Below are 56,501 nucleotides of genomic sequence, written 5' to 3' on the forward strand. Positions count from 1 at the left end.
TCCGCGGACGACCTGCGAGCCGACCGCGACGCCATCGCCACCTGGGCGCGGATGACGTACGGCTGGATGGGCCGGTCCCCCGACTACAAGGCCTCCTTCCTCGGCACGCTCGGCGCCAACGACGAGTTCTACTCGCCGTTCCAGGACAACGCCAAGCGCTGGTACCGCGAATCGCAGGAGAAGGTCCTGTACTGGAACCACGCCATCATCAATCCGCCGGTGGACCGGTCGCTGCCCCCGGACGAGGTGGGCGACGTGTTCATGAAGGTCGAGAAGGAGACCGACGCCGGCCTGATCGTCTCCGGCGCCAAGGTCGTCGCCACCGGCTCGGCGATCACCAACTACAACTTCATCGCCCACTACGGCCTGCCGATCAAGAAGAAGGAATTCGCCCTGATCTGCACGGTGCCGATGGACGCTCCCGGCATCAAGCTCATCTCGCGGGCCTCCTACAGCCAGAACGCCAATGTCGTCGGCTCGCCGTTCGACTACCCGCTCTCGTCGCGCATGGACGAGAACGACGCCATCTTCATCTTCGACAAGGTGCTGGTGCCGTGGGAGAACGTGTTCATGTACGGCGACGTGGAGAAGATCAACGCGTTCTTCCCGCAGTCCGGCTTCCTGCCCCGGTTCACCTTCCAGGGCTGCACCCGTCTGGCGGTCAAGCTCGACTTCATCGCCGGCCTGCTGATGAAGGCCCTCGACGCGACCGGCGCCGGCGGGTTCCGCGGCGTGCAGACCCGCGTCGGCGAGGTCATCGGCTGGCGCAACCTGTTCTGGTCGCTGACCGAGTCGATGGCCCGCGACCCCGAGCCCTGGATCGGGGACACCGTCATCCCGAAGCTCGAATACGGCCTGACCTACCGGATGTTCATGATCCAGGGCTACCCGCGCATCAAGGAGATCATCGAGCAGGACGTCGCGTCGGGCCTGATCTACCTGCCCTCCTCCGCCGCGGACTTCAAGAGCCCCGAGGTGCGCCCGTACCTGGACAAGTACGTCCGCGGCTCGGACGGCATCACCGCGGTGGACCGGGTCAAGGTCATGAAGGCGCTGTGGGACTCGATCGGCTCCGAATTCGGCGGCCGCCACGAACTCTACGAGCGCAACTACTCCGGCAACCACGAGAACGTCAAGGCCGAGCTGCTCTTCGCGGCGGAAGGCCGCGGGGACGTGTCCTCGATGAAGGGCCTGGCCGAGCAGTTCATGAGCGAGTACGACCTCGACGGCTGGACCGTGCCCGACCTGATCGGCAACGACGACGTCAGCGCCTACTACCGCAAGTAACCCCAGCTGCCGCGCGCGGGCGATCCCCTGCCGCCCGCGCGCGGCGTTCCACCCGCGAAGGAGTGCCGCGATGACCACCGCATCGACGTTCGTCGTCCCCGCCCCGGTCCCGGAGTTCGACGCCGTGGTCCTCGGGCACTCCTTCGCCTCCCGGCGGGCGGCCACCCGCCTGCGCGACGAGGTGCGCTTGGCCGTGCTGGAGGCGGACGAGGCCACCGCCGCCCGCTACGACGAGGTCGACCACCGCTGGGAGATCGTCGACGGAGCGACCGTCGTCGCGCGCGCCAAGTTCGTCGTCGACGGGGACGGCACCCTCCCACTGCACGGCCGCGACGGTGCGCGGTGCACGGCAACCACGTTGACGGAGAATGGTTTTCCCAATCTCTTCCGGCCGGCCACCACCGCCCACCCCGATCCCGTGGGATACACCGTCGCGTGCCTCGGTCACATGCGCGACTACGGCCACGACTACGTCGAGCGCCGCGCCCGGGTACCGATCTGCGACGACGACTTCCCGGAGTTGTCGTTCGACCGGCCCACCCCGCAGTTCTGGGTCGGGTAGGCCCACAGCGACACCGGTCCCGGACATCGACAGCCTTCGCGACGGTTGTCGACGTCCGGGACTGCTGTGTCACCGGCCGCGCAGCACCTGCGCCGGCGTCGTCCCGTAGCGCCGCTTGAACGCCGTGGCGAACCGTCCGGGGTGACCGAAACCCCACCGGTAGGCCACGTCGGCGACCGTGACCGCCCCGGCGCCGGCAACCAGGTCGTCGTGCGCGCGGCTGAGCCGGATGTCGAGCAGGCACGCCGACGGGCTGGCCCCGACGTAGTCGGCGAACGCCTCCTGCAGGCGCCGGACGCTGGTCCCGGCCAGCTCGGCCATGTCGGCCGCGGTCCACGCCCGGGCGGGATCGTCGTTCAGGGCGTCGAGGACGCGGCGGACCATGCCCGGCCGCGGCGGAGCGGCCGGCCCGTCCTGCGGGGAGACGGCGAGGACGAACGCCGCGGTGACCGCCCCGGCGAGCTGGGCACCGACGATCGGGTTGCTCACCATCTCCAGGCCGCCGTCGAGCTGTTCGGACAGCGCCCGTACCAGCCCGTGCCATTCGCTCGCCGGGCCGGTCAGGTCCAGCTGGTCGGGCAGCACCAGCTTCGTGCGCACCGGCGAACCGAGGATCCGGTCGGCCTCCCGCTCCAGGTGGTCCCGGTCGAACTTGACACCGAGAACGGAACACGTTGCGCCCCATCGGGTGATCATGCTCGGCGTGTCGGCCCGGAACACGGTGGCCTGACCGGGCGCCGACACGACCTCGCCGTGGCTGCCGCGCGACTCGAGCCGGCCGGTGAGCGGGATGTTCACCTCGTACGCGCCGGGATAGTCGCACGCGATCGCGACGTCGGCACCCCAGTGCAGGCGTCCGAGGGTCACCCCACCCAGGTCGACGGTCCGCAACGACAGCGCGGGCCGGTCCGTACCCGACAGATCGGTCAGCTCGTGCGGGAAGTACGCGTCCGCCACCGCCCGGGACGCGGCGTCCCAGTCTCCGATCTCGGCCGTGCTCACACCCCGAGAGTACGGATCGGAGACCCCGATCACACAAAGTCGCGCGATGTGTCCAGCCGCCGCGCACATCGTCTCGGCGCCGGCGTGACCCCCGTCATATGTTCCCGGTCACACGACGACGACCCACCCGGGCGTGCGTCGCGGCCGACGACACATCCAGGAGCAGAACCCATGACGAGCACCCTTTCGTGGATCGACGAGATCACCATGACCCAGCTCGAACGCAACCCGTACCCCGTGTACGAGCGGCTGCGCGCCGAGGCACCCGTCGCCTACGTGCCGGTGCTCGGCGCCTACGTCGCCTCGACCACCGAGGCCTGCCACGCCATTGCGACCAGCGGCGACTTCGAGGCCGTCATCACGCCCGCCGGTGGCCGCACCTTCGGGCATCCCGCGATCATCGGCGTCAACGGCGACATCCACGAGGATCTGCGCTCGATGGTCGAGCCGGCGCTGCAGCCGGCCGAGGTGGACCGGTGGATCGACGACCTGGTCCGGCCGATCGCCCGCCGGTACGTCGAGGCCTTCGAGTCCGACGGCAGGGCCGACCTCATGGCCCAGTTCTGCGAGCCGGTCAGCGTCCGCGCGCTCGGCGACCTGCTCGGCCTGAAGGACGTCTCCTCCGACACGCTGCGCGACTGGTTCCACCGGCTGTCGCTGTCGTTCACCAATGCCGCGGTCGACGAGAACGGCGAGTTCACCAACCAGGAGCGGTTCGCGGACGGCGACCGTGCGAAGGCCGAGATCCAGGCCGTCGTGGACCCGCTGATCGACCATTGGATCGAGCACCCGGACGACAGTGCGATCTCGCACTGGCTGCACGACGGCATGCCGGAAGGACAGACCCGCGGCCGGGACTACATCTACCCGACGCTGTACGTGTTCCTGCTCGGCGCCATGCAGGAGCCGGGCCACGCGATGGGCTCGACCCTCGCCGGCCTGTTCACCCGGCCCGAGCAGTTCGAGGCCGTCGTCGACGACCCGGATCTGATTCCCCGCGCGATCGCCGAGGGCATGCGCTGGACGTCGCCGATCTGGTCCGCGACCGCGCGCATCGCGACCCGCGACACGACGGTGGCCGGAATCGACATCGCCGAGGGCACCGTGGTGATCCTGTCGTACGGCTCGGCCAACCACGACACCGGCAAGTACGACGCCCCCACCGCGTACGACCTGACCCGTCCCCCGCTGCCGCACCTGGCGTTCGGCGCCGGCAAGCACGCGTGCGCAGGCATCTACTTCGCCAACCACGTGTGCCGCATCGGGCTCGAGGAGCTGCTCGAGACCATCCCCAACCTGGAGCGGGACACCGACGCCGACGTCGAGTTCTGGGGCTGGGGTTTCCGCGGCCCCACCGCGCTGCACGTCACGTGGGAAATCTGACCTCGTCGAGCGATCAGGAAACTGCCATGACCCAGCACACCGTCACCGTCGGCACCACCACCGTGCCGTGCGGACCCGATCAGACCGTCCTCGACGCCCTCCTCCGCGGCGGCGTGTGGATGCCCAACTCCTGCAACCAGGGCACGTGCGGCACGTGCAAGATCCGCGTCCGTTCCGGCTCGGTCGAGCACAACGCCTCGCCCGAGGACACCCTGCCGCCGACCGAGCGGGCCGACGGATTCGCCCTGGCCTGCCAGGCGACCGTCGGTGCGGACACCGTCGTCGAACCTCCCGCGGGCGAGCAGACCGCGGCCACGCACGTGCTGCGGGATCTCGTCGCCACGGTGACCGAGGTCCGCGACATCGCACGCGACACCCGGCGCGTCCTGCTCACCCTGGACACACCGCTCGAGTTCTCGGCGGGGCAGTACGTCGAGGTGACGGTGCCCGGCACGGATGTCCGGCGGCAGTACTCCCTCGCGAACCCGCCGAGCGAGCCGAAGCTGCTCGAACTGCACATCCGGCGCCGGCCGGGCGGGGTGGCCAGCGACGGATGGATCTTCGGGACCGTCTCGGTCGGGGACCGGGTCGACGTCACGGGACCGTTCGGCGACTTCACCTTCGACGCCGAGTCGACGGGACCGATGGTTCTGCTCGCGGGCGGGACTGGACTCGCACCGATGAAGAGCATCGTGCGGCACGCACTGGCGCTCGAACCGCACCGGGAGATCACCGTCTACCACGGGGTGCGTACGGCCGAGGACCTGTACGACGTCGCACTGCTGCGGGAATGGGAAGGCCAGTACCCGGGCTTCCGGCTGGTCACGTGCCTGAGTCGCGAGACCGGCGGCGACCGCGAGGGCTACGCGACCGACGCGTTCGTCGAGGATGTGGCGTCGGCGAAGGAGTACACCGGCTACATCTGCGGCTCCGAGGCGTTCGTCGACAGCGCCGTCAAGGCGTTCAAGCGGCGACGGATGTCGCCGCGGCGGATCCACCGGGAGAAGTTCGTCTCGGCGGCGTAGTCGACCGGTGCGTCCTTTGGGCTGCCCCGGCAGCCCAAAGGACGCACCGGTCGATTGAGGACCTCTTACCCTCCTGCCGAGGGTCCTAGGTAGGCCTAGGCATTTGCCTGGTGTGACTACGGCCACATGCTGGCAGTCTGAATGGCAACGCGGAGACAGCCCCGCTCGCCATCCGGGGCCGACCGACACCCTTTCTGGAGGATCCCCATGACCGAGACCCTGGACCACGTGCGCGCCGAACTCGACGGCGCCCTCGTCGAAGACGCGGAGACCGGCCGATACCAGGTGCGCCGCAACATCTTCACCGACGAAGAGATCTTCGAGCTGGAGATGAAGCACATCTTCGAAGGCAACTGGGTCTACCTCGCGCACGAGAGCCAGATCCCGAACAACGGGGACTACTTCACCACCTACATCGGCCGCCAGCCCATCGTGATCAGCCGCGACAAGGAGGGCGAGCTGCACTGCCTGATCAACGCGTGCAGCCACCGCGGCGCCATGCTGTGCCGCCGCAAGACCGACAACCGCACGACGTTCACGTGCCCCTTCCACGGCTGGACCTTCCGCAACAACGGCAAGCTGCTCAAGGTCAAGGACCCGCGCGACGCCGGCTACCCGGAACAGTTCAACAAGGACGGCAGCCACGACCTGACCAAGGTCGCCCGCTTCGAAAGCTACCGCGGGTTCCTCTTCGGCAGCCTGAACGCCGACGTCAAGTCGCTCGAGGAACACCTCGGCGACACCACCAAGATCATCGACATGATCGTCGACCAGTCCCCCGAGGGCCTCGAGGTGCTGCGCGGCTCCTCGACCTACACCTACGACGGTAACTGGAAGCTGCAGGCCGAGAACGGCGCCGACGGCTACCACGTGTCGGCCACGCACTGGAACTACGCGGCCACCACCGCCCGCCGCACCGCCGGCGAGTCGGCCAACGAGACCAAGGCGATGGACGCCGGCACCTGGGGCAAGCAGGGCGGCGGCTACCACTCGTTCGACAACGGCCACCTGCTGCTGTGGATGTGGTGGGGCAACCCGCAGGACCGTCCGCTCTACCCGCGCCGGGCGGAACTCGCCGCCGAGTTCGGCGAGAAGAAGGCCGAGTTCATGGTCGGGGCGTCGCGCAACCTGTGCCTGTACCCGAATGTGTACCTGATGGACCAGTTCTCGTCGCAGATCCGGCATTTCCGGCCGATCTCGGTGGACAAGACCGAGGTCACCATCTACTGCATCGCCCCGAAGGGGGAGAGCGCCGAGTCCCGCGCCAACCGCATCCGGCAGTACGAGGACTTCTTCAACGCCACCGGCATGGCCACCCCGGACGATCTCGAGGAGTTCCGGTCCTGCCAGAAGACCTACCTGGCCAGCGCCGCACCGTGGAACGACCTGAGCCGCGGCGCGACCCACCAGCTGAACGGACCGGACCAGGTCGCGCTCGACCTCGGCATGAAGAACGTGCTGTCCAGCGGGGTGAAGACCGAGGACGAGGGCCTGTACCCGATCCAGCACGGCTTCTGGCTCGACAGCATGCGCAAGGCCGTCACGGCCGAGGCCGGCGCCGAGTCCACCGCCGCGAACGAGCGCTGAGGAAGACGAGAACATGACCACCGCAATGGAATTGACCCAGACCGACATCGAGCAGTTCCTCTACCGCGAGGCCCGTCTCCTCGACGACCGCGAGTTCGAGAAGTGGCTCGAGTGCTACCACCCGCAGGCCGAGTACTGGATGCCGGCGTGGGACGACAACGGTGAGCTCACCACGGACCCGCAGCGCGAGATCTCGCTCATCTACTACCCCAACCGGGGCGGCCTCGAGGACCGGGTGTTCCGCATCCGCACCGACCGCTCGTCCGCGACGTCGCTGCCGGAACCGCGCACCGGCCACAACATCACCAACGTCGAGATCCTCGAGCGCCGCGGCACGGAGATCGACCTGCGCCACAACTGGTTCTCGCTGTACTACCGGTACAACACCACCGACACCTATTTCGGCACGACGTTCGTCACGCTCGACGTCTCGGGCGCCCAGCCGGTGATCAAGAAGAAGAAGATCGTGCTCAAGAACGACTACATCCACCACATCGTGGACGTCTACGTCGTCTGATCCACCCCCGATTCACGAAAGGAGGCCCGTGCCGTGAGTTTCCAGGTGGCATTGAGCTTCGAGGACGGGGTGACCCGCTTCGTCAAGTGCGGACCGAACGAGACGGTCGCCGACGCGTCGTACAAGGCGCGCATCAACATTCCTCTCGACTGCCGTGACGGCGCGTGCGGTACCTGCAAGGCGCTGTGCGAGTCCGGCACCTACGACGGCGGCGACTACATCGAGGAGGCGCTGACCGACGACGAGGCCGAGCAGGGTTACTGCCTGCCGTGCCAGATGACGCCCGAGTCGGACCTCGTGCTGCAGATCGCCACGACCTCGGACGTCGCGAAGACCGCCGCCGCGACCTACACGGCGACGATCACCGACATCCGCCGCTTCTCCGACAGCACCGTCGGGTTCACCGTCGAGATCCCGAACCGCGACGAGCTGGTGTTCCTGCCGGGCCAGTACGTCAACATCACGGTGCCCGGCACCGGGCAGACCCGGTCGTACTCGTTCAGCACCGGCCCCAACGATCCGCACCTGTCGTTCCTGGTGAAGATCACCGAGGGTGGCCTGATGTCGGAGTACCTGCGCGACGGCGCCCAGGTCGGCGACACGCTCGAGTTCACCGGTCCGTTCGGCAGCTTCTTCCTGCGCGAGCGCACGCGGCCCGCGCTGCTGCTCGCCGGCGGCACCGGGCTCGCCCCGATCCTGGCCATCCTCGCCAGGATGCAGGAGCAGGACAGCGGCCTGCCGGTGCATCTGATCTACGGCGCCTCGTTCGATCAGGACGTCGTCGAACTCGACAAGCTCGAGGAGTACACGCGGTCGCTGCCGAACTTCACGTTCGAGTACTGCGTCTCCGACCCGGCCACTTCGGCCGCGAACAAGGGTTACGTCACGTCGCTGTTCGAGCCGAAGCACCTGAACGACGGCGATGTCGACGTGTACCTGTGCGGGCCGCCGCCGATGGTCGAGGCGGTGCGCACGCACTTCGACAGCGAGGGTCTCACCCCCGCCAACTTCTTCTTCGAGAAGTTCAACAACTCCGCGACGGGCGCCACCGGGCAGGCACCCGAGCCCACCGAGGCGGAGCGCGTCGCGGCCGAGAAGGCCGCCGCCGAAACCGGACTGCCGGTCTCGCTCGGGCCCGCGAACACCGTGGCACAGGACAACTACGAGATCGGCGAGGAGCACCCGCCCGTCACCGAGTCCGACGCCCAGTTCGACGCGCGCATGGCGCTCGAGCTCGGCGCGCTGGAGCTGACCATCGGCCGGCTCACCGACGCGCAACTCGTGGAGTTCCGGATTCTCGCCGAGGCGTCGACCGCGTCGATCGACCACGACCGCTTCACCGATGCGGGCGCGTTCACCGACACCAACGCCGCCTTCCACGAGTTCCTGTTCCGCTGCTGCGGCAACCCGGTGCTGCTCGAGGCGTACAACCGGCTCGAGGTGACGCAGCTGATGCGCAAGGTGCTGCGCACCGCGCAGTGGGTGGACGAGCAGGTTCCGCACGACCACCTGCAGATCGTGCGGGCGTTCGAACGCAAGGACCGCGCGGCGGCCCGCGATCTCATCGTCAGCCATGCCGAGCACGCCAAGGCGACGATGCGCCGCGCCATCGAGGACTCCGCGAAGGCGGAGATCGCGTGAGCGTCCTCCTGCCCGTAGGCACCGTGTATCCGGGCCGCTTCGACGGTCGGGTCGTCACCGTCACCGGCGCCGCGCAGGGCATCGGCCTCGTGGTCGCGACCCGCATCGCGGCCGAAGGGGGATCCGTGATCCTCGTCGACCGCTCCGAGCTGGTACACGAGGTGGCGAAGGAATTGCGCGAGAAGGGTTTCCAGGCGCACTCCGTCACCGCCGACCTCGAGGTGTTCGAGGGAGCGCAGTCCGCGATCGACGAGGCCCGGCAGCAGCACGGCCGCATCGATGTGCTCGTCAACAACGTCGGCGGGACGATCTGGGCGAAGCCGTACGAGCAGTACACGCCGGAGCAGATCCAGGCGGAGGTGCAGCGGTCGCTGTTCCCGACGCTGTGGACGTGCCGCGCGGTGCTGCCGCATCTGATCGAGCAACGGTCGGGCACGATCGTCAACGTGTCCTCCGTCGCGACCCGCGGCGTCAACCGTGTCCCGTACGCCGCGGCCAAGGGCGGGGTCAACGCGATCACCTCCGCGCTCGCCCTCGAGGCCGCCCCGCACGGGATCCGGGTCGTCGCCACCGCCCCCGGCGGCACCGACGCCCCCGCCCGCCGGGTGGCGCGCGGCCCCGCCGCGCAGAGCGAGCAGGAAAAGGTCTGGTACCAGCAGATCGTGGACCAGACCGTCGACTCGTCACTGCTCAAGCGGTACGGCACGCTCGACGAGCAGGCCGCCGCGATCACCTTCCTGGCCTCGGACGAGGCCTCCTACATCACCGGCACGGTTCTTCCCGTCGCCGGCGGCGACCCGGGGTAGCCACCCCGGTACCGCGACGGGCCTCACCGGCAGGCCAGGGATCCCCTGCTGGTGAGGCCCTCTTTCTGCCCTGTTTTCCTTGTGACCGCACTCACAGACCGGAGCCGACATGGCCGACAACACAACAGCCTGGGCGAGTCCCCGGCACCGCAGCACCGTCATCTGGGTCGTCGCCCTCGCCACGCTGGCGATCATCTTCGACGGCTACGACCTCGTCGTCTACGGGACGATCCTGCCCACACTGATGGCCGACCCCACCCAGATCGGAGCGATCTCCGCGCAGCAGGGCGGCGCGCTGGGCTCGTACGCCCTCATCGGCGTCATGGTCGGCGCCCTGCTCAGCGGCGCGTTCGGCGACCGGATCGGGCGCCGGAAGATGATGCTGATCAACATCGTCTGGTTCTCCGTCGGCATGGGCGCTACCGCGATGGCCACCAGCATCACCTCCTTCGGCATCCTGCGCTTCTTCACCGGCATCGGCGTCGGCGGTCTCGTCGCCACCGCGGGCGCCGTGGTGGCCGAGTTCGCCCCGCCCGGAAAGCGGAACCTGTTCAACGCGATCGTCTACAGCGGCGTCCCCGCCGGCGGCGTCCTCGCCTCCCTGCTCGCCATCGTGCTGCGCGACGCCATCGGCTGGCGGGGCCTGTTCTGGATCGGCGCACTGCCCCTGGTGATCCTGCTGCCCCTGGCCCTGGTCAAGCTCCCCGAATCCCCGATGTGGCTGCAGGCGCGCGGACGGACGGACGAGGCCGCCGCGGTCTGCGACAAGTTCGGCCTCCCGCGGCCCACGACCGTTCCGGCCCCGGCCGAGAAGGTCGGCTTCGCCGCCCTGGCCACCCGCCGCTACGCGTGGGGCACGACCCTGCTCGGACTGATGAGCTTCGCCGGGCTGCTGCTGACCTACGGGCTGAACACGTGGCTGCCGAAGATCATGGCCGACGCCGGCTACGACGCGAAGGGTTCGCTCGCATTCCTGCTGGTCCTCAACGGCGGCGCGATCATCGGCGGCCTCCTGGCCTCCCGGATCGCCGACGGCCGCGGCCCCCAGCCGGTCATCGCCACCACGTTCGGTCTCGCCGGACTGGCACTGATCCTGCTCACCTTCGGATTCCCGCTGCCGGTCCTGCTGACCGCGGTGGCGATCGCCGGGGTCGGCACGATCGGCACCCAGGTGCTCATCTACGGGTTCGTCTCCAACTACTACGAGACGGCCGCGCGCGGTGCCGGCGTCGCCTGGTGCGCCGGATTCGGCCGGCTCGGCGGCATCTTCGGTCCCATCATCGGCGGCCTGCTCATCGGCGCCGGGCTGAGCAACGACGTGAGCTTCTACATCTTCGCCGGCATCGCCGTGGCCGGCGCCCTGGTGACGGTGTTCGTCCCCGTCCGGCAGGGTGCGCAGTACGTTGCCAGAACCCCGGAGGCCGCGGCGGCGAGCCCCACTACCGTGGAAGTGTGACTCAACCCACCATGTTGGTCGGACGTACCCGGGAGCTCTCCGAGCTCGACCGTCACCTCGGCGAGGCGCGAGCCGGTTCACCCGTGCTCGCCCTCGTCGAGGGTCCGCCGGGTATCGGCAAGTCCGCTCTGGTGCAACGATTCACCGAGCTGCTCGACGACTGGCAGGTGCGCACGTCCGCGGGTGTCCCGTGGGAGGCGCGGCGCGCGTGGAGCACCGTCGAGCAACTGCTGCAGGCCCCCGCCACCGGACGTGATCCGGTGGAGGTGGCGCACGAGTTGTTGTCCCTGGTGAACGATCCCACCGTCCTCGTCGTCGACGACGCCCACTGGTCCGATTCCGAGTCGCTGCAAGCCCTGTCGTCGGCCGTCCGCCGGGCGCACGGCAGGCAGTTGCTCGTCCTGCTGGTGATCGTGGACCCGCTGCCGGACACGATCCCGGACAGCACCCGGCAGGTGCTCGACCATCACCGTGCCGTCTCCGTGCACGTGGGACCGCTCGGGCCGCAGGACATCGCCCAGCTCGCCCTCGCCCGCATCGGGGTGGACCTGTCACCGTGGACCGCGCGGCGGCTGTTCGAGCACACCCACGGCACCCCCCGTCCGGTTCTGCAGTTGCTCGACGAGATCCCCCGTGACCAGTGGCAGCACTGGCAGGCCCGGTTCCCGGCCCCGCAGGAACGAGCGGGTGCCGTGCGCCGCACGCTGGACCGCTGCCCCGCCGAGACCCGGGCCCTCGTGGAGGCGGCGGCCGTCCTCGGCCCGGAATGCACCCTGACCCAGGCGGCGGCACTGGCCGGGCTGGCGGACCCGACCGCGGCGCTCGACGCCGCACACACCGCCGGAGTGCTGCGCCGGCGCGAACAGCGCGGCACGGTCACCCTCGTCTTCCCGGATCCGATGACCCGCGCCGCCGTCGCCGACGACATCGGTCCCGCCCGCTGGCGCGACCTCAACGCCCGCGCCGCCGAACTGGTCGACGACGAGGGGGCCGCGCTCACCCATCTGGTGTCCGCCACCGCCACCGCCGACGCGGACCTCGCAGACCGCCTCGACCGGTACGGCCGGCGCCGCGCCGCCGTCGGCGCCTGGTCGGATGCCGCCGAGGCGCTGATCGTCGCGAGCGGCATCAGCCCCGACCGCGACCAGCGCGCGCAGCGGCTGATCCGCGGTGTCGACGCGCTCACCGGCGCGGCGGACCTGCCCCAGGCGCTGACGTTCGTTCCGGCCGTCGAGACCGCGCCCGACGGTTCCATGCGCGACGTGGTGCTCGGCTATCTCGCCATTCAGCGTGGGCGGCAGGACGAGGCCGCCCAACTCCTCGGCCGCGCATGGCAACTGCTCCCGGACCCGGCCCGGGACCCGGACCTGGGGGCGATGATCTGCCAGCGCATGGTGCTGCACTCGCTGGCCCGGCTCGACGGGGCAGGCCTCGTCGAATGGGCCGACCGTGCGTCGTCCCTCGTCGCCGCGGACACGCCCGCCGCCGTCGAGTCGGCCGCGATCCGGGGGCTCGGCCTGGCCATGACCGGCCACGTCGACGAGGCCCGCGCCTCGTACGCCGCGCTGCCGGAGAGCGTGCGGCTGGGCGCCCAGGGCCAGCGCATCCGCATGGCGGAGGGCTGGCTGGCGCTCGCGCTCGACGAGCCGGAGCGGGCCCGAGCGGAACTGGAGAGTGCGGAACCGACGGTCTTCCGCGGGGGATCGATCCGGATCTCGCTGTGGGCGCAGGCGTGGCTGGCCCGCACCGAGTTCGCGCTCGGCGCCTGGGACGACGCCGTCCGCACGGTCGACCGCGCCGCCGCACAGCTCGACACCGCGGGCCTGGATCTGCTTCGGCCACTGGTGCATTGGACGGGTGCCCAGGTGCATGCCCTGCGGGGCGACTGGACTCTGGCCCGCGAGCACCTGCGACGTGGCCGCGCGGGCGCCACCGACTACGCCGTCATGGTAGTCCCGGCCTGCCTCGCGGCCGCCCAGTGCGCCGAGGTCGCCGCCGACTACGACGGCGTCCTGCGGCACCTCGCGCCGCTCACCGCGCATCGACGACAGGCGTTGGTGGAGCCGGGTTTCTGGCCGTGGCCGGACCTGTATGCGAATGCCCTCGTGATGACCGGACGCGTCGACGAGGCCGACGAATTCCTCCGTCCGTTCGAGGACCTGGCCGGCTCGCGGGGGCACCTGTCCGCCCGGGCGCGGCTCGGATACGTGCGCGGACGGATCCACGGGGCGCGCGGGGACATCGACGCCGCACGCGAGACCTTCGAAGCGGCGCTCGAGAACCTGGCGACGTTGTCGTTGCCGTACGACCGGGCACGGGTGAACTTCGCGTACGGCCAGACGCTGCGGCGGGCCGGGCGGCGACGGGAGGCGGACGCGGTGATGCGCACCGCCCGGGAACTGTATGCGACGCTCGGCGCGACGGCGTACGTGCAGCGCTGCGACCGCGAGCTCAAGGCCGGTGGGTTGAAGGCGAGCGGCGACGGTACGCGCCGGTCGCACATGGATCTGGCGGCGTTGACGCCGCAGGAGAAGGCGGTCGCCGCGCTGGTGGCCGCGGGCAACACCAACAAAGACGTGGCGGGTGAGCTGTTCCTGTCGGTGAAGACGGTGCAGTACCACCTGACCCGGGTCTACGCGAAGCTCGGCATCCGTTCGCGCAGCGAGCTCGCCGCCCGGTTCCGTGAGGAGGAGTGAGGAAGCGAATGACAGCAGTCGACGAGAAGACCACTGCCCCCGGCGATACCGATCTGCTCGAGCGGCCTGCCCGGCCCCTCACCCGGCCGCGCCGGGTGCTGCGGGATCTCGGCGTCGAGTACGCGGCGAACGGCGTGATCGGCCTGGTGTTCTCGTCGACGGGCCCGGTCGCGGTCGTCCTCGCGGCGGGAGCGGCCGGTGGGCTCGGCGCGGCCGAACTCGCGTCGTGGATCTTCGGGATCTTCGTTCTCAACGGGGTGCTGACGATCGCAATGAGCGTCGCCTACCGGCAGCCTCTCGGCTTCGCCTGGACGATTCCGGGCACGATCCTCGTCGGCGGATCGCTGGGGCACCTGTCCTGGCCGGAGGTGATCGGCGCGTTCCTGGTCACCGGCCTGCTGGTGCTGGTGCTGGGGGCGTCCGGACTGGTGCGACGGGTGATGGAGGCGCTGCCGATGCCGATCGTCATGGCGATGGTGGCGGGCGTCTTCCTGAAGTTCGGCGTGGACCTGGTGGCCGCGCTCGGCGCGGACGTCGCGATCGCGGCGCCCATGGTGCTGACGTTCCTGGCGTTGAGCGCGTTCGGGCGGATCGGCCGGTGGTTGCCACCGATCCTGGGGGCGCTGATCGCCGGGGCGGTGGCGGTGTCCGCGTCGGGGCGCTTCTCGCCCGCCCCGGGCGGATCGGGCATCTTCGCGTCGCCAGTCTTCACCGCACCGGTGTTCACCTGGACGGCGTTGCTGGAGTTGGTGATTCCCCTGGCGATCACCGTGCTGGTGGTGCAGAACGGGCAGGGCATCGCCGTGCTCACGGCGGCCGGGCACCGGCCTCCGATCAACGTCACCACGATCGCGTGCGGGGTGTGGTCGCTGGGCGCGGCCTGCGTGGGTGCGGTGTCGACGTGCCTGACCGGCCCGACGAACGCGCTGCTCACCGCGTCCGGGGAGCGGAGCCGCCAGTACACGGCGGCCGTGTGCTTCGGGCTGTACTCGATCGTGTTCGGGTTGTTCGCGCCGCTGTTCGTGCGGTGGATGACGGCCGCGCCGGCAGCGTTCGTCGCGACCCTCGGGGGTCTGGCGATGCTGCGGGCGTTGCAGGGCGCGTTCGTGACGGCGTTCGCCTCGAAGTACACGATGGGGGCGCTGGTGGCGTTCGTCGTCACGGCCGCGAACGTGACGTTCTGGAACATCGGTGCGGCGTTCTGGGGGCTGGTGGCCGGGGTGCTCGTGTCGCGGCTGCTCGAGCGGGACGACTGGACCCGGTGACACCGGCGGGTGCGCGAACGCACCCGCCGGCCCTCAGCGACCGAACAGCGAGGAGAGGAAGCCGGACTTCGCCTCGGGAGCGGAGTCCTGGTCGCAGGTGCACCGCTCGGTGACCGCTACGGACTTCATCACGCTGTCGACGTGCTGGCCGCAGCCGCCCCAGCCGGTCTTTCCGCACTTGGAGCAGGTGACGGGGTAACACATGGGCGTCCTCCTCGGGGGATGATCGGAATCTGCCGTCAATATACCCCCTGGGGTATGAATCATGCCAGTGTGCGCATGCGCACATGCGGGACGACGGCGACAGAGGACGGGCAAACCGCGAAAATCCGGCGCCGGGACGGGCGAACTGACACCCTGAGGCCGTACCGTCCCTCCGCGCAGACAGGATCCACAACCCATGGCACGTCCGGTTCGCGTCGTCGTCCTCGGTTCCGGTTCGTGGGGTACCACCGTCGCAGGACTGTCGGCTCGCAACACCCCGACCCTGCTCTGGTCCCGCAACCCGGACACCGCCCGGGAGATCGACGAGGAGCACCGCAACACCCGGTACCTCGGCGAGCGAACCCTGCCGGCCAACCTTCGCGCCACCTCGGACCTCCTCGAGGCCGCGCACGAGGCCGACGTGCTGGTGGTCGGGGTGCCGTCCCACGCCGTCCGCACCACCCTCGCCGAGATCTCGAACGAGGTGCGGGCCTGGGTGCCGATCCTCTCGCTGGCGAAGGGACTCGAACCGGGCACCCGCCTGCGACCGACCGAGGTGATCGGCGAATGCCTGCCCGGTCACCCGGTGGGACTGCTGGCCGGGCCGAACATCGCCGGAGAGGTTGCCGACGGGATGGCGGCGGCCGCCGTGGTGGCCACCGCGGACGAACGCGTCGCGGCGGCCCTGCAACCGCTGTTCGCCTCGAAGGTCTTCCGCGTGTACCGCAACACCGACGTCCTCGGCTGCGAACTGGGCGGGGTCCTCAAGAACATCGTCGCGATCGCGGCAGGCATGGCCGAGGGGCTGCGGGTCGGCGACAACACCCGGGCGATGGTGCTCACCCGGGGGCTCGCCGAGATGACCCGGCTCGGCGAGGTGATGGGAGCCAACCCGCGGACGTTCGCAGGCCTGACCGGGATGGGCGACCTGATCGCGACGTGCACGAGCCCCGCGTCGCGCAACCGCCGGATCGGCGAGGCCCTCGCGAGCGGACTCACCCTCGACGAGGCGGTGGCCCGGCTGGGCCAGGTCGCGGAGGGCGTGAAGACCGCCCCGACGGTGATGGAACTCGCGCGCGAGTACGACGTGGAGATGCCCATCGCCGCCGAGGTCGAGGCCGTCGTGGCCGGCCGCCGCTCCCCCGCCGACGCGTACCGGGGACTGCGCCGCGTCACCCCGGGCAACGAGGAGGACGTGGTCTGATCGGGAAATATCCGGCACTCTCGGACACGAGCAAGAAGGCGAAATACTTCCCGATTTGCCTGGTGAACCCGCAACTTGCACACTGTTCAAGTGATCGAAGCCGAAGCACTCGTGGTCGGAGCCGGCTTCGCCGGGCTCGGTGCCGCCGCACACCTGCGGCAACGCGGACGCGACGTCCTCGTCCTCGAACGCGACGGCGCCCTCGGCGGGACTTGGCGCGACAACACCTACCCGGGGTGCGAGTGCGACATCCATCCCGCCCTGTACTCGTACTCGTCCGCACCCCAGGCCGCCTGGGCCCGCGGCCGCGCGACCCAGCCCGAGATCCTCGCGCACCTGCACGCGTTCGCCGCAGAGAACGGACTCGCCGACGGGATCGTGTACCGCACGGCCGCCGTCGGATGCCGGTGGGACGAGACGACGGGCCGCTGGCACGTGCGCACCGACCGCGGCCCGGACTACGCGGCCCGATTCCTCGTCCTGGCCACCGGCGCCCTGAACGTCCCGCAGGTCCCCCGCCTCGACGGCTCCTTCGGCGGCCCCGCCTTCCACACCGCCCGGTGGGACCACGACGCCCACCTCCCCGGGCGGCGCGTGGGCGTGATCGGGACCGGCGCGAGCGCCGCCCAGGTGATTCCGCATCTCGCGGACGTCGCCGACCACCTCACCCTGTTCCAGCGCACGCCCGCCTGGGTGCTGCCGCGCCGCGAACAGCGCCTGCCGCTGCCGCACCGGGCGCGCCGGACGGTCGAGTACTGGCGCGGCGAAGCGCTCGTCCCCGCGCTCACCGGGTCCGGCCGTCGGCTCACCCGCCTCGAGTCCCGGGCGCTGCGGCACCTGCACCGGCAGGTGCCCGACCCGGACCTGCGTCGCGTCCTGACCCCGCGGCACCGGATCGGCTGCAAGCGAATCCTGTTCTCCGACAGCTACTATCCCGCACTCGCCCGGGACTCCAGCACGGTGGTCACCAGCTCGATCGCGGAACTGCGCCCGCACGGCGTGCGCACCGCCGACGGCCGGGACCACGCGGTCGACGTCCTGGTGTACGCGACCGGATTCCGGGTCTCCGCCGCCCTCGCGGGCCTGCCGGTGGTCGGTCGCGACGGCCGCACCCTGCTCGAGCGGTGGGGCCGCGACGGCGCGTCGGCGCACCTGGGCACGACCGTGGCCGGGTTCCCCAACGCGTTCCTGCTCGGCGGTCCCAACACCGGGATCGGCCACACCTCGCTGCTGTTCATGATCGAGAGCCAGCTCCGCTACGTCGCCGCCGCGATGGACGCCGCCGACCGGGAGGGCGCCGCTCTCGAGGTGCGGGCCGCCGCGCAGCGGGAGTTCGCCGACGAGATGCGCCGACGCTCGTCGGGCACCGTGTGGACCAGCGGGTGCCGGAGCTGGTACCTGGACCGCGGCGAGGTCAACCGGTCGCTGTGGCCGGCCTCGTCCTGGGGATACCGGCTCCGGACCCGGCGGTTCGACCGGGAGAACTACCTCACCGCCGGTCCCGCACGACGGGCCTGAACGAGCGCTATACAGGTGCCTGTGCGACCCTGGTCACATGACGATCGACCACGGCGCCTCGCTCTCGGCACTGCTCGACACCCGCTATTCCTGCCGGGCGTTCCTGTCCAAACCGGTACCCCGCGAGGACATCGAGACGATGCTGCGCATGGCGCAGCGCACCCCGTCCTGGTGCAACTCCCAGCCGTGGGAGGTCGTCCTGGTCGGCGGGGACGCCGTCGAGCGGCTACGGAGCGCGGTGTACGAGCAGGCGGCCTCCGGTCGGCTCGACCCGGACATCCCCGGCCCCGCCGAGTACCGCGGGGTGTACGCCGAGCGTCGCCGCGGCGCCGGTTACGCCCTCTACAACAGCCTCGGCATCGCCCGCGACGACTACGCCCGCCGCACCGAGCAGATGCTCGAGAACTACCGCTTCTTCGGAGCCCCGCACGTCGCGATCGTCACGACCGACAAGGCCCTCGGCACCTACGGCGCGGTCGACTGCGGTGGGTACGTCGCCACCCTGCTCCTCGCCGCGCAGGCCCTCGGCATCGCCGCCGTCCCGCAGGCCGCCGTCGCGATGACCGCCGGCGCCGTCCGCCGCGAACTCGGCATTTCCACCGAGCGCGACATCGTGTGCGCGATCTCCTTCGGATACGCCGACGAGAGCCACCCCGCCAACACCTGCCGCACCGACCGGGCGAGCCTGGACGACACCGTGCGGTGGGTGGAGGAGTAACCACCCCAGGGGTCCTGGCCCGGGGCGCCCGGGCGACGGATGGTGGAACTCCCCACCTTCCACCGCCCGAGAGGACACCCCGTGCACCGCATCGAAACCGAGGAACTGCTCCGCCGATGGGTACCGCGCGCCGTCGCCGGTGAACCGCACGCCGTCGGCGTGGTGGTGAGTTCCGTTCGCCCCCATGTGCTGAACTTCTGCGCCGCACGCATGGACGAGGGGACCCGCGCGCACACCCCCGCCGAGGACGTCGCCCAGGAGGTGTGCCTCGCCCTGACCCGGGCGCTCCCGCGCTACCAGGATCGCGGTGCGTCGCTGCTGCGCTTCGCCTTCGGCATCGCCACGCACAAGGTCGCGGACGTCCGGCGCAAGGCCGCGCGCACCGTGACACCGCTGCACGACGTCGCCGGCCCCGGACCGGAGGAGGGCGTCCTCGACGAGGAACTGCGGTCCGCGGTCCGCCGGCAACTCGCACTGCTGCCGGAGCAGCAGCGCCGCGTGGTGCAGCTGCGGATCCTGCAGGGCTACAGCGCCGAACGCACCGCCGCGCTGCTCGGCACGTCGGTCGGCGCGGTCCGCATCGCCCAGCACCGGGCCCTGCAGCGAATCCGACTGCAGCTCAGTCGTGCTGAGCGCGCAGATACCGTCCGAAGTGCGGCACGGTGAATCCGATGAAGCCCCGCTCGGCGGAATAGATGAGCCCCTTCTTGATGAGTCCGTCGCGCGCGGGCGACAGCGACGCCGGCTTGCGACCGAGTTCGGCTGCGATCTTGGACGTCGCGACGGGACCGTCGTCGCCGGAGAGGTCGGCCATCGCGCGCATGTACTCGCGCTCGGCGGGCGTGGCGCGTTCGTACCGGGAGCCGAAGAACCCGACGGCCAGTTCCTCCTCGGCGGCGGGCGCGCCGACCCGCACGTCGTCGGCAGTGATGGGGGTCGTCGCCGCGACGTCCCACGTCGCCTTGCCGTAGGCCTGGACGAAGTAGGGGTATCCGTCGGCGGTCTCGTAGAGCGCGTCGAGCGCTTCGGCCGTGAAGGTCACGCCCTCGCGCTCGGCCGGCGCGAGGAGCGCGACGTCGGCGGAGCCGCGGTCGAGCCGGTCGATCCGGTGGTAGCTGAACAGCCGCTCCGAGTAGCTCTTCGACGCGGACAGCACCGCCGGGAGGTGGGGCAGGCCGGCGCCGACCACGATGAGGGGCGCGGCGTCCTGGCTCAGTTCGTGACACGCCCCGCAGATCGCGGAGATGTCCCCCGCGCCGAGGTCCTGCATCTCGTCGACGAACAGCGCGATGCCCACCCCCACGTCGCGGGCGAGCCCGGAGGCGTCGATCAGCAGCTCGACGAGATCGATCTCGAGGTCCCCGGTGTCGGCGCGCCCCTTGACGGCGGGGGCGTCGATGCCGGGCTGCCACCGTTCGCGCATGCCCTTGTCCGCGGTCGCCCGCAACGCGAACGACTTCAGCACGCCGAGGAAGTACTCGACCGATTCGGGGTGCGGGTGGGCCGGAGCGATCTCACGCACGGCCATGTGCAGCGCCGACGACAGCGGCCTGCGCAGGTCCTGATCGGGCCGGGCCTCGATCTTGCCGGTGCCCCAGCTCCGCGAGATCGCCGCGGAGCGAAGCTGATTGAGCAGGACCGTCTTGCCGACGCCGCGCAGCCCGGTGAGCACGACGCTGCGTTCGGGTCGGCCGCGGGCGATCCGTTCGAGCACCACGTCGAAGGCGTCGAGCTGCTTCGCCCGGCCGGCGAGCTCGGGCGGACGCTGCCCCGCGCCGGGAGCGTACGGGTTGCGGACCGGGTCCATCGGTCGATGGTAACGGCGTCGCGTACGGACGCCTCCCTCCTGCCGCCGCGTGTCGCGGATGCAGGCATTCGCATAATAGACTTTGACATTCGTTTGCAATAAGGCGTAGATGTTCCGGCATGACGTCCTCCCGAAGCCTCGCGCTCACCGCAGGGCTGGCCACCGTGCTCCTGGCCGGCTGCGCCACCGCGCTCCTGGCCGGCTGCGCCACCTCCACCGCCGACGACACCGCCGCGCCCGCCACCACCTCGGCCGCGCCCGCCGAAGTCGCCGCCGCCGAGCCCCGGCTCGCCCTCACCTACGACGGGGGCGTCCTCGTCCTCGACGCGAACGACCTCGACGTCGTCGCCGATCTGCCGCTCGACGGATTCAACCGACTCAATCCCGCCGGCGACGGCCGGCACGTGTTCGTCTCCACCGCCGGCGGCTTCCGCGTCCTCGACACCGGCAGCTGGTCCGAACCCCACGGCGACCACGCGCACCACTACGCGGGCACTCCGGCACTCACCGACGTCGAGTTCGCCGCCACCAAGCCCGGGCACGTCGTCCGGCACGCGGGCCGGACCGTGCTCTTCGACGACGGCACCGGCCGCATCGACATCCTCGACCCCGCGGGGCTCGCCGACGGCAAGCCCCGGACCGACACGTACACCACTCCGGAAGCGCACCACGGCGTGGCGGTCGCGCTGGCCGACGGCAGCCTGATCGTCACCCTCGGCGACAGCGAGTCCCGCACCGGCATCGCCGTGCTCGACGCCGAACGCCGGGAGGTCACCCGCAACGAGCAGTGCCCCGGCGTGCACGGCGAGGCCGTCGCCGCCGACGAGACCGTCGTGCTGGGCTGCGAGGACGGCCTGCTCGTCTACCGTGACGGCACGATCACCAAGGTCACCTCGCCGGACCCGTACGGCCGGATCGGCAACCAGGCCGGATCCGAGGAATCCCCCGTCGTTCTCGGCGACTACAAGAGCGATCCGGACGCAGAACTCGAACGACCCCAGCGTATTTCGCTCACCGATACGCGCACCGGCGAGCTGCGGCTCGTCGATCTCGGCACCAGCTACACGTTCCGCTCGCTCGGGCGCGGCCCCCACGGTGAGGCACTCGTCCTGGGCACCGACGGCGCGCTGCACGTGATCGACCAGAACAGCGGCGCGGCGGTCCGGCGCATCGACGTCCTCGCCCCGTGGACCGAACCCGACGAGTGGCAGTCGCCGCGCCCGGCCCTGTACGTGCAGGGTCACACCGCCTACGTCACGGACCCGGCGAGCAACGCGCTGCACGCGGTCGATCTCGACTCCGCCCAGGTGCGGACCGCGTCCCTGCCGCAGACCCCCGACGAGATCACCGGCACCTAGCCTCGCGGCTCTGGCCGAATGTCACACCGGTTCGATGACATCGAACCGGTGTGACATTCGGTCCGGGAATCAGGAGGGTTCAGGGTGACCGGGCGCGGCTCGGCGGGTCACCCGGATCCCGCCGTCGCCGGCGGTGACCGACAAGGTCAGTCGGGTGGAACCGTGCGGCCGATGCTCGAGCACCGCCGCTGCTATCGGTTCGGTCACCAGGTTTCGGATGGTGCGCCGAAGTCCTCGTGCTCCGTAGACCGGGTCGAATCCACGGGCGCAGACGAGGGCGACGACGTCGGATCCGATGTCGACCGCGATCGCTCGGCGGGCGAGCCGGCGTGTGACGATCTCGATCTCCCGGCGCGTCAGTTCCTCAGCCGTCCGGTCGTCGAACTCGTTCAGCACCACCGTGTCGTCGAGGCGGTTGAAGAACTCGGGATCGAAGAACCGTTCCACCGCGTTCCGAACGACGACGCGGCTGCGCTCCGACCGTGGCCCCCATCCGGCGCGGCGAGCCAACCGCGCCCACGGGGCGCGTCGTCTTCGTGCCACCTCGCGGGATCCGAGGTTCGACGTGAGGAACACGTAGCTGTTGCGGAACGAGATCGTCTGCTGGCCGTTGGCGAGCCGCAGTTCCCCGTGGTCGAGGATCTGCAGGAGCGCCCTCAGAACGGTGGTATCCGCCTTCTCCACCTCGTCGAAGAGCACGATTCCCGGGGTGTACGGGTCGCCTTCGATCCTGCTCCTGTCGAACAGCGTGAACGACTCCTTGCTGCCTGCGTACCCGGGTGGCGCTCCGGAGAATGAGGCGGCGTAGTGCTCTTGGGCGAGCGTGTTCATGTCGATCCGGCACATGTCGTCGGGTCCGGACCGCAGCTCCGCCGCGACTCGACGGACGAGTTCGGTCTTGCCGACGCCGGTGGGTCCGACGAGGAGGATGTTGGCGAGGGGACGTGTCGGGTCGTGCGCGCCGACCCGTGCCAGCGACACGGCGCGGACGACCGCGTCGATCGCGGGCCGTTGCCCGACGATGCAGGCGTTGAGCCTGTGCGACAGCATCGTCGGATCCCCCTCGTCCGCTGGGGCGTCGGCCGGTTCCGCGACCTTCACCCGGGTGCGATTCTGGTCGTGGAACATGTCGGTGAGATAGGGCATCTGGGCTCCCGGCATCCGCGGCTACGCCTCGGCGGTCTCTTCGACGGGCAGCGAACCGACTCGGCAGTCGGCCACTCCCACTGTATCTCTCGTGATGGCCTCGACACGTTCCTGCGCCTTCCGAGCATCGGTCACCCACAGCTTGTAGAACTCGAACGGGCAGTCCGCGACCCCCTTGTCTCCGTCGCCGGCCGCGTGGACACCGGAGTAGCCGCGGTGCAGCAGCTTGAAGAGGTGGTTCTGCGACTGGTCGTTCTCGCGAGCGTCGCGGATGGCCGAGACCGACAGCTGGGCATACTGGATGCCGTACTCCTCTTCCCCGGTCTCCCCGAGGGTGCGTCCGTCGAATCCGATGATCGCCGAGTGCCCGAAATAGGAGTAGACACCGTCGAACCCGGCGGCGTTCGCGACGGCGACGTAGCAGTTGTTCGCCCACGCCATCGCCTTCGACATCAGCACCTGCTGGTCTTTCGCGGGGTACATGTAGCCCTGGCAACGCACGATCAGTTCGGCGCCCTTCATCGCGCAGTCACGCCAGATCTCCGGGTAGTTGCCGTCGTCGCAGATGATCAGGGAGATCTTCAGTCCCTTGGGACCGTCGGTGACGTGCGTGGTGTCCCCCGGGTACCAGCCCTCGATCGGGCACCAGGGCAGGATCTTGCGGTACTTCTGGACGATGTCGCCCCGATTGTTCACCAGGATCAGGGTGTTGTACGGCGGCTTGGCCGGGTGGTCTTCGTGCTGCTCACCGGTGATCGAGAAGACGCCCCACGTGTCGGCCTCCCGGCACGCCGCCGAGAAGATCGCCGTTTCGTCGCCGGGGATGGTCGCTGCAGTCGCGTACATCTCCTGCTCGTCGTACATGATTCCTTGCGTCGAGTACTCGGGGAACACCACCAGGTCGAGTCCGGGCAGACCCGACTTCATCCCGATCATCATGTCGGCGATGCGTCGTGCGTTGTCGAGCACCCCGGCCTTGTCGTGCAGGCGCGGCATCTTGTAGTTGACCACCGCCACGCCGACGGTGTCGCTGCTGGAGGAGATGTCTCCGTGTCGCATATCGTGCTCCTTCTTCGAGTTCGCCCGGCGCGGTCGCCGGGCTCAGTTGTGGACGGGACCGTATTGGGGGGAAGGCTTTTCGTCGGGACGAGCGGATGCAGGGAAGCCGAGCGCAGCGGCGATCCCCACGAGGACGGCGAGGACCGACGCCCACCCGGCCGCGGTGAACGCGGTGGCGTGGAGGCTGCCGGTCAAGGCGAGGAACGCCGGGACGGTACATGTCGGCTGGCTGAGGAGGATCGCGACCCATCCCGTGAATCGGGTGAGTCCGTCGAACCCGAGAGCGAGGACCAGGAAGAACAACGCCCACAGGAACGCCCACGAGAGCCAGATGACCCCGAAGACGGGGTCGCCGACGACGGTGAACGACAACGCCGAGTAGACGAGGGCGGCGACCGCGACGAAGCCGGAGAACCATCCGATGCCCTGCGGCTCGAGTCCGGCCAGGTTCACGATTCCCACGTACAGATAGGTGAACCCGAACAGGTATAGGCCGGATGCGGCCAGAACGTCCGCCGTGTCCCCCTGGGCCTGGATCAGCAGGGCGGTAGGTATGACGCACTGCAGTGCGCCGACGAACAGGTTCAACACTGCAGCCGACCTGACAGGTACGACGGAGAGGAGCGTCAACCCGTTGACGAGGAGGACCGCTCCCACGTACAGCAAACCGACATTGCCCACCGGACACCTCGCCTTACTTCCAAATGAAACTGTTTCGAATGAAAGTAGTGGCCCGCGCCACACATGTCAACGAGTGTTCGTCAGAACGACGTGAGGATCTCGAAGTCGACGCCGTCAGCGATGGACAGGTGAATCCTCTGTCGAGCCACTCCGTTTCGGAACTCGACCGGGCCTCGCGGTCCGTCGAACGCAGTCCCGTCCACCACGTCGTCGAGATCGGCCGTATCCGCCGTTCCGGCGCGGGCCACGAGACTGGCCAAGGTGTTCATGCCTTCGTAGCAGGACTCGGCGGCATTGTTCAGCGCGGGCGCGTGCGGTCCGTGCATCGCTACGTACCCGGTGAGCAGATCCATCGAGTCGGCGCCGACCAGGGAACGGAAGTAGGCGGCGGCGACGTAGAGGTTCTTCGTCGCCGCCGGCCCACTCGCAAGCAGCATGTTCTCTTCCATGAGAGGGCTGAATCGGACGACCCGGTCGGCGAGTCCTCGCCGCGCGAAGGCCCGGTTGAACTCGACGGCATCCTGGCCGACGAGGAGCATCACCACCCCGTCGCACCGGGAAGCCGCGACCGCGTCCACGACATGTCTCATGTCGGCGCGCCCGAGGTCGACGAACGACTCGCCGACGATCTGCAGGTCGAACTCGTGCGCGTACATGCGTATCGCGCCGAGGGAACCGCGGGGCCATACGTAGTCGTCCCCGACGACGAACCAGCGCCGCGTCCCTACGTTCTCCCGCAGCCATTTCAGCGCAGGCGCGATCTGCTGCGCGGGGGTTTCGCCGCAGCAGTAGACGCCGCCTCGGCTCTCACCTCCCTCGTAGAGGGAGGTGTAGGCGTACGGAACGCGGCCGGTCACCACCGGGGCGATGGCATGACGCACGGACGAGATGTGCCAGCCGCTGACCGCATCGATCGCACGAGTGGACACGAGACGACGAATCTCGGTGGCGATCCGCCGGGGGTCGCCGCCTCCGTCCACGATCTGGACACAGACCTCGCGACCGAGGACGCCGCCCGACGAATTCAGGTCGCGCGCCGCCAACTCGCTCACCGCTTCGCAGGACGGGCCGAACAGACCGGCCGGCCCCTGCAGCGGCACGACCATGGCCACGCGCCACTGTGACGCGCGTGCACGATCGAGCACCGCGCTCACGTCGATGCCCTCACGGCACCGCGGGCCACGACCCGCACGTAGGCTATCATTTCACTTGGAAGTATTATTGGCGAGGCGCGAACTATGCAATAGCTCGGGGGCTGTCATGTCGGACAAGGGTGTTGCCACCTCGATGGAAGCATCTGCGACGACCGCGCTCGTCCTCGCCGCACGCCTCGCCGCACAGTCGATCGAGACCGTCCTCTCGTCCGACGAGCTCAACATGGACCACTTCCTCGTACTCGAGGCACTCGCGGTCCGGCCGGGACTGACGATGGCCGAACTGCGCGATCGGACCCGGACCCCGGCGCCGACACTCACTCGGGTCGTCGACCGCCTGGTCTCCGTTGCGGCGGTATACCGCGAGGTCGATGCCCACGATCGCCGGAAGACCCGGGTCTATCTGAGCGTGCGGGGCAAGAAGCTCTTCGACCGCCTCTCCGCGTCCGTTCGCGACGTCGAGCAGGCATGGCCGGGACCGCTCCCCGACGGCCTGCCCGATCACGTGCACCCGGTCCTCGCCGCGTTGGAGGAGGCCGCCGGCCGCTAACCTCGTGGCCGAATGTCACATGGGTTCGATGACATCGAACCGGTGTGACATTCGGTCCGGGCGCATGTGCGCGTGGTTCAACGGTCGAGTCTCGCCCGCAGCAGGAAGGTGTTGTAGTCCGACCACGTCGAGAGCATGAAGTACAGGTCCTCGTCCGTCGACCACGGATGCATGAACCCGCCGTACAGCTCGGGGTGCTGCTCCACCCCGACCAGCCGCGCGCTCTCCGACCACACCCCCTGGGGCGACTCCGCCTCCCGCACGACGATCGCGGCCTCGGCGGTGTCGAGGTACGTCATCTGCCAGCGGTCCGCGACGGCGTCGTAGCGCACGGACAACTCCCCGGCGGGGCCGTGCACGACGGGCGTCGCCGCGGTGTATCCGCCGACGGGGGTCCAGTTCCCGTCGCGCCAGTACTGGTAAGCGCGCGGCTCGAGCACCCGGCCCTCGGGCACCCGGGCCAGCGCCACCGCGCCGAGCCGGGTGTTGGGGGTGCCGAACAGGTACACGTAGCCGTGCGCCGGCACCGCCGCGGCCACCTGAAAGTTGGTGACGCCGAAGATGTTGTCCCACTTCGCATGCGGATCCTCGACCCAGGTGGAACCACCGTCGTCCGAGTACGCGACGCCCCCGTGGTTGGTCCACCACGTGCCGGGGATGCTGTTCCACGTCCGGATGGACATGTACGTCAGGTACTGGCGGCCGCCGATCGCGAATCCCGACGTCGGGATCGTGGTGATCTCGACGTTGTCGAGCTTGCGGCTGCCGAGGATCTCCGCGGCGTGGCATCGCGAGTCCTGGATCATCGAGTCGAAGTTCATCCCGTCCGTCAGGTCCCGGTCGGTGGAGAAGGCCAGCACGTTGCTGCGCCAGTCGCCGCCCTGCCCGCCCGGCGGATGGAAGCCCCGGCCGACGGTGTCGCCGAACGCGACGGCGATCCGGCCTGGCTCCGACTCCCACATGAGGCCGAGATCGGTGCCGTACACCTGCCAGCGCTTGTCCGTCCGGTTGACGGACCCGGCACCGGTCTGCTTCGCCACGGTGGCGACCTCGACGACGCGCGGAGCCGGAGGGGCGGGGACCCGCGGGGCGGGCTCGATCGGCGGGGTCTCGGGCGCCGGCGGTGGCGGCGGCGCGGCACCCTCCCCGGGCACCGGAATGCCGAGGTGGAAGGGGCTGGGCTTCAGGGCGATCCGGGGGAAGACCGGATCCGGATGGGCCGGCTCGTCGGTCAGGTCCGGGCACGGATCGGTGCACGGATCGACCGGCAACGGCGGTGGATCGATCCGTACCGGGTCCGGTTCCGGCGCCGGATACGGCACGGTGGTGATCACCGGATACGGCACCGGAATGTCGAGATCCTTCGGGACCAGCGACTCGTGCCGCCACGTGTCGCCGGCACACGGTCCGCTCCCCGGTACCCCGTCCGTCGCGGGCTCGTCGGCGCGGGCCGGCGTCGCCGCCAGCACCGCCACGAGCAGGGCGATCGCCGACGCCTGCCACCTCATGGGTTCCCCTCCCGTGCGTCACGGCGCCGGACGGACCGGCGCCGCACAGGAGGGTACCGCCGGCGCGGCGCGGTGGCGTCGCACGCGGATCTGCGGCTTTATATCCCTGTCTCGGAAAATCCCGAGAGAAGCGAAGAATTCCGAATCAACGGAAGTCGCCGGGCGTGTACTCACGGGGTTCCACCAGCACGAGCCAGTTGCCCGAGTTGTCCCGGAACACCGCCTCGACCCCGTAGGGACGCTCGGACGGCGGCTGGGTGAACTCGACGCCCCTGGCCGTGAGCTCCTCGTACGCTGCGCGGCAGTCCGTGGTGCGGAGCCCGAAGCCGCCCATGGTGCCGTCGGCCAGCGCGCGACGAACGGCCCCGGCCATCTCCGGGTTCAGGGGTGGGCCGGGCACCATCAGCGTCACCTCGAGTTCCGGGTGGTCCGGGTGCGCGACGGTCACCCAGCGGAAGCCCTCACCCATCGCCACGTCGGCGGTTTCCACGAACCCCAGCGTGTCGAGGTAGAACTTCTTCGCCGCGTCCTGATCGGTGACATAGAGGGTCACCAGGGAGATGTTCGCGATCATGGCGTGTCCTCCGGATCGGTGATGTGGCACGTCTCGACCGTAGAGCGACGGGCACGGTGCGAGCTTCTCCGAAATTGCGCAGTTCAGCGGAGGTCGCTCAGGCCGTGCATGAACACCCAGCAGCCCGGGATGCGCGGCGCCCCGGACTCGGCGAAGGCGGCCTGGTACTCGCTGGGGGTGACCCCGACCAGCTGACGGAACCTGGTGCTGAACGACCCGAGGCTGCTGTACCCGACGAGGTGACAGATCTCCGTCACGGTCAGATTCGTCGCGCGCAGCAGGTCCTGCGCCCGCTCGATGCGGCGTTCGGTGAGGTGGACGCCGGGCGTCTTGCCGTACACGGCGGTGAAGCAACGCAGGAAGTGGTACTTCGAGACCCCCGCGGCGGCGGCGAGCCCGGTGAGGTCGAGAGGTCGCGCGTACTCCCGGTCCGCGAGATCACGGGCGCGGCGCAGATGCGGCAGGAGCTCCTCGGGCACGCGGCGCGGCATGCGGCCAGTGTCGCAGCGCCCCACGACAGGAATTTCTGTCCGTGTCTAGGCGACGGGGTAGAGACCGCGATTTCGTCACGACGTCGTGATACACGACACACGCCGAAACTGCCCGAACAGGACAAAGCGGCCGGAAACGTGCTGGGAGACCGGGCAACCCGCGTATCCGGCCCCGAAGGCAACGATTGTGTAACGTATCCGGGAGGTTCCTGTCCCGACAAGCGGAGGTGATCGTCCGTGCTGCTGTCCGAAGTTCGAGCCCGGCCCGGGTACTCGCTGCTCGTGGGGGCAGGGCTGCTCGTGTCGGCCGTGGTCGCAGGCATCCACCTCGAGAACGCTGTCACCGGATACCTGATGGACCTGTCGGTCTTCCGCGACGCGGGGTGGGCGTTCCTGCACCACACCCCCCTCTACACCGAGGGCTTCCACACCAGTTCGGGCTTCCGCTTCATCTATCCGCCGTTCGCGGCGTTCCTCTTCGCCCCGCTGCCCCTGCTGAACGCGACATTGATGCAGGTGCTGTGGACCGCAGGCCTGATCGGCCTGGTGTGGTGGGTGCTGAAGGTCTCGCTCGAGCACATGGACGTCCGTCGCGCGAACCTGGTCGCGACCGCCGGACTGGGCGTGGCGCTCTGGCTCGAGCCCATCCGCTCCAACTTCCTGTTCGGGCAGATCAACATCCTCCTCATGGCCCTCGTCGTCGCCGACGTCCTCGGCGTGATCCCGCAGCGGTTCCGCGGCGTCGGGATCGCCCTCGCCGCCGCGATCAAGGTGACCCCGGCCGCGTTCGGTGTGCTGTTCCTGCTCCGGCGGGACATGCCGTCGGCGGCGCGCGCCTTCGGTGCGTTCCTCGCCGTGGCGGGCTTCGCGTACTGGCTCCGCCCGGAGTCCTCCGTGTACTTCTGGACCACCGAGGCCTGGGCCACCGACCGGGCCGGGGACCAGGACTTCTTCCGCAATCAGGCGCTCAGCGGCCTGCTTGCCCGGCTGGGCGTCGAGGGGCACGCCTACACCGCCGCCTGGCTCGCGGGCGTCGCACTCGTCGTCCTCGGGGCGCTGTGGGCCGCCCACCGCTTCACCCGATCGGGCGAGCACGTCGTCGCGCTCGGGGTGATCGCGCTCGCGACCCTGCTCGCGGCGCCCATCGCGGTGACGCATCACTGGGCCTACAGCGTGCTGCTCGTCGCGGTCGCGCTGGCTCCGCGGTACCGCTCGTGGTGGCCCGTGCTGCTGCCGGCCGCGCTGGTCTTCCTCGTCGGGCCCAACTACCTGCTCGAGGACACCTCCACGCACGGCTGGGTCGAGTCGGCCATCCAGCAGACTCTCGGCAACGCCCAGTGCGTCACCGGACTCGTGGTGCTCGTCGCGGTGGCCGTCGCGGCCCGGTCCCGCCGTCCCGGCACGGTTCCGGCACCGGCCGGCGCTCGCGCCGCTCAGCTCCAGAACGCCCCGGCCAGGACGTAGATCGCGGTTCCGGCGACGGTGCTCAGCGCCGCGCTCCGCCGCCACAGGTGCACCGCGACGGTTCCGGCGAGGCCCAGCACCGCCGGTAGCCACGTCGCCGGACCGACGTCGCGCAGCGTGTACATCACCAGGATGACCATCACCCCGGCCGGCATCGCGCCGCCGAGGTAGCCCACCACGTCCGACTCCCGCAGCCGGGCGAGCGCGGCGAACGGGACCGCCCGCAGACCCACGGTGACGACGAACATCGCGATCAGGGCACCGACGACGTAGCCGGCGCCCGGTACCGACTCAGGCACGGGCCACCTTGTTGCGGTAGACGAACCGCAGCAGCAGATACGCGACGAACAGGCCCAGCGAGATCACCAGCATGCCGTCCTTCGACACGGTCACCCCGACGAGGCCGCACACCAGCGCGGCGGCCGACGCCGGCAGGTCGCGCCCGAGACGGAATGCGTCGAGCGCGAGCACGGCGAACAACGCCGTGAGGGCGAACTCCAGACCCGACAATCCCGCGGGCAGCGCCGCACCGACCAGGGCGCCCGCGGTCCCGGACGCGACCCACAGCAACTGGCACGTCGCCGCGACCGCGAGCATCCGCGCGCCGGTCAGCTCGTCGCGACGCTTGGTGGCGACGATGGCGTAGGTCTCGTCCGTGAGGGCGTAGACGCCGTACGCCCGCCCGAGCCGGCTGCGGATCTTCTCCAGCGGAAAGGACAGTCCGTAGAACACGTGCCGGAAGTTCACCAGCAGGGTCGCCGCCGCGATCGACGCCACCGGGGTCACCGCACCGATCAGGCCGACGGCGAGGAACTCCATCGAGCCCGCGTAGATCACCGTCGAAAAGACGGGCGCCCACCACCAGTCGAAACCTGCCTGCGTGAGCACGACCCCGAACGCGAGGCCGAGCGGGATCAGGCCGAGACCGACTGCCCAGGAGTCGCGGACACCCGTGCGGATCTCGGAGAGACGGCCATCTGCCATGGCTCCAGGCTATGGGGTGACCTGCTCGCCCGGCGCAGCAGGATGCGGCGCTCCTCTTCCGACATCCCGCCCCAGATGCCGTGCCGCTCCCCGGCCTCGAGGGCGTGCCGGAGACACTGGGTCAGCACGGGACAGGACTGGCAGATTCGCTTCGCGGCGCGGACGCGGTCGGTGCGTGCCTCCCCGCGCTCGTTCTCCGGATGGAAGAACGTCGCGGCGTCGGCGTCCCGGCAGGCGGCCTGCAGCTGCCAGTCCCAGGACTCCGTGATCGCCGGGGGCAGGGTCAACAGCTTGGGCGCGGGCATAGGTTCTCCCTTCGTCAGGCGGCTCCGCCGCCGGTATGCCTTTTGGGCGGTCAGGGCAGCCCAAAAGGCACACCGGCGGCGTCAGCCGCGTCAGGCCAACGCACGCAGGCGCGGCGCCAGATCACGCTCGAACAACTCCAGAAACCGCCGCTGATCGTGCCCCGGCGCATGGAACACCAGATGATTGAGCCCGGCCTTCACATACGCCCCGACCTGCTCGACCGCCTCGTCCGGATCCGACGCCACGATCCACCGCCTGGCCACCTGCTCGATCGGCAACGCATCGGCAGCCGCCTCCATCTCGATCGGATCGTCGATCGAATGCTTCTGCTCCGGCGTGAGCGAGAGCGGCGCCCAGAACCGGCAGTTCTCCAACGCCCGCTCCGGATCGGTGTCGTAGGAAATCTTGATCTCGATCATCTTGTCGATCCCCGCCACGTCCCGGTCGGCCTTCGCGGCGCCCTCCGCCACCGCCGGCAACAGCTTCTCGGTGTAGAGCTCCATGCCCTTGCCCGAGGTGCAGATGAACCCGTCCCCCGCCCGGCCCGCATACCGCGCCACCACCGGACCGCCCGCCGCGATGTACACCGGAACCCCGCCCTCGGGCACGTCGTAGATCGACGCCCCCTTCGCGGCGTAGAACTCGCCCTCGAAATCGACCCGCTCCCCCGTCCACAACGCCCGCATCAGCCGCACCGACTCGCGCAACCGCGCGAAGCGTTCCTTGAACTCCGGCCACTGGCCTTCGTACCCGGTGGCGATCTCGTTGAGCGCCTCCCCCGTGCCCACCCCCAGCATGACCCGCCCCGGATACAGACACCCCATCGTCGCGAACGCCTGCGCGATCACCGCCGGGTTGTACCGGAACGTCGGCGTCAACACACTCGTGCCCAGCTGCAACCGCGACGTGCGCTCGCCCACCGCGGTCATCCACGCCAACGAGAACGGCGCATGCCCCCCGCTGTGCCGCCACGGCTGGAAATGATCCGACACCGTCGCCGAATCCATCCCCCGCTCCTCCGCCAGCACCGCCAGCTCCACCAGCTCCCGCGGCCCGAACTGCTCCGCCGACGCCTTGTACCCCAACTTCAGACCCTGCGACACCACGAACTCCTCGTCGTCGGAACCTCGGAAACGGCGGCAGGACGCGCCGCGGCGTGCAGCCGCGAATGCACGTCCTGCCGTTGTCGTTTCCCGTTACTTGATGGCGAAACCGCGATAGCCGTCGGCTGCGACGTCGTCGCAGATGTCACGGTAGGTGTTGAGCCCACCGACGTAGGACATGATCACCTGCGGCTTGCCCGGCACGTTGGCGCCCGTGTACCACGAGTTGCCTTCGGGGTAGAGCGTGCCCTTCGCCAGTTCGTTGTTCAGGTCGGTCCAGTCGTGCGTGTACGGTTCGAGCGCCTCGAACCGGCGGGCGCCGCGCTGCTCGAGTCGTTCGATGCAGTCGGCGGTCCACTCCACGTGCTGTTCGATCGCGCACACCACGTTGGTGAGCACGTTCGGACTGCCGGGGCCGGTGAGCATGAACATGTTCGGGAACCCGTCGACGGCGATTCCGAGGTACGTGACGGGGCCGTCCTGCCACTTCTCCTGCAGCGTCTGCCCGCCCACGCCGGAGATGTCCATCTTCAGCAGCGGACCGGTGATCGCGTCGAACCCGGTGGCGAGGACCACCGCGTCGAGCTCGTGCTCCACGCCCCCGGCCCGGATTCCCTTGTCCGTGAACTCCTCGAGCGGCGCCTCGCGCAGCGACACGAGCTCGACATTGTCCCTGTTGTAGGTCTGGAAGTAGTTGGTGTCCAGCGTGATCCGCTTGGCGCCGAGTGGATGGGTCCGCGGCGACAAGCGTTCGGCGAGCTCGGGGTCCTGCACCACAGCACGGATCTTGCTGCGGAAGAACTCCGCGATGGTCTCGTTGGCCTCCCGATTGGTGAACAGGTCGGGGTAGGCGGCGATGAGGTCGATCGCCCGGTGCCGGTTCCACCGCTCCTCGTAGGTCGCCCACCGCTCCTCCGGGGAGTGATCGAGCGCGCTGACCTCGAGGGTGTCGGTGTACTGGCCCGACGGTGTGGTCTTCGAGGTCGCCTTGAAGGTCTCGATGTTCTCCTTGAACTCCCGCTTCTCGTCCTCGGTGAGGGGACGGTTGCCACAGTCGAGGCTGAACGCCGGCGTCCGCTGGAACACGGTCAGCTTCTCGGCCTGCTCGGCGACGAGCGGGATCACCTGGACGCCGGACGAACCGGTGCCGATCACCCCGACGCGCTTGCCGGTGAAGTCGACGCCCTCACTGGGCCAGTCGGCCGTGTGGTACGTCGCGCCGCGGAAGTTCGCCAGGCCCGGGAAATCCGGCGTCTGCGACGTGGACAGACAGCCGACCGCGGTGACGAAGTACTTGGCGACGGCGACGTCTCCGGAGTCGGTGGTGATCGTCCACCGGTCGGTGTGGTCGTCGAACCGAGCCGAGTCGACCCGCGTCCGGAACCGGAAGTGCTTCTTCACATCCAGCCGGTCCGCGGCGAAGTTCAGGTAGCGCAGGATCTCCGGCTGCGCGGGATAGCGCTCGGTCCACTCCCACTCGTCGATGAGCTCGGGCGAGAACGTGTAGGCGTATTCCATGCTGATGCAGTCGCATCGAGCCCCGGGGTACCGGTTCCAGAACCAGGTGCCGCCGACGCCCTCGGCCGCCTCGAAGGCGCGGACCGTCAGTCCCATCTCCCGCAGCCGATGCACCATGTAGATGCCGGAGAATCCGGCACCCACCACGATCGCGTCGAATTCCTCTGCCGCCTTCTCGAATCCCATGCCGGCCTCCGTCCTCATCGGGCGATGTCCGCGCCGGCGAGCACGTCCTCGACCGCTTCGACGACGTAGTCCATGCCGTCCTTGGCGCCCGGCAGGACGTTCACGAACTGGAAGAAGCCGTGCATCTGTCCGGTGAACACCTTCTCGCGCACAGGGATCCCCGCCGAGCGGAGCGCCTCGGCGTACTTGCGGCCCTCGTCGTGCAGAACGTCGTGCTCGGCGAGCAGCACCGCGGCCGGCGCGACACCGGTCAGCGATTCGGCGTTGATCGGGGCGACCTCCCAGCGGGTGCGGTCCTCCGCCTCGGGCACGTACAGGTCCCAGAACCACACCATCGCGTCGCGGGTGAGCATGAGCTCGTTCGCGGGATCGAGGTAGCTGGGTGTGTCGAAGTCGCAGTCGATGACGGGGTAGGCGAGGAACTGCAGGGCGAGTTCGGGACCGTTCTCCCGGACGGCGCGCTGCGCGACCACCGCTGCGAGGTTGCCGCCGGCGCTGTCACCGCCCACGATCAGCGGGGCGTCCGCGGCCGCGTAGGTGGCCCGGTTCGCCGCGAGCCACTGCAACGCGGCCCAGGCGTCGTCGGCGGCGGCGGGGAACAGATGCTCGGGGGCCAGGCGGTAGTCGACGAGGGCGACGGCGCAACCGGTGCGTTCGGCGAGCTGCCGTCCCAGCGTGTCGTAGCCGTCGAGGCTGCCGACCACCCAGCCGCCGCCGTGCAGGTAGACGATCACGCCGCGGGCGTCGCCGGTCGGGACCAGCACGCGAACCGGCACCTCGTGTCCGTCGGCACCGGGGACGGTGATGTCGTCGACTCGGGCCATCTCCGGTCCGGGGCCGCACAGCTCGATGAAGCCGTCGCTCAGCGTGCGCGCCTCCTGCGGGCTCATCTCGTGCAGCGGAGGGCCGCCTGCCTCGGCCATCTGGGTGAGGAACGCGGTGGTGGCGGAATCGAGGGCCATGGCATCTCCTTCGTGTGCGGCATGGGTTTCGACAGACGTCGACAACTCCCGATCGGATGCGCAGAGTCGGCGCCCAGCGAGTGATGCACATCACCATAACCATACGCATGATTATTTGCAATACCGCGCGGCAGAGCCCTTTATCTATGCGCATGATTGGGCTAGCTTGGAAGAGAGTTCCGGGGGGCGTCTCCCCGCATCTGCCGTCTCCCCGCATCTACTACGGAAGGCCACCGACCATGACTGCCGGAAACCAGGACACCGCGCTGCAGAGCCCCATCGACACCGTCGTCTCCGACCGTGCCTTCCTCGAGTGCCCGCGCTGGCACGACGGACGGGTGTGGGTCTCGGATCTCTACCGGCACGAGGTGATCTCGATCGGTTCCGACGGTGCGGTCACCGTCGAGGCCACCCTCCCCGGCGACGAGCCGTCCGGGCTCGGCTGGCTGCCCGACGGGCGCCTGCTCATCACCGCGATGGAGTCCGGGCGGATCATGCGCCGCGAGCACGACGGCGAGATCGTCGTCCACGCCGATCTCTCCTCGGTCGCGACCGGCAAGCTCAACGACATGGTGGTCGCCGAGGACGGCACCGCCTACGTGGGCAGCTTCGGCTTCGAATTCAAACGCGACACCCCGATCGCGCCGGCCAACCTGATCCGCGTCGCGCCGGACGGCTCCTTCACCGTCGAGGCCTCCGACCTCCGCTTCCCCAACGGCATGGTGATCACCCCCGCCGGCACGCTGGTCGTCGCGGAGAGCATGGGCAACAAGCTGACCGCCTTCGACATCGGGGCCGACGGCCGGCTCGATGGGCAGCGCACCTGGGCCGCGTTCGGACCGGACCTGCCCACCGAGTCGGTCAAGGCCGCGATGAGCGCCGCGGCCGTCGCGCCGGACGGCATCTGCCTCGACAGCGACGGTGCGGTGTGGGTCGCCGACGCTCTCCACCGGCGGGTCATCCGCGTCGAGGAAGGTGGCACGATCACCGCCGAGGTCGTGTTCCCGACCGGGGTGTTCGCGTGCATGCTCGGCGGGCCGGAAGGCAACACCCTCTACGCCTGCGCGGCGCCGAACTCCTCGGAGGCCGCCCGTCGTCATACGCGCGACGCGAGCCTGCTCGCCACCCGCGTCGGCGCCACCCACGGCGGTCGCCCGTAGGACGGCCCTCAGGACGTGCGAAAGGGCGGCGATTCGACGAATCGCCGCCCTTTCCCGTTCGATCAGTAGGGCGCGTACGCCGCCGCGGAGGCCGGCTGGTCGAGCACGCGGTCCACCGTGATGTCCTTGCGCTCGATGAGCAGCGCACCGTCGCGCTCGGCGAACGTGTCGGCGTAGCGACCGTACAGCCGCTGCGTGCCCTCGGGCCCGGCCACCGTCGCCTCGAAGTACGCGTCGACCCGCACCCGGCCGTCGCCCTCGCCGGTCACGCGGACGTTGGTGATCGCGTGACGGGAGAACTCCGCGCCGGACTCGGCGAAGGCGCGGTAGACCCCGAGGAACTCCTCCGGCCCCACATCCTCCTTGCCGTTCTGGATGATCGAAACGTCGTCCGTGATCAGGGCGCGCAGGGCGTCGAGGTCACCCTCGTCCACGGCGGATGCATACGCGTACATCAGGTCTTCCGCGCGGCGGGCGAGGTCGGGGGATACCGCAGTCATGTCGGGTCCTTCGCTTTCGTCGGTGCCGGATACCGGGGTGCGCCCTCGTCGCGGACGCACCCCGCACCCGTCGTGGATCAGGGAAGCTGGATCAGCTTGGTCTCGAAGAACGCATCGAACCCTTCGATGCCGCCCTCACGGCCGAGACCGGACTGCTTGTAGCCGCCGAAGGGCTGCACGACGCACATCGCGTAGCCGTTGACGGAGATCTGCCCGGTGCGCACCCGTCGCGCGATGCTCTGGGCCAGCTCCTCGTCCTTCGCGTAGACGGAGCCGGACAGGCCGTAGTCCGAGTCGTTGGCGATGGCGACGGCCTCGTCGATCGAATCGAACGGGATCACCACCAGCACCGGTCCGAAGATCTCCTCCTGCGCGATGCGCATGTCGTTGGAGACGTCCGCGAACAGGGTCGGTTCGACGTACCAGCCGCGGTCGAGGTGGGCCGGCTTGCCGCCGCCGGTCACCAGCCGGGCGCCTTCCTTCTTCCCGACCTCGATGTAGTCGAGCACCCGCGTCTGCTGACGTTCGGCGGCGAGGGGTCCGAGGACCGTGTCCTCGTCCCGCGGGTCACCGACCTTCACGCTCTCCATCACCGCCTTGATCGCCTCGACGACCTCCTCCTGGCGCTCACGCGGGACGATGATGCGGGTGAGGGCGGCGCAGACCTGCCCCGAATGACCGATGCCGCCGAACACCATGCCGGGCAGGAAGGTATCGAGGTCGATGTCGTCGGCGATGATCGCGGCCGACTTGCCGCCGAGTTCGAGGGTGACCCGCTTGATCCGCTCTGCGGCCCGGCTCATGACCACACGACCGGCCGCCGTGCTGCCGGTGAAACTGATCTTGTCGACGTCCGGGTGGCTGACGAGGTAGTCACCCACCTCCCGTCCTGCCGGGACGACGCTGATGACGCCCTCGGGCAGGCCCGCCGCGTCGAGCGCCTCGGCCAGCATCATCATGGTGACGGGTCCCTCCGGGGCCGGCTTGAGCACCACCGTGCAGCCCGCGGCGAGCGCAGGCGAGATCTTCAGCGAGCCGGTCGCGACGGGACCGTTCCACGGGACCACGACCGCGACGACGCCGATGGGCTCCCGCACGATCTTGCCGTGCCCGCCCTTCCAGGTGCGCTCCTCCTCGAACGCGAAACGCTCGTGGAACGTGGCCGCGTCGTCCCACATGTCGACGGCGTTCTGGTGGAACAGCGTGGACACCGCTGCGGGAGCGCCCAATTCGAGGGTGAAGGCCTCGGCCATCTCCGGGATCCGCTTCTTCACCTCGTTCCCGACGCGCACGAGGATCTCCGCGCGCTCGGCGGGCGTCATCCGCGGCCAGGGGCCTTCGTCGAACGCCTTGCGCGCCGCCGCGACGGCGCGGTCCATGTCGGCCTCGCGCGCCTCGGGCACGGTCGCGATGACCTCACCGTTGATCGGGGAGATCACCTCGATCACCGCGTCGCTGGACGGCTCGACCCACGATCCGCCGATGAACAGCTTGTCGTAGCTCTTCAACTGGATGGGAGTGGCTGTGGTCATGCTGTGTTCCTCCACTCGACCGCGGACTCTCGCCACGGCGACTCGCTGGATGGGATGGGAGTACTACTTCACTGCCGGCGCCGGCGCCTGCAGGGGCGCCGACAGATCCCGGATCGCGTCCGGATCCACGACGGCACGACGATCGATCGCCATGCGGGCTTGCACCATGTGCCGGGGGGAATCGACGCTCAGGTGCGCGGTGAGCTGCTCGGCGGCATCGAACCAGGCCGCACCCCACTTGCCGTCCGCACCCTCCCGGAACACCATATCGTCGGATTCGCTTCTGTGTCCGACGAATTGGATCTTGTGCCCGAACTGGTCGCTCCAGAAGTACGGGATCGGGTCGAAGACGGGCGGCGACTGCGGCCGCAGGAGTGCACCGGCGACCGTCGCCGGTCCGGTGCGCGCCTCGTCCCAGTGCTCACCACCGAGTCGTGTCCCGAACCGGGGCGACCAGCGCATCGCGACGTCGCCGACGGCGAACACCGACGGGTCGGAGGTACGCAGCGACTCGTCGACGACGACCCCGCGATCGATCTCGAGACCGGAGCCGGTCAGCCAGCCCACGTCGGGCCGCACTCCGATACCGGTGACGACGACGTCCGCCGGGAGCGCGGTGCCGTCGTCCAGCGTCAGTCCGCCGGGCGTGATCTCGCCGACGCCGGTGCCGCAGCGCAGATCGACCCCGTCCCACCACGCGTGCAGCCGCTCGGCCACCTGCGCGCCCAGCGGTCCCGCGAGCGGCCGGGGCCCGGCTTCCACGCAGGTCACCGAGCAGCCCAGAGCCAGTGCGGTCGTGGCGATCTCGGCGTTGATCCAGCCGGCACCGACGAGGACGACACGGGCTCCCGGGCGTAGCTCGGCGCGAAGACGCTCGGCGTCCGCGGCGGTGCGCAGCACGAGTTGCCGGCCGGTCCCGGGCAGGGTGACCGGGGCCGCGCCGGTCGCGACGACCAGCGCATCGTAGGAGTGCTCGCCGGCATCGGTGCGCACCACCCGGGCGGCGGTGTCGAGCGACCGGGCCCGGACCCCGAGGCGCAGTTCGACACCGAGCGCCGCGTAGTCGACGTCGAACGTGGTGTCCTGCGGCTCGGCGAGTGCGGACTTGCTCAGCGGCGGCCGGTCGTACGGCGGGGTGGGCTCGGCGCAGAGCAGTTCGAGCTCACCGTCGAAGCCTTCGGCGCGCAGCGCCTCACACGTGCGGAGCCCGGCGAGGCCGCCGCCGACGACGACGATTCTTCGGCCGTTGAACACGGCGTTCCCCTGTCCTGTCGATGAATCGGATGATGCGGTGGACGTGCTCGGCACCCCTCAGTACAGGGTGTAGTCCGACAGCACCCGCGGGCCCGGCGTGTAGGTGGCCGGGATCCGCTGCCAGCCCATGTTGGTGCCCTGGTGCGGGTACCGCTCGAGCGCGGAGAAGTCCACCTCGTAGTCGGGCATCCGCTCGAGAATCTGGCTGATGAGCGTCTTGGACATGTAGCGACCGAGATGCGATCCGGCGCAACGATGTACACCGATCCCGAAGGCGGTGTGCCGGTTCGGCCACCGTTCGATGTCGATCTCGTCCGGGTTCTCGAAGAGCTTCTCGTCGCGGTTGGCCGACGACCACGACAGCAGCACCCGGTCGCCCTTCTTCATGGGGCAGCCCTGGAAGTCGGTGTCCTTGGTGACGGTCCGGGCGAGCGCCTGGGTGGGCGAGAAGTACCGCAGGAACTCCTCGACGGCGTGGTCCATCAGACTCGGGTCGTCGATCAACCGCTGACGCACGGCCGGGTGCTCCGCGAGCCACACGAGGGCCTGGCTCACCAGGGACGCGGTGGTTCCGACACCGCCGGCGAGCAGCAGATCGACGATCGAGTACATCTCGAAGTCGTTGAGCGGGCGGCCGTCGATCTCCTGCTGCACGAGGTAGCTGATGATGTCGTCGGTGGGGTTCTCGCGTCGTGCCCGGATGGTCTCGCGCATGCGATCACCCAGGTAGGGGAACTCGACCTCCATCGCGTGGCGGTAGTCGTCGCTTCCCGGGATGCCGGCGAGCGCCTGGTGGTGCGCATGGGAGTAGCGCTTCCAGTCGGCCAGGTCGAGGCCGAGCCAGTCCACCGTCACGATGGAGGGAACCGCGATGACCGAGGTGAGGTCGCATTGCCCGTCCTCGATCACGCTGTCGATGAACCCGGCGGTGTGGCGGTCGACGAGTGCCTTCATCCGCTCGACGGCCGCGGGCGCGGTGATCGGGTTGACGATCTTGCGGTACTTGCGGAACTCCGGGGGATCGAGCTCGATGGGGATGTGGAAGTGCATCGGAGTCTTCGGGATGACAACCGAAAGGCCTTCTCCCCCATATTCGTTACGCGCCGACGAGAACGTCTCGTCGTCACGGGCGGCCTCGAAGACCGAGTCGTAGTCGCTGAGCACCCAGTACCCGCCGTGCGCCTCCGTCCAGGCGACTCGCTCGTTCTGGCGAACCTTGCGGTACGAGGCGACCGGATCGGCAGAGTGCTCCTGCGAATTGTGGTCGAAGTTGATGACGGGGCAACGATTGCGGCTGTCCATCGCGTGGACCCTCCTGCGTCGGATCGGGCATCTCCTGCTAATGGTTATAACAGATGATATAGTAGTGTAGATCACACCGCCAGCCCGGCCATCAAATCAAATGTTCAACGAGCTGGCATCCTCGATATCCGGATGACGGAAGGAGCGACCGATGAAGGTTGTTGTCGACGAGAACCACTGCCAGGGCCACGGGCTGTGCTTCATGACCTCCCCCCAGGTCTTCGCGCTGCGCGAGGAGGACGGCCACGCGTACGTCCTGCCCGGGGGCGACGACCCGGCCAACGAGCACGCCGCACGCGAGGCAGCCGCGTCCTGCCCCGAGCGTGCGATCTCCGTCGTCACCGAGTGACGACGCCTTTCGATCGGCCGGCACACGACGCAGGAAGGGGCCCCGGATACGTATCCGGGGCCCCTTCCTGCGCCTGCGGTGGGCCTCAGCCTTGCGCCTGCGGTGCGCGTCAGCCCTGCGCCCGCGGTGGGCCTCAGCCCAGTGCGCGGTCCCACTGGATGACCTGATCGAGCAGGTCGGGGTACTTGCGCTGGGCATACCGCCGGTAGGCGTTGATGTGGTCGCGCATGCGTTCCTCGGAGCCGATCTCGTCCCCCTGGGAGAGCGACTCGTAGATCCGGGTGTGCGCGACGATGATCGCCTCGCGCCGGTGCGGTGGGTAGTCGATGCCGACCGCCGTGCCGTCCATGATGCCGAGCAGGGAATCGACCATGTACCCGAACAGCGGATTGCCCGAGGACCAGGCGATCAGGTCGTGGAAGCTCTTGTTCGCCTCGAGGAACTCGTGCTGGTCACCGAGCGATCCGTGCATCCGGTCGATGGTTTCCTTCAGATCGACGAGCGTCTCGCCGCTGATGCGCTGGGCGGCCAGCCGGCTGATCATCGGCTCGAGGGCGGTGCGCGCCTCGATGATGACGCTGAACGGGGCGTCCTTGAGCTGCATGAGGAGGATGAGCGAACTCGCAAGATGGGACGCGTCGGGGTCCAGCATCACCGGCCCGCCTCTCGGTCCCGGCTTGAGAGCGATGACCCCCTGGAATTCCAGCAATCGCAGGGCTTCCCGCAGTGTGCCACGACCGATCTCGTACTTCTCGAGCATGATCCGCTCCGACGGCAGCAGATCGCCCGCCGCCAGATTCTGCCTGGTCGCGTCCCTGATGATGTGCTGCGCCACCACCATGGCCGCTTTGGGCGCCCGTCCTGTGATCATCGCGCCTTCTCCTCCCCGGAGCGCCCGCCGGCTCGGGAACGCCGTCCGGAGCGGACACTCCCCACTTCCCGCCGAGCCAAAATAATGCTAACGATTATAACGTACAGTTCGTGTGTCGGGCCGGAAAAGATGCGCCGAGCGAGCCGCATCTCCCAGGTACCCAGCCCAGCCGAACCGTGAACCTCGATCGAAGGAGTTCCGATGAGCAGCCCCGCCTCCACCACCACGAGCGTCGTTCTCGACTCGGTCGACTCGAGCCTGTGGATCCGGCTCAACCGGCCCGAGCGCCGCAACGCGTTCGACGCCGAGATGTGCGCGGTCATGGTCGACGCGCTCCACAACGCCACCGAATACCGCTCGGTGGTCATCACCGGATCCGGTGGAAGCTTCTGCGCCGGCGGGTCGCTCGGACAGCTCAGTCAGCCGACCGTCAAGGAACTGCGCGGTCTCTACCGGTCCTCGCTCGAACTGTTCGACGCGATCCGCACCTGCCCCCGGCCGGTCGTCGCGGCCGTCAACGGTGCCGCGGCGGGCGGCGGCAACGAGCTGGTGGTGGCCTGCGACCTCGCCGTCGCCGCCCGCTCGGCGACCTTCGGGCAGACCGGCCCCCGCGTCGGTAGTTCTCCGGTCAGCGGCGCCACGAACGTGATGGGCGTTCAGATCGGCGAGAAGCGCGCCAAGGAACTGTCGCTGCTGTGCCGGCGCTACCCGGCCGAGCGCGCGTACGAGATGGGACTGGTGAACGAGGTGGTCGACGACGAACTCCTCGAGGAATCCGTCCGTTCGCTGTGCCGCGAGTTCGAGGCACTGAGCCCGCGGTACCTCGAGATCACGAAGGTCAGTTCGAACATCTGGTGGAACTCCGCCCGGGACTCCTTCAGCAACGGCCTCGGCATGCTCGTCCAGGCGATCGGCAGCGCCGACATGGTCGAGGGCGCGCAGGCATTCCTGGAGAAGCGCAAGCCGCAGTTCCCGCCCGCCGAATAGACACACGTTCGATAATGGTGCACATCAATGTGCACAATCGCGTGCACAATGAGTACAGTGCACATTTCGGATCGACCGGGGACGTCGCCCAGCCGATCCGCCGACACGGCGAGCACCCGCTCCGCCGTGAGAGCCTCCGCTTCCCGGAAGTCAGGAGGCCGAGAGGCTGAGGAGGCTTTCGTGGCTGCAATGTCGAGAGGCCCGAAGACGTCGCTGGTGGTAGCCCAGCAGATCGTCCGGGATACGGCGCGAAAAGGTCTGCAGCCCGGGGACCTGCTGCCCCCGGAGAAGGCGATGCTCGAGGAGTACCAGATCGGCCGCGGGACCCTGCGCGAGGGACTGCGGCTGCTCGAGTTCCAGGGCATGATCGCCCTCAAGCCGGGACCCAAGGGCGGTCCCGTCCTCCTCGACCCCGACGCGTCCCACCTGGCGAGCACCATCATCCTGCTGATGCAGCTCCAGAACGCCTCCCTCAACACCATCGTGGAGGCGCGCACCGCCCTCGAGCCCGTCATCTGCCGCCTGGCCGCCGAGCGGATCAGCGACGAGAACCTGCAGGAGCTGAAGCAGTCCGTCGACCGGATGCAGCAGTCGTTCGACACCGCGGACATCGACACGTTCCTCGAGACGAACAAGCAGTTCCACGACGTCATCGCCTGGTCCACCGGCAACGCGCTCTTCGGCTACCTGACGGACGCGCTGCTCCGGATCACCGGCGGCACGGTGATGGGCGTCGACCATCCCGCCCCGCTGCGGGAGACGACGCTCAAGGCGCACACGCAGATCTACGAGGCGCTGAATTCGCACGACGCGGACCTGTCCGAGGACCGGATGCGCGACCACATCAACGAGTACGTCCGCTACGCCGAGCGCAAGTTCCCCGAACTCCTGAGCCAGGTCCTGCCCTGGAACCAGGCGCTCGGCGGCTGACCACGACCGTCGGCGACGTCCGGCGACACGGACCCCAGCGGGCCCGCACCGAGCACCGGCTCGGCGCGGGCCCGCCGTCGTTGCGGGCCGTCCCGCCGCCCGCCCGGCCTCCCGCGCCCCCGCTTCCCTCGCGCTATTGCTTATATCCATGCGTATGGTTATGGTGATAGCGATCACATGCACACATCGCGATCACATCCGTCGAGCCCGCGCCGGAGCCCTGCCCCGGCCGCCGCTCGCGCCTTCACCCCGTCACGAGGAGAAGCCATGAAGACCATCGGAGCGCTGCTGTGGGAGCCGGGAACCCGGTCCGGTTGGAGCGTCGAGGAAATCGAGATCGATCCCCCCAAGAGCCGGGAGGTGCGGGTCAAGCTCGCCGCCTCCGGCATCTGCCACAGTGACGACCACGTCGACACCGGCGACATCCCCCTCGACTGGGCGCCGATCATCGGTGGCCACGAAGGCGCCGGCGTGATCGAGGAACTCGGCCCGGACGTCACCGGTTTCGAGGTCGGCGACCACGTCGTCCTGTCCTTCCTGCCGTCCTGCGGCCACTGCAAGATGTGCACCATCGGCCGTTCCAACATGTGCGAGATGGGTGCCGGCGTGCTCGCGGGCTACGCACCCGACGGCACGCACCGCGTCCACGCCCGCGGCCAGGGCGTCGGCCCGTTCTCCTACCTCGGCACCTTCTCGCCGTACGTCGTGGTCAACATCGACTCGTGCGTGAAGATCGGCAAGGACATCCCGCTCGACAAGGCCGCGCTCATCGGCTGCGGCGTGCCCACCGGCTGGGGATCGTCCGTCTACGCGGCCGACATCCAGCTCGGTGACACCGTGGTCGTCATCGGCACCGGCGGTGTGGGCATGAACGCCGTCCAGGGCGCCCGGCACAAGGGCGCCAAGAACATCGTCACGATCGACCCGGTCGAGTTCAAGCGCGACCAGGCGAAGATCTTCGGTGCCACCCACACCACCGAGAACTTCGACCAGTGCCGCGAGGTCGTCGATCAGCTCACCGACGGCCAGGGCGCCGACGTCGTCATCATCACGGTCGACATCGCCTACGGGCACCTGCTGAACCCCGCCCAGGAGATGACCCGTCGCGGCGGCACCCTGGTGCTCACCTCGGCGGCGCCGGTCACCCAGCGCGACGTGCCGTTCGACCTGTTCACCTTCGCGATGTCGGGCAAGCGCCTGCAGGGCACCCTGTACGGCACCACGACGGCGCGCCGCGACATCCCGCTCATCGCCGACATGTACCGCCGCGGCGAGTTCAAGCTGGACGAGCTGGTCACCAAGACCTACAAGCTCGAGGACATCAACACCGCGTTCAAGGATCTCCGCGACGGCAAGAACATCCGCGGCGTCATCATGTACGACGACTAGATCGGCACGCGCGACTGCGCGGGTGATCCGCGCCCGGCACCCGGGCCGGGACGGAGTCGACACTCCGTCCCGGCCCGTCCGTGTACCTCCGACAGGAACAGAGCCGATGACTGCCTCGAACCTCGCGGACCTCGATTCCGCCGCCCTGAGCCGCCTCGTCGCCAAGGACGAGATCCGGGATCTCGCAGGGCGTTACGCCCTGGCCGTCGACGACCACGACATCGACGCCGTCCTGTCGATGTTCACCGAGGACGGTGTCTTCGAGGTCGCCGGCACCGAACTGTGCGGCCGTGAGCAGATCCGCCCCTTCTACGTCTCCAGCATGGACCGTTACCACACCATGCTGCACACCCCCGAGATCCACCTCGTCACGATCGAAGACGACTCGCACGCAAGCGGAATCATGACCGGCCACGCCGAACTGGCCGTCCACGACACGCTGATGATGACCGCCTTCCGCTATCGGGACCGGTACGTGCGGCGGGACAGCACATGGCTTTTCGAAAGACGCACCGTATCGTTCATGTACGCGGTACCGTTCGAGTCGATGGGCTCGAGTTTCCGTACCACCAAACGGATTCGGTGGCCCCAGACCCGATACACCGAAGCCGACTATCCGGAGTCGGCTCCCACCTGGAACACCTACCGCTGACGGCGGATCGGGCCCGTCGGCGGCCCCGAAGGAGCAGCTATGACAGGACGGGTAGCAGGTAAGGTCGCGTTCATCACGGGGGCGGCCCGCGGCCAGGGACGCAGTCACGCGATCCGCCTCGCCGAGGAGGGCGCCGACATCGTCGCTCTCGATGTCGCCGAGGAGATCGAGAGCGTCACCCGCTTCTACCCCGGCGCCACCGAGGAGGACCTGGCCGAGACGGTGCGCGCCGTCGAGGCCCTCGACCGCCGGATCATCGCCCGCAAGGCCGACGTCCGCAACTTCGACGCCGTGAAGGCCGTCGTCGACGAGGGCATCGCCGAACTCGGCCGGATCGACATCGTCGCCGCCAACGCGGGGATCTTCCTCTTCGGCGACGAGACGCACCTCGTCACCGAACGCGACTGGGACGACGTCCTCGACATCAACCTCAAGGGCGTGTGGCACACCTGCAAGGCCGTCACCCCGCACCTGATCGAGCAGGGCACCGGTGGCTCGATCGTCATCACCAGCTCCACCGCAGGCCTGAAGGGCACGCCGAACGTGGCGCCCTACACCGCGAGCAAGCACGCCGTGGTCGGCCTGATGCGCACGCTGGCACTGGAATTGGGGCCGCACGGCATCCGCGTCAACACCGTGCATCCCACCGGCGTCGCCACGGACATGATCCTGAACGAATCCTGCTTCCGGCTGTTCCTCCCGGACGTGGAACATCCCACGCAGGAACAGGCCGCACCGGTCTTCGCCACCACCAACGTCCTGCCCGTGCCGTGGATCGAACCGATCGACATCTCCAACGCGGTGCTCTACCTCGCCTCCGACGAGGCCCGGTACGTCACCGGCACCGAACTCAAGGTCGACGCCGGCTACACCCTGCGCTGATCCGGCCGGACGAACGGGAGACCTCATGACCGCAAGACTCGACACCCCGCGTCTCGATCCCGCCCGCCCCGCCGAGGTCGCCGAGCGCTGGCTCGCGGATTTCGCCGATGCACTCCGGTCGGGCGGTACCGGCGACTATCCGGATGCTCTCGCCACCGACGCATGGTGGCGCGACCTGCTCGCCTTCACCGGTGATCTGCGCAGCCTGCACGGCGAATCGGCGATCCGCCCGCTGCTCACCGGCGCGGCGGACCTCGAGGTCCGCGACGAGGCACTCGATTCCGCCGCCCCGCCGGTTCTGCTGCCCACCGGCGACGGTCCGCCGGTGATACAGCTGCTCTTCCGCCTCACCGTCCGCTTCGGACAGGTCCGTGGCGTCGCGCGCCTGACCCCGGACGAGACGGACCGCTGGCGAGCGATCGCCGTGCTGACGGCCCTCGACAGTCTCGCCGGGGCCGAACCGGCTGTCGGAGAACGTCGTCCGATCGGCGCCCCGGAACCCGGGGAACGCGTCACCGCCCACTGGGGCGACCGCCGCCGTCTCGCGAACGAGTGCGCCGACCGGGATCCGGACGTCCTCGTGATCGGTGCCGGGCATTCCGGCCTCGGACTCGCCGCCTACCTGGGCGCGATGAACGTGCACACGCTCGTCGTCGAACGCAACGAGCGCGTGGGCGACAACTGGCGCAACCGGTACGACTCGCTGGTGCTGCACGACCCCGTGTGGTCGAACCATCTGCCGATGATGCCGTTCCCACCCACCTGGCCCGTGTTCACCCCGAAGGACAAGATGGGTGACTGGCTCGACATCTACGCCCGGGCCCTGGAACTGAACGTGTGGACGCGCACGGAACTGGTGAGTGCCTCGTACGATCCGGCGACGAGGCGCTGGGAGGTGCTCCTCGACCGCGGCGGCGAACGGCGCGTACTGCATCCACAGCACGTGGTCCTGGCCACCGGACTGAGCGGCACCGAGCCGCTCGTCCCGGACATCCCCGGGACCGGAGAATTCGCGGGCGAACTGCTCCATTCCGGCCGGTACGCGACGGACCCCCGACGGAGCGGCCGGAACGTCGTCGTCATCGGCACCGGGAACAGCGGCCACGACATCGCGCAGGACCTCTACAACACCGGCGCGAACGTGACCCTCGTCCAGCGGGGTCCGACCTACGTCGTCGGCGGCACCACCGTGGTCGACGTCATGCTGAAGCCGGCCTACGGCGAGGACACCGCACCCACCGAGATCGCCGACCTCGTCGGGGCGTCGTTCGCGCGACGGGACGAGGGATTCGTCGACGGTCTGCGTACCGCGGTCGCGGCGATGGCCGACATCGATCGTGATCTGCTCGATGCCCTGAGCGCCCGGGGATTCCGCCATCACCTGGGCGACGGCGGGACCGGAGCGATGAACCTCTTCCTCACCCGCAACGGCGGCTACTACATCGACGTCGGCGCCTCGCGGCTCGTCGCGGACGGGTCGATCGGGCTGGTCGCCGGGAAGACCGTCGAACGATTCGTCCCCGAGGGTGTCATGATGTCGGACGGCACCGTCCTGCCCGCCGACACCGTCGTGTTCGCCACCGGATTCCGGGGCATTCTCGACACTGCCCGCCGCGTCCTGGGCGACGCGGTCGCCGACCGGTGCGGACCGGTCTGGGGCCTCGACGACGAGGGCGAGATCCGGTCGGTGTGGCGACGTTCCGGCCACGACCGGTTCTGGTTCAGCGGCGGCAATCTCACGTTCGCCCGGATCTACAACAAGTACCTCGCACTGCAGATCAGAGCCGACCTGGACGGCATCGACCTGCCGTCCGTTCCCTGACCCATCCCCTCGAGTACACGGAGACCGACACATGCGCGCCGACGACATCAACGAGATCATCCGCGTCACCCACCTCTACGCCCGGGGTCTCGACCGGTTCGACCCCAAGGAAGCCCTGTCCGCCTTCGCACCCGACGGGGTGTGGGACGCCAGCGCCGTGGGCCTGACCCGGTACGAGGGCCACGAGCAGATCCTCGACTTCTTCGAGCGGGACGCACAGGCGGTGGACAAGCAGTTCCACATCATCACCAATCACGTGATCGACTTCGAGGACGACGACCACGCCACCGGTACGAATTACGTCTTCTCCGAAGCGGAGATGAAGAACGGCGCCGCCATCAAGGCGATCGCACTCAACGAGGACCGCTACGTCCGCACCGCCGACGGCTGGAAGATCGCCGAGCGGATCATCACGGGTCTCACCACGCCGCAGATGGACGGCTTCGACGCCTGACCACGACGGCGAGATACGCGGCCGGGGTGGGGACTTCGCAGTCCCCACCCCGGTCGCGTGTCCCGGTCGGGTATCCCCGATCAGATGTCCTTGGTGATCTCGTAGAAGTCGAACGAGACGCCGGCCTGCGCGAAGTTCTCGAGGTCGGCTGCGCCCTGCTGTCCTTCCGGCGACGCCATGTCCGCGAGCATGGCTTCCTTGCTGTCCCAGTCGCAGACCGCGACCAGGAAGTGCGGCGGGGTGCTGCCGTCGGGAGTGGAGCACACACCCCATTCGTAGTTCCGGATGCCCTGCTGCTTCAGTGCGAGCTTGGAGTGCACGTTGCGGTAGTGGTCGAGGAACTTCTCGGGATCCTCGGGGTGGTTGTAGGCGGCGACGAGTCGGTACATGTGGACCTCTTTCGATGATGGGTTCGGACATTCTCCGGGCGGCGGACCCGCACGCGGGATGGTGGAGTGGTCCCGCACGCAGCAAGAAGGCAGGAAAGCCCGCCACATATATTCGCTTTCCGTCTTTGATTATATCCATTCGCATTGATAGAGTGATACCCGTCACAGACTTTTTTTCCGCGCCGGCCGATCAGCCGGGCGGATCACGCTCCCGCCGGACCCACCGAATCCGCGAGTCCGGCGGCAACATCGGCACATCCGATCGAATCCCCAGTCAGAGAGGCCATCCGATGACTGCAACTCCCACCCCCACCGCCGCTACCGAGGTCGATGCCGTCGTCGTCGGCGCGGGCTTCGCAGGCCTGTACCTGCTGTGGAAGCTGCGCCGCCACGGTTACACCGCCGTCGCCCTCGACAAGGGCAAGGAGGTCGGCGGCACCTGGCACTGGAACCGCTACCCCGGCGCCCGCTGCGACGTGGACAGCCACGACTACTCCTTCGGGTTCGACGAGGATCTCGAGCAGGAGTGGGAGTGGAGCGAGCGTTACCCGTCGCAGCCCGAACTGCAGGCGTACCTCTCGCACGTCGCCGACCGGTTCGACCTGCGCCGCGACATCCGGCTCGAAACCGCCGTCACCGAAGCCCGATTCGACGATGGCGAGCAGAAGTGGCACGTCCGCACCGACCGGGGCGACGAGTACGTCGCTCGGTTCTGTCTCATGGCCGTCGGCTGCCTGTCGGTACCGAAGGACGTCGACGTCCCCGGCCTCGACAAGTTCCAGGGACCGATCTACCGCACCAGCGCGTGGCCGGAGGAGGGGGTGGACTTCACCGGTCTGCGGGTCGCCGCGGTCGGTACGGGTTCCTCCGGGGTGCAGGCCATCCCGGAGATCGCCAAGCAGGCCGGCACGCTGACCGTCCTCCAGCGCACCGCCAACTTCGTCATTCCCGCCCGCAACCACAAGCTCGACCCGGAGTTCGTCGCGAACGTCAAGGCGAACTACCGCGCGCGGCGCCAGGCCTGCCGGACCGCCGCCGCCGGCTGCATCCGCGACGACAACCCGAAGGCCGCGTACGACGTCAGCGACGACGAGCGGTGGGCCGAGTACGAGAAGCGCTGGCAGGGCGGCGGCATCGCCTTCCTCGGCGCGTTCGCGGACCTGATGGTGGATCAGCGGGCCAACGACTCGGTGTGCGACTTCGTCCGGGCCAAGGTCGACGAGATCGTCGACGATCCGGACGTCGCGGACAGCCTCAAGCCGTTCGGCTACCCGATGGGCGCGAAGCGGCCCGTCATCGGCACGGACTGGTACGAGACGTTCAACCGCGACAACGTCGAACTGGTCGACCTGCGGAAGAAGCCCCTCGACAGCTTCACCGAGCACGGCATGCATCTCGCCGACGGCACCGAGTACGAGTTCGACGCCGTCGTGCTCGCCACCGGGTTCGACGCCTTCACCGGCGCGTTCACGCAGATCGACATCCGCGGCCGCGGCGGTCTGCCGTTGCGGGAGGCGTGGCAGGAGGGCCCGAAGACACACCTGGGCCTGGGCACCGCGGGCTTCCCCAACATGTTCATCATCGCCAACGTCGGCAGCCCGTCGGTGCTGTCGAACATGGTGACCGCCATCGAGCAGCACGTCGAGTGGACGGTCGAGACCATGGATCACATGCGCGAGCACGGACTGACCACGATCGAGGCCACCGAGGAGGCGCAGAACGCGTGGGTCGAGACCGTGGAGGAGATCGCGAACATGACCCTGTGGCCGCAGGGTGAGTCGGGATCCTGGTACCGCGGGCAGAACATCCCCGGCAAGCCGCAGATCTTCATGCCCTACGCCGGCGGCATCGTGCTCTACGAGCAGACGTGGAACGAGGTCCGCGACGCGGACTTCAAGGGATTCGTCCTGGCCTGATGTCGGGGCCTCGCGCCGGGCGATCGCAACCAGCGATCGCCCGGCGCCTTTCGCTGCGTCGCTCGTATCGCGCGGGTGGATCTCGCACCGAGCGGGAGGATCTCGCGCCGAAACGCGAGACGCGACGACGACAACCTCCCGCTCGACGCAGCAACATCCCGCTCATCGCCGACGGACACCGAAACGGGGGTGCAGGCCCGAAGCCCGCACCCCCGTCTCGGTGTCCGTCAGATCAGCTTCGCGAGCGCGTACGCCTGACGGGTGGCGAACACCAGCCGCCGCGGCGCGTAGGCGTCACCGAGAATGTGCACCTCCCGCTCGCCCTCGGCCGCCGGGCCGTCCTCGAGACTCTCGTACAAGTCGGCGTCCCCGATGCCACCGCAGGCGAGCACCACCGAGTCGAAGCCGTCCACCTGGTAGGTGCGCCCCGAATAGACGTTGCGGGTGACGACCCCGGTCGGGGTGATCTCGACGACGTCCTCCATGAACCGGTACTGCACGCCCTTCTCGTCGAGGCGCCCGAGGATCGCGCCCACGATGTAGCGGCCGAGCAGCTGCCCCGCGACCTGGGTCGCGTAGACGACGGTGACGTCGTGCCCGCGATCGGTGAGGAAGTCGGCGAGCGACAGCGGCGGCATGTGGTCGTCCTGCGCGACGATCAGGACCCGCTTGCCGACCGCGGCGTCGCCGTTGAGGACGTCGCGGATGTCGGCGACATTGTCGCCGTAGACACCCGGGATGTCCGGGATCCGGCGGGTGGAGCCGGTGGCGACCGCCACCACGTCGAATCCCGCGGACTCGATCTCCGCCTTCGTCGCCGCGTGCCGGTAGGCGACCTTCACGCCCGCCCGCTCGAGCCGGCGCTGCTGCCAGTCCAGGTACTTCTCGAACATGTCGTACGTGGGGGCGTTGATCGCGGTGCGCAGTTGGCCGCCGAGCACGTCGGACGCCTCCCACAGCTCCACGTCGTGGCCCTTCTCCCGGGCCAGGGCCGCGAACTCCATGCCGGCCGGACCACCGCCGACGACGAGCACGCGCCTGGGGTCGGTCACGGTGGGCCACGGCCCGTCGACCTCGTTGCTGGTGACGGGGTTGACCGCGCAGCCGAACGGCAGCCCCTCGACGTAGCGGCGGCTGATGCACTCGTTGCCGCCGACGCAGGGCCGGATCTCGTCGACGCGGCCGGTGCGGACCTTCTCGACGATCGACGGCTCGGCGATGTGCGCACGAGCCATGCCGACGACGTCGGCGTCGCCGGCCGCGAGGATCCGTTCGGCGACATCGGGGTGATTGATCCGGCCCGTGTGCACGACGGGCAGCGACACCGCCCGCTTGAGCTGCCCGGCGAGATCGCTCCACTGACCGGCCTCGTAGAAGTGCGGCTGGATGTAGGACGGGTTGCCCCACGGGCTGCCCACCACGCCGTGGAAGTAGTCGACGAGTCCGGTGCTCTCGAGGTACTGCGCGATCTCGACGGCGCCGTGGATGTCGTATCCGCCCGGCACCTCCTCACGCAGATTCAGGCGGATGCCGATGACCATGGACGATCCGATCACGTCACGGATGGCCCGCAGCACCTCGACCGGGAACCGGCAACGGTTCTCGATCGAGCCCCCGTACTCGTCGTCGCGCTTGTTGGTCAGCGGCGACAGGAAGTACTCCAGCAGATCGTCGTGGTTCATGTGGAGTTCGACGCCGTCGAGACGTGCCTTCTGGGCCTGCTCTGCACAGAACTTGTACTGACCGACGAAGTAGGCGATCTCGTCCCGGTTCAGCTTGTGCGGAACGTTGTTGATCACCGGGGCGCTCAGGACCGACGACGCGCCGTGCGGCATACCGCCCTGGTGCACCATCTGCCCCGTCGCCACCGCACCCTCGGCGTGCAGGGCATCGGAGTACGCCTGCACCCGTTCGACGAAGAATGGCAGGCTGTAGTGGCCTTCGACCGTGGCACCCACACCGGTGGGTTCGAACCCCGGGATCACCCCCGTGTTCGGCACCCACGCGCTGAGGCTGTCGAACCATGCGGCTCCGCCCCGGGCCCGGGACACGTAGTAGGCGAGGTTGCGTTCGGCGTCGGCCTCGGACCCGAAGATGTTGCCGATCGCCGACGCGTGCGGCGGCAGCACCACGCGGTTGCGCAGCTTCATCGGGCCGATCTGGAACGGCGAGAGCAGATGGGCGTAGGCGGAGTCCGGATCCGCGGTCATTTCGTTCACCCCTTGTTCGGTCGGGGCCCGAGCGAGCCGCCGCGTCCGTCGCCCGGCATCCTGGTCGAGTCGTGACTGACCGCGATTCGGACGGGACGGACTTCCAGGACGACTCGGTTCGGGCTGTCCAGCAGGCGCTGGAAGGCTTCGGGATCGTTCGGAGCATGGCGCGCCGCGAACGCCGGGTAGAACCAGCGTCTGGTCTCCGCGTCGGCGTGGACGGTGACACGGCCGCGGACGGCGAGCATCCTCCTGCCGGGCAGTCCGGTACCGGCATTTGAGATCACCAGCGTCACGCGGGGTTCGCGCGTCGCTGCCCGGACGTGGGCGCGGTCCTTCGCGGCGGTGAGCCAGAACCGGTCGCCGTGGTGCAGGTAGCTCATCACCACCCCGGCCGGCCACCCGGCCGCGGTGGTGAAGGCGAAGGTGCATTCGGTCTGCGCCGCTACGAGTTCGGCGATGCCGTCCTCGTCGACCCGTAGCGTGCGCAGGTCCTCGTTGTCGTCGATGCCGACGGCCATCTCACATCACTTCACGTATGCGCCGGCGTCGACCGGGAAGGTGACTCCGGTGACGTACCGCGCCTCGTCGCTGCCGAGGAACAGCACCGCGTTGCTGATGTCGATCGATTCGACCCACGGCACCGGCAGCGTGTTCAGCGACATGAACCCCGGCATCGCCTTCTCCTGCGACGGCTCCGGATCCCCGGGCGAGAACATCCCGTACGTCCCGGGGTTCTGGATCATGATGGTGTCGACGTTCGTCGGGTGGATGGTGTTGACCCGGATGCTGTAGGGGCCCAGTTCGTTCGCCATGGTGCGCATGAGTCCGACGATGCCGTGCTTGGCCGAGACGTAGTGGGCGACCTGCTGGATGCCCTTGAGTCCGCCGATCGAACTGGTGAACATGATCGAACCCCCGCGGCCCTGCTCGATCATCGTGGGGATCGCGACGACGGCGGTGTTGTAGACGCCGGTGAGGTTGACGTCGATCATGTCCCGCCACTGCTCGGCGGTGAGCTCCCACGAGCGGCCGTAGGTGGCGATGCCGGCGTTGGCGACCACGATGTCGACGCCGCCGAGGTGCGCCACCCCGTCGTCGAAGGCCCGCTGCAGCGCCGCGCGGTCCCGGACGTCGGCGCGGTGGGCCACGATCCGGCGGTCGAGGGCCTCGACGAGCCGGACGGTCTCCTTCAGCTCGTCCTCGGTAGCCAGCGGGTAGTACGGGGTCACCGTGTCGATGTTCTCGCAGATGTCGACCGCGATGATGTCGGCGCCCTCCTCGGCGAGCCGCAGCGCGTGGCTGCGGCCCTGGCCGCGGGCGGCCCCGGTGATGAACGCGACCTTGCCTTCTACTCGTCCTGCCATGGTTGACGCTCCTCTCGTGGAAAACGATGTCTAGTGATCGGCGGGGACCAGGACGGTCCCGGTGCCTTCGAGAACGCGCGCGCCGCCCAGGACGTCGAGCGTGAGATCGCAGCGCACCAGGAGGCCGTCGGCGGTGTCCTCGACGTCGGTCACCACCCCTGCGGCCCGCAGCCGGTCCCCCTCGAACACGTTGCCGAGGAATCGGAACCGGTATCCGGTGACCCGGTCCACGCCGCCGGCCCAGGACCCGAGCATGGACACGACGTAGGCGATGTTGCTCGGCCCCTGATTGACCGTGCGCTCCCCGAGGCCCAGCGCAGCCGCGGCGTTCCGATCGAAATGGATCGGGTTCGGGTCGCGCATGAGCGCCGAGAGGGTCTTCATCCGGGCCGGATCCACCGCATCGACGGTACGTTCGGGAATCTGCTGCCCGACAGCCGGTTTCATGAGATTTCTCCTCGGCGGGGGAACACGATCGAGTTGGTGGTGGAGGCGCACAGCGCCCCGTCCTCACCGTGCAGGTCGAGGCGGTAGCCGACGATGTCGAAGACGCCGGTGCGCCGGCCCACCTTGCGCGTCGCGGAGACGATCTCGCCCGAGACGCGGTAGGTGCCGCCGACGCGCAGCGGCCGGTGCACGACCGTCTCGGTCTCGCCGGCCATCGGTCCGTCGGCCTCGGTGGCCCCGAACACGGCGAACAACTCGTCCCAGCTCCAGCCCATCGCGCCGGTGGCGACGAGGAACACCAGCACCGGGTGCGCGCCGCCGTCGGCGGGGTCGGCGAGCATGCTGTCGAGGACGAGGTGCACCCAC

General features: G+C 69.1%; 55 protein-coding genes (1 of these 55 running past the window's edge). 28 read left to right on the forward strand and 27 right to left on the reverse strand.

All coding sequences use genetic code 11. The annotated features are described in order from the left end of the window. Both RR3_RS03605 and RR3_RS03610 read left to right on the forward strand, forming a co-directional pair. A partial coding sequence (locus RR3_RS03605) for a 4-hydroxyphenylacetate 3-hydroxylase family protein (RefSeq protein WP_072786339.1) occupies positions 1–1,287 on the forward strand: 1,287 nt, incomplete at its 5' end. Between the two features lie 70 nt (positions 1,288–1,357). Then, the gene (locus RR3_RS03610) at positions 1,358–1,849 is read left to right on the forward strand and encodes a hypothetical protein (protein ID WP_017679770.1); all 492 of its coding nucleotides are present in this window, start codon (positions 1,358–1,360) and stop codon (positions 1,847–1,849) included. Between the two features lie 69 nt (positions 1,850–1,918). On the opposite strand, the gene RR3_RS03615 is transcribed toward RR3_RS03610, so the two are convergent. Next, positions 1,919–2,851 (reverse strand): AraC family transcriptional regulator, encoded by a 933-nt coding sequence (locus RR3_RS03615; RefSeq protein WP_454297260.1) that lies wholly within the window; start codon positions 2,849–2,851, stop codon positions 1,919–1,921. A 171-nt stretch (positions 2,852–3,022) separates the two neighbouring features. On the opposite strand from RR3_RS03615, the gene RR3_RS03620 reads away from it, so the two are divergent. The 9 genes from RR3_RS03620 to RR3_RS03660 all read left to right on the forward strand — a co-directional run bounded on the left by RR3_RS03620 (position 3,023) and on the right by RR3_RS03660 (position 15,227). Continuing rightward, the gene (locus RR3_RS03620; RefSeq protein ID WP_010596895.1) at positions 3,023–4,234 is read left to right on the forward strand and encodes a cytochrome P450; all 1,212 of its coding nucleotides are present in this window, start codon (positions 3,023–3,025) and stop codon (positions 4,232–4,234) included. 26 nt (positions 4,235–4,260) lie between these two features. After that, positions 4,261–5,259 carry a 2Fe-2S iron-sulfur cluster-binding protein gene (locus tag RR3_RS03625; RefSeq protein ID WP_010596894.1) on the forward strand — a complete coding sequence of 333 codons (999 nt, stop codon included), beginning with the start codon at positions 4,261–4,263 and terminating at the stop codon, positions 5,257–5,259. A gap of 207 nt (positions 5,260–5,466) precedes the next feature. Next, on the forward strand, positions 5,467–6,846 hold the full coding sequence (gene benA, locus RR3_RS03630; protein WP_064065615.1) for a benzoate 1,2-dioxygenase large subunit: 1,380 nt from the start codon (positions 5,467–5,469) through the stop codon (positions 6,844–6,846). A gap of 13 nt (positions 6,847–6,859) precedes the next feature. Continuing rightward, entirely contained in the window at positions 6,860–7,363 is a 504-nt protein-coding gene (benB, locus tag RR3_RS03635) for a benzoate 1,2-dioxygenase small subunit (protein ID WP_064065614.1), read from the forward strand. A gap of 33 nt (positions 7,364–7,396) precedes the next feature. Next, complete coding sequence (gene benC, locus RR3_RS03640) at positions 7,397–9,004, forward strand: benzoate 1,2-dioxygenase electron transfer component BenC (RefSeq protein ID WP_064065613.1); 1,608 nt, start codon at positions 7,397–7,399, stop codon at positions 9,002–9,004. Further along, complete coding sequence (locus RR3_RS03645) at positions 9,001–9,810, forward strand: 1,6-dihydroxycyclohexa-2,4-diene-1-carboxylate dehydrogenase (RefSeq protein ID WP_072786340.1); 810 nt, start codon at positions 9,001–9,003, stop codon at positions 9,808–9,810. Before benC ends, RR3_RS03645 begins: the two co-directional genes overlap by 4 nt. Before the next feature lie 109 nt (positions 9,811–9,919). Further along, on the forward strand, positions 9,920–11,266 hold the full coding sequence (locus RR3_RS03650; protein ID WP_064066728.1) for an MFS transporter: 1,347 nt from the start codon (positions 9,920–9,922) through the stop codon (positions 11,264–11,266). An 11-nt stretch (positions 11,267–11,277) separates the two neighbouring features. Continuing rightward, entirely contained in the window at positions 11,278–13,962 is a 2,685-nt protein-coding gene (locus RR3_RS03655; protein ID WP_064066727.1) for a helix-turn-helix transcriptional regulator, read from the forward strand. Between the two features lie 8 nt (positions 13,963–13,970). Then, the gene (locus RR3_RS03660) at positions 13,971–15,227 is read left to right on the forward strand and encodes a benzoate/H(+) symporter BenE family transporter (RefSeq protein WP_040271022.1); all 1,257 of its coding nucleotides are present in this window, start codon (positions 13,971–13,973) and stop codon (positions 15,225–15,227) included. Positions 15,228–15,260: 33 nt separating this feature from the next. Here RR3_RS03660 and RR3_RS24815 read toward each other — a convergent pair whose 3' ends face one another. Then, positions 15,261–15,431 (reverse strand): DUF8730 family Cys-rich protein, encoded by a 171-nt coding sequence (locus tag RR3_RS24815; RefSeq protein ID WP_017679775.1) that lies wholly within the window; start codon positions 15,429–15,431, stop codon positions 15,261–15,263. Between the two features lie 196 nt (positions 15,432–15,627). On the opposite strand from RR3_RS24815, the gene RR3_RS03665 reads away from it, so the two are divergent. From RR3_RS03665 to RR3_RS03680, 4 genes are all read left to right on the forward strand, one after another. Further along, complete coding sequence (locus tag RR3_RS03665; RefSeq protein ID WP_010596885.1) at positions 15,628–16,635, forward strand: NAD(P)H-dependent glycerol-3-phosphate dehydrogenase; 1,008 nt, start codon at positions 15,628–15,630, stop codon at positions 16,633–16,635. 90 nt (positions 16,636–16,725) lie between these two features. Beyond that, positions 16,726–18,153: a flavin-containing monooxygenase gene (locus RR3_RS03670; protein WP_064066726.1), complete on the forward strand. Its 1,428-nt coding sequence runs from the start codon at positions 16,726–16,728 to the stop codon at positions 18,151–18,153. A 37-nt stretch (positions 18,154–18,190) separates the two neighbouring features. Beyond that, positions 18,191–18,871, forward strand: coding sequence for a nitroreductase (locus RR3_RS03675; protein ID WP_010596883.1), 681 nt, complete (start codon positions 18,191–18,193; stop codon positions 18,869–18,871). Between the two features lie 81 nt (positions 18,872–18,952). After that, positions 18,953–19,537 (forward strand): sigma-70 family RNA polymerase sigma factor, encoded by a 585-nt coding sequence (locus RR3_RS03680; RefSeq protein ID WP_017679776.1) that lies wholly within the window; start codon positions 18,953–18,955, stop codon positions 19,535–19,537. Here the strand turns inward: RR3_RS03680 and RR3_RS03685 are convergent. After that, positions 19,491–20,678 (reverse strand): DUF8462 domain-containing protein, encoded by a 1,188-nt coding sequence (locus tag RR3_RS03685; RefSeq protein WP_010596881.1) that lies wholly within the window; start codon positions 20,676–20,678, stop codon positions 19,491–19,493. The two genes, RR3_RS03680 and RR3_RS03685, sit on opposite strands and share 47 nt — an antisense overlap. 119 nt (positions 20,679–20,797) lie before the next feature. Here RR3_RS03685 and aztD point away from each other — a divergent pair, with 119 nt between their 5' ends. Beyond that, positions 20,798–22,036: a zinc metallochaperone AztD gene (gene aztD, locus RR3_RS03690; protein WP_010596880.1), complete on the forward strand. Its 1,239-nt coding sequence runs from the start codon at positions 20,798–20,800 to the stop codon at positions 22,034–22,036. 69 nt (positions 22,037–22,105) lie between these two features. Here the strand turns inward: aztD and RR3_RS03695 are convergent, their stop codons facing one another. The 4 genes from RR3_RS03695 to RR3_RS03710 form a co-directional block, all read right to left on the reverse strand. After that, positions 22,106–23,182 carry an AAA family ATPase gene (locus tag RR3_RS03695; RefSeq protein WP_064066730.1) on the reverse strand — a complete coding sequence of 359 codons (1,077 nt, stop codon included), beginning with the start codon at positions 23,180–23,182 and terminating at the stop codon, positions 22,106–22,108. A gap of 21 nt (positions 23,183–23,203) precedes the next feature. Next, a complete protein-coding gene (locus RR3_RS03700) occupies positions 23,204–24,241 on the reverse strand; it encodes an aliphatic amidase (protein WP_017679779.1) in 1,038 nt (345 codons plus the stop codon). A 42-nt stretch (positions 24,242–24,283) separates the two neighbouring features. After that, a complete protein-coding gene (locus RR3_RS03705; RefSeq protein WP_040271027.1) occupies positions 24,284–24,922 on the reverse strand; it encodes an AmiS/UreI family transporter in 639 nt (212 codons plus the stop codon). An 80-nt stretch (positions 24,923–25,002) separates the two neighbouring features. Beyond that, positions 25,003–26,028: a substrate-binding domain-containing protein gene (locus RR3_RS03710; RefSeq protein ID WP_048771466.1), complete on the reverse strand. Its 1,026-nt coding sequence runs from the start codon at positions 26,026–26,028 to the stop codon at positions 25,003–25,005. Between the two features lie 154 nt (positions 26,029–26,182). Here RR3_RS03710 and RR3_RS03715 point away from each other — a divergent pair, with 154 nt between their 5' ends. Next, entirely contained in the window at positions 26,183–26,626 is a 444-nt protein-coding gene (locus RR3_RS03715; protein WP_017679781.1) for a MarR family winged helix-turn-helix transcriptional regulator, read from the forward strand. Positions 26,627–26,703: 77 nt separating this feature from the next. On the opposite strand, the gene RR3_RS03720 is transcribed toward RR3_RS03715, so the two are convergent. The 3 genes from RR3_RS03720 to RR3_RS03730 form a co-directional block, all read right to left on the reverse strand. Further along, complete coding sequence (locus RR3_RS03720) at positions 26,704–28,134, reverse strand: glycoside hydrolase family 183 protein (RefSeq protein ID WP_072786342.1); 1,431 nt, start codon at positions 28,132–28,134, stop codon at positions 26,704–26,706. Positions 28,135–28,279: 145 nt separating this feature from the next. Beyond that, the gene (locus tag RR3_RS03725) at positions 28,280–28,708 is read right to left on the reverse strand and encodes a VOC family protein (RefSeq protein WP_017679783.1); all 429 of its coding nucleotides are present in this window, start codon (positions 28,706–28,708) and stop codon (positions 28,280–28,282) included. An 83-nt stretch (positions 28,709–28,791) separates the two neighbouring features. After that, on the reverse strand, positions 28,792–29,199 hold the full coding sequence (locus RR3_RS03730) for a helix-turn-helix transcriptional regulator (protein WP_010596942.1): 408 nt from the start codon (positions 29,197–29,199) through the stop codon (positions 28,792–28,794). A gap of 237 nt (positions 29,200–29,436) precedes the next feature. Here RR3_RS03730 and RR3_RS03735 point away from each other — a divergent pair, with 237 nt between their 5' ends. Continuing rightward, on the forward strand, positions 29,437–30,663 hold the full coding sequence (locus RR3_RS03735; protein ID WP_064066595.1) for a glycosyltransferase 87 family protein: 1,227 nt from the start codon (positions 29,437–29,439) through the stop codon (positions 30,661–30,663). On the opposite strand, the gene RR3_RS03740 is transcribed toward RR3_RS03735, so the two are convergent. The 6 genes from RR3_RS03740 to RR3_RS03765 form a co-directional block, all read right to left on the reverse strand. Beyond that, a complete protein-coding gene (locus tag RR3_RS03740; protein WP_003934551.1) occupies positions 30,633–30,962 on the reverse strand; it encodes a branched-chain amino acid transporter permease in 330 nt (109 codons plus the stop codon). The two genes, RR3_RS03735 and RR3_RS03740, sit on opposite strands and share 31 nt — an antisense overlap. Then, entirely contained in the window at positions 30,955–31,647 is a 693-nt protein-coding gene (locus tag RR3_RS03745; RefSeq protein WP_010596940.1) for an AzlC family ABC transporter permease, read from the reverse strand. The genes RR3_RS03740 and RR3_RS03745 overlap by 8 nt, the downstream gene beginning before the upstream one ends. Further along, on the reverse strand, positions 31,578–31,952 hold the full coding sequence (locus tag RR3_RS03750) for a WhiB family transcriptional regulator (RefSeq protein WP_017679785.1): 375 nt from the start codon (positions 31,950–31,952) through the stop codon (positions 31,578–31,580). The genes RR3_RS03745 and RR3_RS03750 overlap by 70 nt, the downstream gene beginning before the upstream one ends. A gap of 90 nt (positions 31,953–32,042) precedes the next feature. Further along, positions 32,043–33,056 carry a glucose-6-phosphate dehydrogenase (coenzyme-F420) gene (gene fgd / locus RR3_RS03755; RefSeq protein WP_026137550.1) on the reverse strand — a complete coding sequence of 338 codons (1,014 nt, stop codon included), beginning with the start codon at positions 33,054–33,056 and terminating at the stop codon, positions 32,043–32,045. Positions 33,057–33,149: 93 nt separating this feature from the next. Then, positions 33,150–34,760 carry a flavin-containing monooxygenase gene (locus RR3_RS03760; protein ID WP_017679787.1) on the reverse strand — a complete coding sequence of 537 codons (1,611 nt, stop codon included), beginning with the start codon at positions 34,758–34,760 and terminating at the stop codon, positions 33,150–33,152. A gap of 14 nt (positions 34,761–34,774) precedes the next feature. After that, positions 34,775–35,722 carry an alpha/beta hydrolase gene (locus RR3_RS03765; RefSeq protein ID WP_010593992.1) on the reverse strand — a complete coding sequence of 316 codons (948 nt, stop codon included), beginning with the start codon at positions 35,720–35,722 and terminating at the stop codon, positions 34,775–34,777. A 239-nt stretch (positions 35,723–35,961) separates the two neighbouring features. Between RR3_RS03765 and RR3_RS03770 the strand changes: the two genes are divergently transcribed. Next, positions 35,962–36,882 (forward strand): SMP-30/gluconolactonase/LRE family protein, encoded by a 921-nt coding sequence (locus tag RR3_RS03770; RefSeq protein WP_010593993.1) that lies wholly within the window; start codon positions 35,962–35,964, stop codon positions 36,880–36,882. Positions 36,883–36,944: 62 nt separating this feature from the next. Here RR3_RS03770 and RR3_RS03775 read toward each other — a convergent pair whose 3' ends face one another. The 4 genes from RR3_RS03775 to RR3_RS03790 all read right to left on the reverse strand — a co-directional run bounded on the left by RR3_RS03775 (position 36,945) and on the right by RR3_RS03790 (position 41,470). Continuing rightward, a complete protein-coding gene (locus tag RR3_RS03775) occupies positions 36,945–37,382 on the reverse strand; it encodes a nuclear transport factor 2 family protein (protein ID WP_010593994.1) in 438 nt (145 codons plus the stop codon). 77 nt (positions 37,383–37,459) lie between these two features. Further along, the gene (locus RR3_RS03780; RefSeq protein WP_017679788.1) at positions 37,460–38,914 is read right to left on the reverse strand and encodes an aldehyde dehydrogenase; all 1,455 of its coding nucleotides are present in this window, start codon (positions 38,912–38,914) and stop codon (positions 37,460–37,462) included. 63 nt (positions 38,915–38,977) lie between these two features. Further along, on the reverse strand, positions 38,978–40,168 hold the full coding sequence (locus RR3_RS03785) for an NAD(P)/FAD-dependent oxidoreductase (RefSeq protein WP_017679789.1): 1,191 nt from the start codon (positions 40,166–40,168) through the stop codon (positions 38,978–38,980). Between the two features lie 57 nt (positions 40,169–40,225). Beyond that, complete coding sequence (locus tag RR3_RS03790) at positions 40,226–41,470, reverse strand: cytochrome P450 (RefSeq protein WP_017679790.1); 1,245 nt, start codon at positions 41,468–41,470, stop codon at positions 40,226–40,228. A 151-nt stretch (positions 41,471–41,621) separates the two neighbouring features. On the opposite strand from RR3_RS03790, the gene RR3_RS03795 reads away from it, so the two are divergent. Beyond that, positions 41,622–41,819, forward strand: a complete 198-nt coding sequence (locus RR3_RS03795) for a ferredoxin (protein WP_003938422.1) — start codon at positions 41,622–41,624, stop codon at positions 41,817–41,819. Positions 41,820–41,952: 133 nt separating this feature from the next. On the opposite strand, the gene RR3_RS03800 is transcribed toward RR3_RS03795, so the two are convergent. Beyond that, the gene (locus RR3_RS03800) at positions 41,953–42,660 is read right to left on the reverse strand and encodes a FadR/GntR family transcriptional regulator (RefSeq protein WP_010593998.1); all 708 of its coding nucleotides are present in this window, start codon (positions 42,658–42,660) and stop codon (positions 41,953–41,955) included. A gap of 231 nt (positions 42,661–42,891) precedes the next feature. On the opposite strand from RR3_RS03800, the gene RR3_RS03805 reads away from it, so the two are divergent. The 7 genes from RR3_RS03805 to RR3_RS03835 all read left to right on the forward strand — a co-directional run bounded on the left by RR3_RS03805 (position 42,892) and on the right by RR3_RS03835 (position 49,806). Then, entirely contained in the window at positions 42,892–43,677 is a 786-nt protein-coding gene (locus RR3_RS03805; protein WP_010593999.1) for an enoyl-CoA hydratase/isomerase family protein, read from the forward strand. Between the two features lie 189 nt (positions 43,678–43,866). Continuing rightward, a complete protein-coding gene (locus RR3_RS03810; RefSeq protein WP_010594000.1) occupies positions 43,867–44,607 on the forward strand; it encodes a FadR/GntR family transcriptional regulator in 741 nt (246 codons plus the stop codon). Positions 44,608–44,874: 267 nt separating this feature from the next. After that, on the forward strand, positions 44,875–45,996 hold the full coding sequence (locus RR3_RS03815; RefSeq protein WP_010594001.1) for an NDMA-dependent alcohol dehydrogenase: 1,122 nt from the start codon (positions 44,875–44,877) through the stop codon (positions 45,994–45,996). A gap of 106 nt (positions 45,997–46,102) precedes the next feature. Then, positions 46,103–46,648, forward strand: coding sequence for an SgcJ/EcaC family oxidoreductase (locus RR3_RS03820; protein ID WP_017679791.1), 546 nt, complete (start codon positions 46,103–46,105; stop codon positions 46,646–46,648). A gap of 39 nt (positions 46,649–46,687) precedes the next feature. Next, positions 46,688–47,530, forward strand: a complete 843-nt coding sequence (locus tag RR3_RS03825) for a mycofactocin-coupled SDR family oxidoreductase (RefSeq protein WP_003938428.1) — start codon at positions 46,688–46,690, stop codon at positions 47,528–47,530. A 25-nt stretch (positions 47,531–47,555) separates the two neighbouring features. Then, positions 47,556–49,352: a flavin-containing monooxygenase gene (locus tag RR3_RS03830; protein ID WP_017679792.1), complete on the forward strand. Its 1,797-nt coding sequence runs from the start codon at positions 47,556–47,558 to the stop codon at positions 49,350–49,352. A 31-nt stretch (positions 49,353–49,383) separates the two neighbouring features. Further along, entirely contained in the window at positions 49,384–49,806 is a 423-nt protein-coding gene (locus RR3_RS03835; RefSeq protein ID WP_010594004.1) for a nuclear transport factor 2 family protein, read from the forward strand. An 80-nt stretch (positions 49,807–49,886) separates the two neighbouring features. On the opposite strand, the gene RR3_RS03840 is transcribed toward RR3_RS03835, so the two are convergent. Further along, complete coding sequence (locus RR3_RS03840) at positions 49,887–50,195, reverse strand: EthD family reductase (protein ID WP_003938431.1); 309 nt, start codon at positions 50,193–50,195, stop codon at positions 49,887–49,889. A 290-nt stretch (positions 50,196–50,485) separates the two neighbouring features. Between RR3_RS03840 and RR3_RS03845 the strand changes: the two genes are divergently transcribed. Beyond that, positions 50,486–52,111: a flavin-containing monooxygenase gene (locus tag RR3_RS03845; protein WP_017679793.1), complete on the forward strand. Its 1,626-nt coding sequence runs from the start codon at positions 50,486–50,488 to the stop codon at positions 52,109–52,111. Between the two features lie 227 nt (positions 52,112–52,338). On the opposite strand, the gene RR3_RS03850 is transcribed toward RR3_RS03845, so the two are convergent. The 5 genes in view from RR3_RS03850 to RR3_RS03870 are tightly spaced (at most 30 nt apart) and all read right to left on the reverse strand, a layout consistent with a single transcriptional unit that may run on beyond the window. Beyond that, on the reverse strand, positions 52,339–54,321 hold the full coding sequence (locus RR3_RS03850; protein ID WP_026137552.1) for an oxidoreductase: 1,983 nt from the start codon (positions 54,319–54,321) through the stop codon (positions 52,339–52,341). A 5-nt stretch (positions 54,322–54,326) separates the two neighbouring features. Continuing rightward, the gene (locus RR3_RS03855; protein ID WP_017679795.1) at positions 54,327–54,842 is read right to left on the reverse strand and encodes a pyridoxamine 5'-phosphate oxidase family protein; all 516 of its coding nucleotides are present in this window, start codon (positions 54,840–54,842) and stop codon (positions 54,327–54,329) included. A 6-nt stretch (positions 54,843–54,848) separates the two neighbouring features. Next, a complete protein-coding gene (locus RR3_RS03860; RefSeq protein WP_017679796.1) occupies positions 54,849–55,688 on the reverse strand; it encodes a mycofactocin-coupled SDR family oxidoreductase in 840 nt (279 codons plus the stop codon). Positions 55,689–55,718: 30 nt separating this feature from the next. Further along, on the reverse strand, positions 55,719–56,135 hold the full coding sequence (locus tag RR3_RS03865) for a MaoC family dehydratase (protein ID WP_010594009.1): 417 nt from the start codon (positions 56,133–56,135) through the stop codon (positions 55,719–55,721). Beyond that, positions 56,132–56,501, reverse strand: the 3' portion of a protein-coding gene (locus tag RR3_RS03870) for a hypothetical protein (RefSeq protein WP_010594010.1). Its footprint extends 98 nt past the window's final position; the window shows 370 of its 468 coding nt (coding positions 99–468); its start codon lies beyond the right edge, outside the window; it ends in the stop codon at positions 56,132–56,134. Before RR3_RS03870 ends, RR3_RS03865 begins: the two co-directional genes overlap by 4 nt.

The sequence above is a fragment of the Rhodococcus ruber NBRC 15591 genome, assembly GCF_001894945.1.
In the GTDB taxonomy this organism is placed as follows: Bacteria; Actinomycetota; Actinomycetes; order Mycobacteriales; family Mycobacteriaceae; genus Rhodococcus; species Rhodococcus ruber.

Bases quoted from the DNA above. Each gene is read 5' to 3' on its own strand.
- RR3_RS03610 (WP_017679770.1), top strand. From the start codon at position 1,358: ATGACCACCGCATCGACGTTCGTCGTCCCCGCCCCGGTCCCGGAGTTC.
- RR3_RS03620 (WP_010596895.1), top strand. From the start codon at position 3,023: ATGACGAGCACCCTTTCGTGGATCGACGAGATCACCATGACCCAGCTC.
- RR3_RS03625 (WP_010596894.1), top strand. From the start codon at position 4,261: ATGACCCAGCACACCGTCACCGTCGGCACCACCACCGTGCCGTGCGGA.
- benA (WP_064065615.1), top strand. From the start codon at position 5,467: ATGACCGAGACCCTGGACCACGTGCGCGCCGAACTCGACGGCGCCCTC.
- benB (WP_064065614.1), top strand. From the start codon at position 6,860: ATGACCACCGCAATGGAATTGACCCAGACCGACATCGAGCAGTTCCTC.
- RR3_RS03650 (WP_064066728.1), top strand. From the start codon at position 9,920: ATGGCCGACAACACAACAGCCTGGGCGAGTCCCCGGCACCGCAGCACC.
- RR3_RS03655 (WP_064066727.1), top strand. From the start codon at position 11,278: ATGTTGGTCGGACGTACCCGGGAGCTCTCCGAGCTCGACCGTCACCTC.
- RR3_RS03660 (WP_040271022.1), top strand. From the start codon at position 13,971: ATGACAGCAGTCGACGAGAAGACCACTGCCCCCGGCGATACCGATCTG.
- RR3_RS24815 (WP_017679775.1), bottom strand. From the start codon at position 15,431: ATGTGTTACCCCGTCACCTGCTCCAAGTGCGGAAAGACCGGCTGGGGC.
- RR3_RS03665 (WP_010596885.1), top strand. From the start codon at position 15,628: ATGGCACGTCCGGTTCGCGTCGTCGTCCTCGGTTCCGGTTCGTGGGGT.
- RR3_RS03675 (WP_010596883.1), top strand. From the start codon at position 18,191: ATGACGATCGACCACGGCGCCTCGCTCTCGGCACTGCTCGACACCCGC.
- RR3_RS03685 (WP_010596881.1), bottom strand. From the start codon at position 20,678: ATGGACCCGGTCCGCAACCCGTACGCTCCCGGCGCGGGGCAGCGTCCG.
- aztD (WP_010596880.1), top strand. From the start codon at position 20,798: ATGACGTCCTCCCGAAGCCTCGCGCTCACCGCAGGGCTGGCCACCGTG.
- RR3_RS03695 (WP_064066730.1), bottom strand. From the start codon at position 23,182: ATGCCCTATCTCACCGACATGTTCCACGACCAGAATCGCACCCGGGTG.
- RR3_RS03700 (WP_017679779.1), bottom strand. From the start codon at position 24,241: ATGCGACACGGAGACATCTCCTCCAGCAGCGACACCGTCGGCGTGGCG.
- RR3_RS03710 (WP_048771466.1), bottom strand. From the start codon at position 26,028: ATGGTCGTGCCGCTGCAGGGGCCGGCCGGTCTGTTCGGCCCGTCCTGC.
- RR3_RS03715 (WP_017679781.1), top strand. From the start codon at position 26,183: ATGTCGGACAAGGGTGTTGCCACCTCGATGGAAGCATCTGCGACGACC.
- RR3_RS03720 (WP_072786342.1), bottom strand. From the start codon at position 28,134: ATGAGGTGGCAGGCGTCGGCGATCGCCCTGCTCGTGGCGGTGCTGGCG.
- RR3_RS03725 (WP_017679783.1), bottom strand. From the start codon at position 28,708: ATGATCGCGAACATCTCCCTGGTGACCCTCTATGTCACCGATCAGGAC.
- RR3_RS03730 (WP_010596942.1), bottom strand. From the start codon at position 29,199: ATGCCGCGCCGCGTGCCCGAGGAGCTCCTGCCGCATCTGCGCCGCGCC.
- RR3_RS03745 (WP_010596940.1), bottom strand. From the start codon at position 31,647: ATGGCAGATGGCCGTCTCTCCGAGATCCGCACGGGTGTCCGCGACTCC.
- RR3_RS03750 (WP_017679785.1), bottom strand. From the start codon at position 31,952: ATGCCCGCGCCCAAGCTGTTGACCCTGCCCCCGGCGATCACGGAGTCC.
- RR3_RS03760 (WP_017679787.1), bottom strand. From the start codon at position 34,760: ATGGGATTCGAGAAGGCGGCAGAGGAATTCGACGCGATCGTGGTGGGT.
- RR3_RS03765 (WP_010593992.1), bottom strand. From the start codon at position 35,722: ATGGCCCTCGATTCCGCCACCACCGCGTTCCTCACCCAGATGGCCGAG.
- RR3_RS03770 (WP_010593993.1), top strand. From the start codon at position 35,962: ATGACTGCCGGAAACCAGGACACCGCGCTGCAGAGCCCCATCGACACC.
- RR3_RS03775 (WP_010593994.1), bottom strand. From the start codon at position 37,382: ATGACTGCGGTATCCCCCGACCTCGCCCGCCGCGCGGAAGACCTGATG.
- RR3_RS03780 (WP_017679788.1), bottom strand. From the start codon at position 38,914: ATGACCACAGCCACTCCCATCCAGTTGAAGAGCTACGACAAGCTGTTC.
- RR3_RS03790 (WP_017679790.1), bottom strand. From the start codon at position 41,470: ATGGACAGCCGCAATCGTTGCCCCGTCATCAACTTCGACCACAATTCG.
- RR3_RS03795 (WP_003938422.1), top strand. From the start codon at position 41,622: ATGAAGGTTGTTGTCGACGAGAACCACTGCCAGGGCCACGGGCTGTGC.
- RR3_RS03800 (WP_010593998.1), bottom strand. From the start codon at position 42,660: ATGGTGGTGGCGCAGCACATCATCAGGGACGCGACCAGGCAGAATCTG.
- RR3_RS03805 (WP_010593999.1), top strand. From the start codon at position 42,892: ATGAGCAGCCCCGCCTCCACCACCACGAGCGTCGTTCTCGACTCGGTC.
- RR3_RS03810 (WP_010594000.1), top strand. From the start codon at position 43,867: ATGTCGAGAGGCCCGAAGACGTCGCTGGTGGTAGCCCAGCAGATCGTC.
- RR3_RS03815 (WP_010594001.1), top strand. From the start codon at position 44,875: ATGAAGACCATCGGAGCGCTGCTGTGGGAGCCGGGAACCCGGTCCGGT.
- RR3_RS03820 (WP_017679791.1), top strand. From the start codon at position 46,103: ATGACTGCCTCGAACCTCGCGGACCTCGATTCCGCCGCCCTGAGCCGC.
- RR3_RS03825 (WP_003938428.1), top strand. From the start codon at position 46,688: ATGACAGGACGGGTAGCAGGTAAGGTCGCGTTCATCACGGGGGCGGCC.
- RR3_RS03830 (WP_017679792.1), top strand. From the start codon at position 47,556: ATGACCGCAAGACTCGACACCCCGCGTCTCGATCCCGCCCGCCCCGCC.
- RR3_RS03835 (WP_010594004.1), top strand. From the start codon at position 49,384: ATGCGCGCCGACGACATCAACGAGATCATCCGCGTCACCCACCTCTAC.
- RR3_RS03840 (WP_003938431.1), bottom strand. From the start codon at position 50,195: ATGTACCGACTCGTCGCCGCCTACAACCACCCCGAGGATCCCGAGAAG.
- RR3_RS03845 (WP_017679793.1), top strand. From the start codon at position 50,486: ATGACTGCAACTCCCACCCCCACCGCCGCTACCGAGGTCGATGCCGTC.
- RR3_RS03850 (WP_026137552.1), bottom strand. From the start codon at position 54,321: ATGACCGCGGATCCGGACTCCGCCTACGCCCATCTGCTCTCGCCGTTC.
- RR3_RS03855 (WP_017679795.1), bottom strand. From the start codon at position 54,842: ATGGCCGTCGGCATCGACGACAACGAGGACCTGCGCACGCTACGGGTC.
- RR3_RS03860 (WP_017679796.1), bottom strand. From the start codon at position 55,688: ATGGCAGGACGAGTAGAAGGCAAGGTCGCGTTCATCACCGGGGCCGCC.
- RR3_RS03865 (WP_010594009.1), bottom strand. From the start codon at position 56,135: ATGAAACCGGCTGTCGGGCAGCAGATTCCCGAACGTACCGTCGATGCG.